46 protein-coding genes (1 of these 46 only partly in view) are annotated in these 57,671 nt (G+C 68.9%); 21 read left to right on the top strand and 25 right to left on the bottom strand.

Translation table 11 applies throughout. From position 1 onward, the window contains the following. Window positions 1–5: 5 nt before the first annotated feature. The 4 genes from IE267_RS01270 to IE267_RS01285 all read right to left on the bottom strand — a co-directional run bounded on the left by IE267_RS01270 (window position 6) and on the right by IE267_RS01285 (window position 2,925). Window positions 6–407 (bottom strand): (deoxy)nucleoside triphosphate pyrophosphohydrolase, encoded by a 402-nt coding sequence (locus IE267_RS01270; RefSeq protein WP_189761903.1) that lies wholly within the window; start codon window positions 405–407, stop codon window positions 6–8. A 78-nt stretch (window positions 408–485) separates the two neighbouring features. Beyond that, window positions 486–668 carry an SPOR domain-containing protein gene (locus IE267_RS01275; RefSeq protein ID WP_161251913.1) on the bottom strand — a complete coding sequence of 61 codons (183 nt, stop codon included), beginning with the start codon at window positions 666–668 and terminating at the stop codon, window positions 486–488. Between the two features lie 220 nt (window positions 669–888). Then, window positions 889–1,641, bottom strand: a complete 753-nt coding sequence (locus IE267_RS01280) for a GntR family transcriptional regulator (protein WP_161251915.1) — start codon at window positions 1,639–1,641, stop codon at window positions 889–891. A 156-nt stretch (window positions 1,642–1,797) separates the two neighbouring features. Further along, a complete protein-coding gene (locus tag IE267_RS01285; RefSeq protein ID WP_189761904.1) occupies window positions 1,798–2,925 on the bottom strand; it encodes a DUF4190 domain-containing protein in 1,128 nt (375 codons plus the stop codon). A gap of 197 nt (window positions 2,926–3,122) precedes the next feature. On the opposite strand from IE267_RS01285, the gene IE267_RS01290 reads away from it, so the two are divergent. The 4 genes from IE267_RS01290 (at window position 3,123) to IE267_RS01305 (ending at window position 7,242) form a co-directional block, all read left to right on the top strand. Next, window positions 3,123–4,358, top strand: a complete 1,236-nt coding sequence (locus tag IE267_RS01290; RefSeq protein ID WP_189761905.1) for a serpin family protein — start codon at window positions 3,123–3,125, stop codon at window positions 4,356–4,358. 170 nt (window positions 4,359–4,528) lie between these two features. After that, entirely contained in the window at window positions 4,529–4,702 is a 174-nt protein-coding gene (locus IE267_RS01295) for a hypothetical protein (protein WP_167157253.1), read from the top strand. Window positions 4,703–5,068: 366 nt separating this feature from the next. After that, window positions 5,069–6,598, top strand: coding sequence for an anthranilate synthase component I family protein (locus IE267_RS01300; protein ID WP_189761906.1), 1,530 nt, complete (start codon window positions 5,069–5,071; stop codon window positions 6,596–6,598). 41 nt (window positions 6,599–6,639) lie between these two features. Beyond that, window positions 6,640–7,242 carry an anthranilate synthase component II gene (locus IE267_RS01305; protein WP_189762140.1) on the top strand — a complete coding sequence of 201 codons (603 nt, stop codon included), beginning with the start codon at window positions 6,640–6,642 and terminating at the stop codon, window positions 7,240–7,242. 176 nt (window positions 7,243–7,418) lie between these two features. Here the strand turns inward: IE267_RS01305 and IE267_RS01310 are convergent, their stop codons facing one another. The 9 genes from IE267_RS01310 to ychF form a co-directional block, all read right to left on the bottom strand. After that, a complete protein-coding gene (locus tag IE267_RS01310; RefSeq protein WP_189761907.1) occupies window positions 7,419–8,879 on the bottom strand; it encodes a cation:proton antiporter in 1,461 nt (486 codons plus the stop codon). A gap of 657 nt (window positions 8,880–9,536) precedes the next feature. Further along, entirely contained in the window at window positions 9,537–10,637 is a 1,101-nt protein-coding gene (locus tag IE267_RS01315) for a tyrosine-type recombinase/integrase (protein ID WP_229860553.1), read from the bottom strand. A gap of 457 nt (window positions 10,638–11,094) precedes the next feature. Further along, the gene (locus IE267_RS01320; protein ID WP_189761908.1) at window positions 11,095–11,943 is read right to left on the bottom strand and encodes an HNH endonuclease; all 849 of its coding nucleotides are present in this window, start codon (window positions 11,941–11,943) and stop codon (window positions 11,095–11,097) included. 20 nt (window positions 11,944–11,963) lie between these two features. Then, window positions 11,964–13,490 (bottom strand): ATP-dependent nuclease, encoded by a 1,527-nt coding sequence (locus IE267_RS01325; RefSeq protein WP_189761909.1) that lies wholly within the window; start codon window positions 13,488–13,490, stop codon window positions 11,964–11,966. Between the two features lie 196 nt (window positions 13,491–13,686). Further along, entirely contained in the window at window positions 13,687–14,409 is a 723-nt protein-coding gene (locus IE267_RS01330) for a M48 family metallopeptidase (protein ID WP_189761910.1), read from the bottom strand. After that, entirely contained in the window at window positions 14,396–17,488 is a 3,093-nt protein-coding gene (locus IE267_RS01335) for a type I restriction endonuclease subunit R (RefSeq protein WP_189761911.1), read from the bottom strand. Before IE267_RS01335 ends, IE267_RS01330 begins: the two co-directional genes overlap by 14 nt. Beyond that, the gene (locus tag IE267_RS01340) at window positions 17,485–18,654 is read right to left on the bottom strand and encodes a restriction endonuclease subunit S (RefSeq protein ID WP_189761912.1); all 1,170 of its coding nucleotides are present in this window, start codon (window positions 18,652–18,654) and stop codon (window positions 17,485–17,487) included. The genes IE267_RS01335 and IE267_RS01340 overlap by 4 nt, the downstream gene beginning before the upstream one ends. Further along, window positions 18,651–21,086: a type I restriction-modification system subunit M gene (locus tag IE267_RS01345; protein WP_189761913.1), complete on the bottom strand. Its 2,436-nt coding sequence runs from the start codon at window positions 21,084–21,086 to the stop codon at window positions 18,651–18,653. Before IE267_RS01345 ends, IE267_RS01340 begins: the two co-directional genes overlap by 4 nt. Before the next feature lie 781 nt (window positions 21,087–21,867). After that, entirely contained in the window at window positions 21,868–22,956 is a 1,089-nt protein-coding gene (gene ychF, locus IE267_RS01350; RefSeq protein ID WP_189761914.1) for a redox-regulated ATPase YchF, read from the bottom strand. Between the two features lie 174 nt (window positions 22,957–23,130). Here ychF and IE267_RS01355 point away from each other — a divergent pair, with 174 nt between their 5' ends. Further along, window positions 23,131–23,808 carry a DUF6542 domain-containing protein gene (locus IE267_RS01355; protein WP_229860556.1) on the top strand — a complete coding sequence of 226 codons (678 nt, stop codon included), beginning with the start codon at window positions 23,131–23,133 and terminating at the stop codon, window positions 23,806–23,808. Window positions 23,809–23,970: 162 nt separating this feature from the next. Here IE267_RS01355 and ppgK read toward each other — a convergent pair whose 3' ends face one another. Together ppgK and IE267_RS01365 are read right to left on the bottom strand one after the other, a co-directional pair. Continuing rightward, window positions 23,971–24,726: a polyphosphate--glucose phosphotransferase gene (gene ppgK / locus IE267_RS01360; RefSeq protein WP_161244585.1), complete on the bottom strand. Its 756-nt coding sequence runs from the start codon at window positions 24,724–24,726 to the stop codon at window positions 23,971–23,973. A gap of 47 nt (window positions 24,727–24,773) precedes the next feature. Continuing rightward, on the bottom strand, window positions 24,774–25,763 hold the full coding sequence (locus IE267_RS01365; protein WP_167157265.1) for a 4-hydroxy-3-methylbut-2-enyl diphosphate reductase: 990 nt from the start codon (window positions 25,761–25,763) through the stop codon (window positions 24,774–24,776). A 208-nt stretch (window positions 25,764–25,971) separates the two neighbouring features. Between IE267_RS01365 and IE267_RS01370 the strand changes: the two genes are divergently transcribed. The 4 genes from IE267_RS01370 to IE267_RS01385 all read left to right on the top strand — a co-directional run bounded on the left by IE267_RS01370 (window position 25,972) and on the right by IE267_RS01385 (window position 30,087). Beyond that, window positions 25,972–27,435 carry an APC family permease gene (locus IE267_RS01370; protein ID WP_189761915.1) on the top strand — a complete coding sequence of 488 codons (1,464 nt, stop codon included), beginning with the start codon at window positions 25,972–25,974 and terminating at the stop codon, window positions 27,433–27,435. Window positions 27,436–27,581: 146 nt separating this feature from the next. After that, window positions 27,582–28,796, top strand: a complete 1,215-nt coding sequence (gene xseA / locus IE267_RS01375; protein WP_189761916.1) for an exodeoxyribonuclease VII large subunit — start codon at window positions 27,582–27,584, stop codon at window positions 28,794–28,796. Window positions 28,797–28,806: 10 nt separating this feature from the next. After that, window positions 28,807–29,037 carry an exodeoxyribonuclease VII small subunit gene (locus IE267_RS01380; protein WP_161245401.1) on the top strand — a complete coding sequence of 77 codons (231 nt, stop codon included), beginning with the start codon at window positions 28,807–28,809 and terminating at the stop codon, window positions 29,035–29,037. A gap of 459 nt (window positions 29,038–29,496) precedes the next feature. Continuing rightward, window positions 29,497–30,087: a malonic semialdehyde reductase gene (locus IE267_RS01385; RefSeq protein WP_167157271.1), complete on the top strand. Its 591-nt coding sequence runs from the start codon at window positions 29,497–29,499 to the stop codon at window positions 30,085–30,087. A gap of 191 nt (window positions 30,088–30,278) precedes the next feature. Here the strand turns inward: IE267_RS01385 and IE267_RS01390 are convergent, their stop codons facing one another. Continuing rightward, a complete protein-coding gene (locus IE267_RS01390; RefSeq protein ID WP_161255839.1) occupies window positions 30,279–30,782 on the bottom strand; it encodes a DUF4245 domain-containing protein in 504 nt (167 codons plus the stop codon). A 165-nt stretch (window positions 30,783–30,947) separates the two neighbouring features. Between IE267_RS01390 and glpX the strand changes: the two genes are divergently transcribed. Continuing rightward, entirely contained in the window at window positions 30,948–31,979 is a 1,032-nt protein-coding gene (gene glpX, locus IE267_RS01395; protein WP_167157275.1) for a class II fructose-bisphosphatase, read from the top strand. A 96-nt stretch (window positions 31,980–32,075) separates the two neighbouring features. On the opposite strand, the gene IE267_RS01400 is transcribed toward glpX, so the two are convergent. Then, entirely contained in the window at window positions 32,076–32,429 is a 354-nt protein-coding gene (locus tag IE267_RS01400; protein WP_053726269.1) for a WhiB family transcriptional regulator, read from the bottom strand. A gap of 151 nt (window positions 32,430–32,580) precedes the next feature. Then, window positions 32,581–33,279, bottom strand: coding sequence for a DUF1707 SHOCT-like domain-containing protein (locus IE267_RS01405; RefSeq protein ID WP_167157277.1), 699 nt, complete (start codon window positions 33,277–33,279; stop codon window positions 32,581–32,583). Window positions 33,280–33,457: 178 nt separating this feature from the next. Here IE267_RS01405 and IE267_RS01410 point away from each other — a divergent pair, with 178 nt between their 5' ends. Beyond that, the gene (locus IE267_RS01410; protein WP_167157279.1) at window positions 33,458–35,116 is read left to right on the top strand and encodes a fumarate hydratase; all 1,659 of its coding nucleotides are present in this window, start codon (window positions 33,458–33,460) and stop codon (window positions 35,114–35,116) included. A 178-nt stretch (window positions 35,117–35,294) separates the two neighbouring features. Continuing rightward, complete coding sequence (locus IE267_RS01415) at window positions 35,295–35,606, top strand: NfeD C-terminal domain-containing protein (protein ID WP_161255848.1); 312 nt, start codon at window positions 35,295–35,297, stop codon at window positions 35,604–35,606. Between the two features lie 21 nt (window positions 35,607–35,627). On the opposite strand, the gene IE267_RS01420 is transcribed toward IE267_RS01415, so the two are convergent. Further along, on the bottom strand, window positions 35,628–37,151 hold the full coding sequence (locus IE267_RS01420) for a ricin-type beta-trefoil lectin domain protein (protein ID WP_189761917.1): 1,524 nt from the start codon (window positions 37,149–37,151) through the stop codon (window positions 35,628–35,630). Window positions 37,152–37,320: 169 nt separating this feature from the next. Here IE267_RS01420 and IE267_RS01425 point away from each other — a divergent pair, with 169 nt between their 5' ends. From IE267_RS01425 to IE267_RS01435, 3 genes are all read left to right on the top strand, one after another. Beyond that, the gene (locus IE267_RS01425) at window positions 37,321–38,712 is read left to right on the top strand and encodes a class II fumarate hydratase (protein ID WP_189761918.1); all 1,392 of its coding nucleotides are present in this window, start codon (window positions 37,321–37,323) and stop codon (window positions 38,710–38,712) included. 56 nt (window positions 38,713–38,768) lie between these two features. Then, window positions 38,769–39,458, top strand: a complete 690-nt coding sequence (gene fomD / locus IE267_RS01430) for a cytidylyl-2-hydroxypropylphosphonate hydrolase (RefSeq protein ID WP_189761919.1) — start codon at window positions 38,769–38,771, stop codon at window positions 39,456–39,458. A gap of 293 nt (window positions 39,459–39,751) precedes the next feature. Further along, complete coding sequence (locus tag IE267_RS01435) at window positions 39,752–41,788, top strand: ATP-binding SpoIIE family protein phosphatase (RefSeq protein ID WP_167157289.1); 2,037 nt, start codon at window positions 39,752–39,754, stop codon at window positions 41,786–41,788. 76 nt (window positions 41,789–41,864) lie between these two features. Here the strand turns inward: IE267_RS01435 and IE267_RS01440 are convergent, their stop codons facing one another. Continuing rightward, entirely contained in the window at window positions 41,865–44,159 is a 2,295-nt protein-coding gene (locus IE267_RS01440; protein WP_189761920.1) for a transglycosylase domain-containing protein, read from the bottom strand. Between the two features lie 270 nt (window positions 44,160–44,429). Between IE267_RS01440 and IE267_RS01445 the strand changes: the two genes are divergently transcribed. The 4 genes from IE267_RS01445 to IE267_RS01460 are packed head-to-tail and all read left to right on the top strand — an operon-like array spanning window position 44,430 to window position 50,407. Then, window positions 44,430–46,811: an FtsX-like permease family protein gene (locus IE267_RS01445; protein ID WP_189761921.1), complete on the top strand. Its 2,382-nt coding sequence runs from the start codon at window positions 44,430–44,432 to the stop codon at window positions 46,809–46,811. A gap of 52 nt (window positions 46,812–46,863) precedes the next feature. Beyond that, window positions 46,864–47,388 carry a PadR family transcriptional regulator gene (locus IE267_RS01450; RefSeq protein ID WP_167157295.1) on the top strand — a complete coding sequence of 175 codons (525 nt, stop codon included), beginning with the start codon at window positions 46,864–46,866 and terminating at the stop codon, window positions 47,386–47,388. Further along, window positions 47,385–48,077: an ABC transporter ATP-binding protein gene (locus tag IE267_RS01455; RefSeq protein WP_161251183.1), complete on the top strand. Its 693-nt coding sequence runs from the start codon at window positions 47,385–47,387 to the stop codon at window positions 48,075–48,077. The genes IE267_RS01450 and IE267_RS01455 overlap by 4 nt, the downstream gene beginning before the upstream one ends. Then, window positions 48,074–50,407, top strand: coding sequence for an ABC transporter permease (locus IE267_RS01460; protein ID WP_189761922.1), 2,334 nt, complete (start codon window positions 48,074–48,076; stop codon window positions 50,405–50,407). The genes IE267_RS01455 and IE267_RS01460 overlap by 4 nt, the downstream gene beginning before the upstream one ends. Window positions 50,408–50,458: 51 nt before the next feature. Here IE267_RS01460 and IE267_RS01465 read toward each other — a convergent pair whose 3' ends face one another. After that, complete coding sequence (locus tag IE267_RS01465; protein ID WP_167157299.1) at window positions 50,459–51,397, bottom strand: LysR substrate-binding domain-containing protein; 939 nt, start codon at window positions 51,395–51,397, stop codon at window positions 50,459–50,461. A 165-nt stretch (window positions 51,398–51,562) separates the two neighbouring features. On the opposite strand from IE267_RS01465, the gene IE267_RS01470 reads away from it, so the two are divergent. After that, complete coding sequence (locus tag IE267_RS01470) at window positions 51,563–52,117, top strand: peroxiredoxin (RefSeq protein ID WP_100574859.1); 555 nt, start codon at window positions 51,563–51,565, stop codon at window positions 52,115–52,117. A gap of 3 nt (window positions 52,118–52,120) precedes the next feature. Next, on the top strand, window positions 52,121–52,654 hold the full coding sequence (locus IE267_RS01475; RefSeq protein WP_161251190.1) for an alkyl hydroperoxide reductase: 534 nt from the start codon (window positions 52,121–52,123) through the stop codon (window positions 52,652–52,654). A gap of 76 nt (window positions 52,655–52,730) precedes the next feature. On the opposite strand, the gene IE267_RS01480 is transcribed toward IE267_RS01475, so the two are convergent. From IE267_RS01480 to IE267_RS01495, 4 genes are all read right to left on the bottom strand, one after another. Then, window positions 52,731–54,155, bottom strand: coding sequence for an AI-2E family transporter (locus IE267_RS01480; RefSeq protein ID WP_189761923.1), 1,425 nt, complete (start codon window positions 54,153–54,155; stop codon window positions 52,731–52,733). A 169-nt stretch (window positions 54,156–54,324) separates the two neighbouring features. Continuing rightward, the gene (locus tag IE267_RS01485) at window positions 54,325–55,035 is read right to left on the bottom strand and encodes an aggregation-promoting factor C-terminal-like domain-containing protein (protein ID WP_167157303.1); all 711 of its coding nucleotides are present in this window, start codon (window positions 55,033–55,035) and stop codon (window positions 54,325–54,327) included. A gap of 385 nt (window positions 55,036–55,420) precedes the next feature. Next, on the bottom strand, window positions 55,421–56,743 hold the full coding sequence (gene phoH2 / locus IE267_RS01490) for an RNA 5'-3' helicase PhoH2 (RefSeq protein ID WP_100574855.1): 1,323 nt from the start codon (window positions 56,741–56,743) through the stop codon (window positions 55,421–55,423). A gap of 493 nt (window positions 56,744–57,236) precedes the next feature. After that, window positions 57,237–57,671 carry the 3' portion of an isoprenyl transferase gene (locus IE267_RS01495; RefSeq protein WP_161257504.1) on the bottom strand. Its footprint extends 327 nt past the window's final position, so 435 of the gene's 762 nt are visible here — the last part of the coding sequence; its start codon lies beyond the right edge, outside the window; the stop codon is at window positions 57,237–57,239.

A 57,671-nucleotide genomic window follows, 5' to 3' on the forward strand; every position in this document is an offset into this window, starting at 1 on the left:
CGGCACTAACGGCGCAATGCCCGCAGGATTCGCATGGCTTCGGCGACCGCCGGGCGGTCCTGCGGCAGCCAGTCGACGGCGTCGGCCTCCTCGGGGGCCAGCCAGCGCAGTTCGTCGTGGTCCTGGAGCGGGCGGGGTTCGCCGTAGAGCAGCTTCGCGGTCCAGGCGTGCAGCACGAGGCCGGGCCGCAGCGGCCACTCCCCCGCGATCCTTTCCAGCGGTTCGGTCTCGATGCCGAGTTCCTCGCGGAGTTCGCGCACGAGGGCCTCCTGAGCGCTCTCGCCCTGCTCCACCTTGCCGCCGGGCAGTTCCCAGCGGCCGGCCAGCTCGGGCGGGGCGCTGCGGCGGGCGGCCAGCAGGCGCCCCCGGTCGTACACGGCTCCGGCCACCACGACGGTCTCGTTCATGCGCCGGAGCGTAACGCGCGGCCGTCGCACGGCCCCATCGCGCTTGACGGGGGAGGCTGTTCAGGGGCTGCGCGGCCGCTACTGCTGGGCGGGGGCGCCGATCCGCTCGACCCAGTAGAGCTGCTTGTGCCCGCGGTCGTCGAGGCTGTCCGCGATGCGCTGCGCCTCGGCCTGCGTGGCGTACTTGCCGACGCGGTACTGGTTGCCGTTGTCGTCCTGGCGTATCACCAGCCAGGCGAGCACAGCACCACTGTCGTTCATCGCATCCCTCCCGGCATCGGCGTGCAGGTCAGTAAGCATCCACAGGAAACCGCAATCCGCATATGCCCGAGCCTACGCCTGACCTTTACTCAGCGGATACGTGTTTGCACAAAGAGATACGAATTCGGTCATCGGCCGCAGATACGAGAGGGGGCGCACCCGATGGGTGCGCCCCCTTGGTCCCGCCGGGGTCCTCCGGCGGCTCCGGCCGTCGGCCGTGTTACTTCACGGGCAGGTGGTACGCGATGCGATAGCGGTCGGCCGGCACCACCACATCGGCCGTCTCCACGGCGAGGCCCGAGGCGTAATAGGTCCGCTCGATGACGAGGACGGCATGGCCCGGCACGCCGCCGAGCGCCAGGAGCTCCTCCGCAAGCCCCGGGCGCGCGCCGACCTCCTCGACCACGTTGTCCACCACGATGTCGATCGCGGCCATCCGCTCGACCACCCCGCACCCGCCGAGCGGCCCCTCCTCCGGCAGCATCACCGGGCTGCGGCCGGTGACCGCAAGCGGCTCCCAGGAGGTGGACAGCATCATCTGTTCCCCCGCGTCCCGGAACACGTACCGCGTCCGCATCACGCGGTCGCCGGTGTCGATGCCGAGGCGCTTGGCGATCTCGGGGGTCGCCTCCTCCTGTTCGCTGCGCGACTCCCAGGTCCCGCGCGCGGCCTCCTCCGCCTGCTCCTGCCGGAACGGGCTCGCGCCCTTCGTGGGCCGGTAGCCGGAACGCGCGACCCGGCGCGGCACCGGGCGCTCGCGCACATAGGTGCCGGAGCCGGACCGGCCCTCCACCAGGCCCTCCGCCATCAGCACCTTGCGCGCCTCCAGGGCGACGGTGTCCGAAACCCCGTACTCCTCACGAATCCTGGCCTGCGAGGGAAGGCGGGTGTGTGGCGGCAGCGAACCACTCACGATCTTCTGCCTCAGATCGCTGGCTACGCGCAAATAGGCCGGCTGCTCACCGAATGTCACGGGCCACTCCCATCAGGTTGACAGACTGCAACAGCGTGGCAACCGTGGGTTGGCGACCGCAAGCAAAGGCCAAACATTCACTCGAAGTGATGAAGCCCCTTTACCCAGGGCGAACCCGCGGTACAGCGGGTACGTTCTGCCCGGCCCGGAACCCTCTCAGACGCTTTTGGAACCATCGCTTCCGGAACCGCCGACGCTGCCGGACCCACCCGAGCCGCCTGACCCGCCGCCGGAGCGGTCGTCGGTGGACGGCGGAGTGGTGGCGAGGCCGAGCGCATCGCGCGCGGAGATCTCCACCGACTGCTTCATCGCCTTGTCCGCCGCCCCGGAGTGCAGATAGAAGGAGTCCGCGTCCAGCGAGGAGGCCGCCTTCCGCCACTCCTTCTGCGCGGTCTTCATGCCGTCGGTGTACGCCCGCACGGACGGGGACAGCCGGGCGGGCCAGCTGTGCGCGGTCAGCCCCTCGACCTCCGCGTCCATGGTCCCGGACACCTGGCTCGCCCACTTCTGGAACGCGGGCAGGTCGTCCTCGACCCGGTCCGCGTCGGGCGCCTTCGCCATCACGCGGTCGACGCCGTTGACCGCGTCCAGGAACGCGACCTGGTCGGCGTCGAGTGTCGAGGCATCGTTGCGGACCGACCCTTCGAGCTTGACGCTCTCCGAGGCGAACGCACACGTGACCGTGTGGTCGCCGAGGCCCCAGCTCTTCGGGCTCGGCGTGTAGTAGTAGGGCCCGGCCTCGGCAGGCACCTTCCACCGGTCCATGGCGTACGCCTGCTCGATGCCCCAGCAACGCTCGTCGGCCTGGGTGGAGATGGCGCTCTCGCCCGGGTAGGCCGTGCCGGTCAGCCGGAACGAGCCGGACACCTCGGCGTCGTGCTTGCCGGCGCACGGCACGATCTTCACGGAGACGACCTCGCGCTCCAGCTTGCCGCCCGGCACGTCGAAGCAGTCGCCCTTGCGCAGGTCGAGGGTGTTGCGCGAACGGCTGACGCCTTCGTTCCAGCCGTCCTTGAAGTCCCGCCAGCCGCTGCTGAGTCCACCCGTCACGATCGAGACCACGAGCAGGATGGTGCTGATGGTCGAGAGCACCACACCGGCGACGGCCATGCCCTTGCCGCGCAGCCCCTTCTTCTTGATCCGGCCGAGGGCGAACACACCCAGGACCAGACCGAGCGGGGGTATGCAGCACACGATGCCGGTGACGAGGGAGCCGATGGCGAGCCCGCTCACGGGCGGCTGCTGGGGCACCTGCGGATACGGGTACCAGGGCCCGCCGGTCATCGGCTGCCCCGGATATGCCCCGGGCGCCTGATGGGGCGCCGGCCAGCCGTACCCCTGCCCCGGTTGCGGCTGCTGAGGCTGCCCGGGCGCGGGCGGCGGCGGTATTTCCACGGGTACGGTGCTCCTCATCGAACTGCGGCGAACTGTTGCGCGAATGCGCATCGTACGCGGGCGGACACAGGGGATCGGGGGGCGGGATGACGTCGAAGGGTGCCGCTATCGCGGCGGCGAACGCCCTGACAACACGATGGGCGCGGGAGCACACGGGCACGGACAACACCGTGTTCTCGGCCGTCGCGGTCTGGCCGCTCCTGGCCCTCCTCGCGGCCGGTGCGCACGGCCCCGCGCGCGCCGAACTGGCGGACGCCGTGGGCCTGCGCCCCGAGGAGGCGGCCGCCGGGGCCCGCGCGCTCCTGTCCCACGTCCACGCGCTGCCCGGCGTGCACACGGCGGCCGGGCTGTGGACGAGGCGCACGCTGGAGCTGCGGCCCGACTGGTCGGCCCAACTGCCGCCGGGCACCCATGGCGTGCTCACCGACGACCCCGCGCAGGACCGCGAGGCCCTGGACGCCTGGGCATCGCAGCACACGGACGGGCTGATCACGTCCATGCCGGTCACACCAAACGGGGAGACCCGGCTGGTCCTCGCGGCGGCCCAGGCGGTACGGACGCGATGGCTGCGGCCGTTCCAGGAAGGCGCTGCCCAGCCGGAGTCCGGCCCCTGGGCCGGTCGCGAACTGGTCGCCCTGCATCGCCGCACCGCCCTGCTCGACCGGGTCGCCGTGGCCCACACCGGCCACGGCCCGCTGACCGTCCTGAAGGTGCTCGGCGATACCGGCGTCGACGTTCATCTACTGCTGGGCGAAAGAGACTTGACGGCCAGTCAAGTATTGACGAGTGGCCTGGACGTCCTGGCGGGGCGCTGCCCTGCCGTGCCCGGCGACCGGCTGCCGGACGGTGCGGCGGGGCCCGGCCTGACGGTCGGCAACGTCCGCAGCACATCGCGCGATCCCGAACTGGACGTGACCGCAACGCCGTTCGACCTCCGGGCCGAGCACGACCTGCTGACCTCGGCTCGGCTGTTCGGTCTGGAGACGGCGACGGACTCCCGCACCCGCCACTTCGACGGCATCAGCCCGGACCCGCTCGCCCTCGGCTCGGCGCGCCAGGCAGCCACGGCCACCTTCACCGAACTGGGCTTCCGCGCGGGGTCGGTGACCGCCCTTGAGGTGGCGGCAGTCGGCCTCCCGCCCCGCCCGCGCTACTCGGTGCGCAGAGTCGAGGCGACCTTCGACCGCCCCTTCGGCTTCCTCGCCGTGCACCGCACCTCGCGCCTGGTCCTCACCGCGGGCTGGGTCGCCGAGCCCGTCCCGCTTCCGCCGTGGGACGAGTCCGAGTGGCAGGGCGGTCACGGACCTCGATCCTCTTCCTGACCAGGCCGAAGAATCCCTGGTCAGACCCCTTTCCCGGACGCATCCATACCGTCCGTAATCGCTTGAAATGCGATGTGTGTCCCCCCGTGCCACGCTGGTCGAGGCCCGGAGGAGCCGAGGGAACAGCCCCGGCTCCCCGCCCCCTCACACCCCAGTAGGAGTGAACCCAGATGGGCATCAAGGACCAGTTCCAGGACAAGGCGCGCGACCTGCAGGACAAGGCCAAGGACGCCATGGGCGACAAGCGCGACGAGGCGTCGGAGCGCGCGCAGCAGGCCCAGGACAAGGGCCGGGACGCCGCGCAGGAGCAGCAGGACAAGTTCGACATGGACTACGACGCCTGACGCGACGCGCTCCCAGACGGAAGCGGCGCACCTGCGGCACCGGGTGCGCCGCTTCCGTGCGTGCGACACCGGGTGCGTCGGGATTCGTGCGTACGGCACCGGATGCGCCAGGGTTCGTGCGCGCGGCACCGGGTGCGACCTTTCCGTGGGTACGGCACCGGATGCGCCCGGATTCGTACGCGCGGCACCGGGTGCCCCGTGGCCGGAAGAGTTTCGGCTCACGTCGGTGTCGAATCCGCAGTGGTCCGCGGGGGCCGCGGCCAATTGGTCTGGCATCGACGGCGGGCCCGCTGATTTGCTGATCCCGGCCGAGTGATCCGTATCGGCGGAAAGGGCCAACCATCCCTGCCCACATGGGAGTTCACCATGCCGGAATCCGGCACCATCGGTGTGCGCGTCACCGATACGGCGCTGCCGCACCACGACCCCCTCGACCTGTACGTACGGCTGCGGGAAATCCTGGACGCCGATGACGTATTCCTCTTCGAGAGCGTGGACGGCGCGGACCAGGACCGCCGCTGGGCCGTCGTCGGCTTCGGGCGGCTCGCCGAGATCCGGGTGCACGACGGCTATCTGGAGATCGACGGGGCCGCGCGGATCGCCGAGGCACTGGCCGGGCGGGCCGTGGCAGCCGGGATGGCGGACCACACGGTGGCGGCCGGGACACACCGGCTCGCCTTCGGCTCGGCGGACCGGATGTGGGAGCTGCTTTCCGCGGCGGGGACGCTGTTCGAGGTGACGTCGGATGTCCCGGCGACGGCGTACGCGTTCGGGTTCCTGACGACGTTCGCGTACGAGTCGGCCTGGCACATGGAGTCGCTGCCCCGGCGCACCAAGGAGGCGGGCGGCCCCGACATCACGCTCACGCTCTTCCGCGACACCGTCTGGTACGACCTGGCCGACGGTTCGGTGCGTCAACTTGCCGCGCGGAGCGCCGCGTTCGCCGACCGGCCGAGGCGCGCCGATCCCGCAGCGGGCGCGGGATTCGCGCCGGACGCGGGATCCGTGTGGGGCGCGCGGAACGACGGTGACCGCGCCGCCGTGCCGCAGGCGCCCGCGCCGCTCTCCGTGCGCGACAGTGTGAGCCGCGAAACCTTCCTCGGCTGGGCCGAGCGCTGCCTGGAACACATCCGGGTCGGCGACATCTACCAGATCCAGATCGGCCACCGCATCGACGTACGAACGGAGTTGACGCCCGTCGACGTCTACCGGAGGCTGCGTGCCCGCAACCCCTCGCCGTACATGTACCTGATGCCGCGCGCCGGACGCACCCTCATCGGGGCCAGCCCCGAGCTGTTCTACCGGATCGAGGGCGACGAGATCACGATGCGCCCCATCGCGGGCACCGCCCGCCGCTGTGCGGACCCGGAGGAGAACGCACGCCGCGTCAAGGAGATGCGCGAGAGCACCAAGGAGCAGGCCGAGCACATCATGCTGGTCGACCTGTGCCGCAACGACATAGGGCGGGTGACGCGGCCCAGCACCCAGCCGGTGGACCGGCTGATGGCAGTGGAGACGTACTCGCACGTGTTCCATCTCGTGTCGACGGTCACCGGTCGCCTGGAGCCGGGCGTCGACACCTGGCGGGCGCTGCGCGCCACCTTCCCGGCCGGCACCATGACGGGCGCCCCGAAGGTGCGCGCCATGGAGATCATCGACGCCCTTGAGCAGGAGCGGCGCGGCAGTTACGCGGGCGCGGTGGGCCTCGTCGACGTACGCGGCTGGACCGAACTGGCGCTGACCATCCGGACCGTGGAGTACGACGGCGAGACGTACTCCACGCAGAGCTCGGCGGGCATGGTGGCCCAGTCGGAGCCCGAGTCGGAGTGGCGCGAGACGCTGGCCAAGATGGGCGCCGCCTACTGGGCGCTCACCGGTGAGGAGCTGTCGTCATGAGGGAAGCCGGAGCGCGCGGCGCGGCGGAGGACGGGGTCGGCATGAAGGTGCTGCTGATCGACGCGTACGACAGCTTCGTGCACATCATCGACCAGTATCTGCGCACCCTCGGGGCGCGCACGGAGGTCGTGCGGTCCCTGACGCTCTCGCCCGACGGGCTGGCCGCCCGCGAGCCCGACGCGGTGGTGCTCGGGCCCGGGCCCGGCCATCCGGCGCAGTCCGGCCACGTGGAGCTCGTGCACCGGTTCGCGGGGCGGGTACCGCTGCTCGGGGTGTGCCTGGGCCACCAGGCGATCGCGCTCGCGCACGGCGGCCGGATCGAGGTCGCGGAGCAGGTGATGCACGGGCGGACCAGCACGGTCCGGCACGACGGGGCCGGCCTCTTCGAGGGGCTCGGCCACACCCTGGAGGTGACCCGCTACCACTCGCTGATCGTGGCGGAGCCGCTGCCCGAAGACCTGGTCCCGACGGCCGTCGCCGTTGACCACGGCTATCTGATGGGCCTGCGCCACCGCACGCTGCCCGTCGAGGGCGTGCAGTTCCACCCCGAGTCCATCACGACCACGGGCGGTCTCGCCATGCTGGACAACTTCCTTGTTTCGGCCGCACGTTGGCGTTCCGGGACCGGCCTCGTACGGACCTGATCCCGTCCGGCGGGCGTGGGCCCGATCCGCGTACGGCCCGGCGAGGACGCCGTCCCCGAAGTCCCTGGCGCGGGCCCGCATCGGGCATCTTCAGCCGGTCGGGCCGGTCGGGCCGGTCAATATGGGCCGCGCGATCGATATGGGCCGCGCGATCGGTATGGGCCGCGCGATCGTCGTCAGCCGGTCATGGGGGTCTCCCCGGCCCTTGCTTGCCGGGGGAGGTCCGGGGAAATCTGGGGACGAGCGCCGCTCAGGTGCGAACGGGGGTGCCGGGGGCCGGGGCCGTTGCGGGGGTTCGCGGGGCCGCGCCCTTCGGCGGCGTGGCGCTCGCCCCGGTCGAGGAGCGTGAGCAGCGGCCCCGTCATGGCCGTCGTGGTCAGCGCCATGACGATCAGCGCGAGGGCGAGGGGCCCGGTCAGGATTCCCGCGCTCAACCCGGCCTGCAGGACAACGAGTTCGGTGAGACCACGGGTGTTCATGAGGACGGCGACCCGGCGGGCGGTCGCCCGGCCGTGGCCGCCGCGGCGCGCCCCCAGATAGCCCCCGAGGCCCTTGCCGAGGCAGCCGAGTACGAGGGCCGCGGCGATCAGCTGCCAGGAGGTGTCGGCGAGCGAGCCGGTGAGCACGGTGATCCCGGTGACCACGAAGAAGGCGGGCGCAAGGACCGCACCGGCCCGCGAGACGGAGGCCACCGCGCCCTCCCAGGGCGCGCTCCGGGAGGGCGCGCCCTCACCTCCCGGGACCGAGAAGCCGACCAGGGCGGCACCGAGGATCGCCGTCATGCCGAGGCGGTCCATGGCGATCGCGACGACGACGGCCACCGCGCCGAGGAGCACCGCCGCGGTGCGCGGCAGCCGTACGCAGACGGCCTTGGCGGCCCGGGTGCGCAGCCCGTAGCGGACGGCGAGTGCGCACAGCACGCCGCACCCGAGCGCCCGCACCGAGTGCAGCAGGCCTTGGAGACTCCCCCTGCCGAGGCCGATGGCGAGGGTCAGGAGCAGCCAGCCGACCCCGTCGATGACGACGGCCGCGCCCAGCGCGGTCTGCCCGGCCCGCGAGCGCGTCATGCCGCGGTCGGCCAGAATCCGCGCCATGACAGGCACGGCGGTGATGGACATCGACACCGCGACCATGAGGAGGAACGCCGGCAGCGGGGCGCTGCCGCGCGCCGCGCGGTCATCGGTGAGCAGCACCAGACCGGACAGGAGCAGCCCGGTGACGAGCGGCACCCCCAGGGCCCCGACCACCACCCAGCGGGTGCCGCCGCGCCGCGGCCCGCCCCCGGCTTCCGCCCCCAGCCTGTGGGCGAGGCCCGGCCCGTGGGCGGCACCCAACTCGCGGACAGGGCCCAGCCTGTGGGCGAGACCGACCAGGAAGAGCACGAGGCCGGCCTGCGCGATGAGCTTCACGCCGTCGAACACGGGGCCCGGCAGGAGGGCGTTCAGGGTGCCACGGCCGAACAGGGCGATCACGGCAGGCCCGGAGAGCAGCCCGACCACTATCTCCCCGATGACCGCGGGCTGGCGCAGCGCCCGGGCGAGGGCCCGCCCCGCCAGGGCGAGCAGCAGGATGACGGCGAGCGCCACCAGGACGTGGCCGACGCGCGGGGTGTCCCCGAGGAAGCTGAGCGTTTCCATGACGTGGTCCCCCGTCGTGGGCCCGGTGCTGCGGAGCGAGGCGTTCGCCTGCCTCGGGCAGTGTCTCCGCCGGCCACCGCGTCGAGCCTGCGCAGCCCACGGCCCCGAATCTCCGCCGGCCGCCTCCTTCTGGGCACCGACTGCCGTGAACTCCCTTGCCACGGGCCCGAACAGGACGGGCGTGGGTGCCGGCTCCCCCTCGATTCCGCCCATATGGAACGGAACGCACATGTCCAAGTCGACGGACGGACTGTGGCAGTACGCGGCCGCACGGGGGCTCGGGGGCCCGGGTCCTCAACTCAGCCAGCGTCCCCCGCTCGCACAAATCCCAGCACGGGCGGCCCATCCCGTCCCAGCACGATCTCAGCACGGCAGGGATGAGCAGGGGCGGTGACAGGTGACGAGGGGTCAGCCATCCCAGCACCGTCCCAGCACGGGAAAAACGAAGGGCCCGACCCCGAAGAGTCGGACCCCTTCTGACCTGGACGTTTGCCAGATCAGTGACGTGGTAATACGCCGGCCGCTACACGTTGAAGCGGAATCCGTAGTACAGAGCTCCCACCTGCAAAAACGCGGGTTTCGAAGGGGGCATCCCAGCACCATCCCAGCACGGGTGCTCGATCCCAACACCACGCCGGCCAGGCCGCCCTCGTACGCCTACGCAGCTGGAGCGTCAGCTCTCCAGTTCGCCTCCTCCGACGGCAGGGACGCCGCATCCGGGGGCGCGGGCCGCATGGCGCGCTGCAGTACCTCCCGGCAACGGTCCCACGCGCTGGGCAGCAGATGCCCATAGATGTCGACCGTCGTCTTGACCGAACGGTGCCCGAGCCAGCGCGAGACCTCATGGATCGGCACACCGTTAGCCAGAGCAGTGGAGGCGAAGAAGTGCCGCAGGCTCCGGGGCGTGTACTTGGCATTGCCGTCCAGATCGACAAGGCCGGCCGAGAGGCACGCCTTTTTGAACTGGTAGCCGTAGGACGCGATGGACGGCATCACGCCAGCGCCAGGCTGACGTGGAGCAAAGAAGGTCTCGAGCCGAATCTGTTTCCCCTTCTGCCCAGTGAAGACGAGGGGCACCGGCTTCCACTTCAGGAGGTGCGCGTCGATCTCCTGCTCAACGAACAGGGCGGTTGGGACGTCTCGGCACTCCTTCTCCAGCCGATGCTTGAGCGGCGCGAAGGGTCTCGGGCAGTCCTCACGGTGCGCCTTGGCACTGACCTGCCATCGAATCCTGACGTAGCCAGGCCGCCTGCACTCGGTGGAGAAGGCCAGGGCTTCGCTAGGACGCTGGCCTGTGCCGGACTGAAGGTAGACGGTGAGGCGGAAATGTGGCGCGATGTGCGCAGCAATCAGATGCACGTCGGCCGACGTCGGGACTTCGTCCTCGTCCACCGCCACAGCCTCCCTACGGGAAATACGGATGCCCCGGGCAGGGTTATCCGTGACGCGCTTGTCGGCGACGGCCGCCTCCATGATGGCGGCCACCATCACCATGCGGTCATTGACAGTCGCTGCAGCCAGCCCCGCACCGCCTCGGTAGATGTCCTTGACGAACCTCTCAAAGTCCCGCCGCGTCAGCCCAGCCAGGGACCTACAGCCGAGGCGCGGCACGAGATGGTTGCGGATGAACCCATCGTAGTTGCGACGGGTCCCTTCACCGATGACTCGTCGCTCAAGCCAATCCTCAGCCCAGATCGACAACGCCATGGCACCGCGCGCCGGATCCACAAAGACATGAGCCTTCTTGTCCTTCTCCACACCAGCGGCGAAGGCGTCCGCACCGTCGAGGCCGATCCTCCGCAGAAACGACTTCTCCCGCTGCCGCCCACTCCTGCCGCCTGGCTCCCGATACCGCACGGTCCACGCGTGACCGCATCTTGGGCGCATGCAGGGGTAGTTCCGATCGCGGATATCCCGCTTGCACCGCTGGAAGACGCTCGCCACCCAAGCCCCCGATCTGCAGCCGGACCCAGCACATGAGATCGTCGCCAGCGCCGCACCACGGGACAAGAGGCTTGTCACTAATCCGCTCGTTTCAGCGAACGTGACCCTTCGATCCAGGGCGGACCAACGGCCTTGCTGGTCTCGACGGTCTCCTCGACGCCGGGGGCACCGCGGCCTGCGGAGTGGCGGGGTGTACGAGTCAGAAGGCTCCAGCCGCCCGACACCAACCTGGATCGACGAAAGTCTGGGTCGCTACACCCAACCTGGTTGGTTACAGGGAGCCCACCGAGCCGCGACTGTCTTGCCCTGTGGGGCCTTTGCAATAGAGGTCGTCGGCTGCCAGTGTCCGGTACGTGATGCCTTCACAGCTGTTAAGGTCTACGGCGCACCGGCTTTCCGCCTCATCCTCCAAGTAGGCCCGGACCATGCGTGCGCCACCGCGCTTACGCTGCCTCTCGACGCTATATGTCACATCGGAGATCGCGCGATTGGCCTCGATGGCGTAGCGCTTCCCCAGCTCGAAGAGCCTGAAGTGGTTCTTGACTCGCGCGATGAGCGTGGCATCCCAGAATGCCGGCGGGCTGACAAAGAAGCGGAGCCGCACCGTGCCCGAATCGTGGACCGATCGCGCATCCAACCAGCCTTCTTGGGAGATCCGATCGAGATATGGATGCAGGAGCGTGTTCTCGGCGCTGTCCGGCCGCCTGTTCCCCTTGATCAAATTGCATCGCTCGCAGACGGGGACAAGGTTGAGCGGATCGACACACAGCACGGGGAAATGACTCTTCGGCATAAAGTGGTCAAGTTGACGAACGGTGCCCTGCCTGCACAAGGGGCACCGTTCGTTGGGCGGAGCGGCCATCAACTCGTCACGTATGACCCGCCCCCCGACGGTCTGCATGCCGTTCTCGTAGGCCCAATCTACGAAGGCGCCGTCGGCGATCTCGGGAACCTTGAAGCACTTCGGGTCAAGTTCATGCAGATTCCTCGCAGCAACAGCCTCACGAAGCGTCTGGCCAGCCCTCTGAACAGTATCTGCCGCATTAAGCAGCCGCTCGCGCCGCTCTTCTGCCTTGGTACCAGCGACACATGCCTGGTAGCTGTCACTGGCCTTTCGCATGGGAACCTTCAGGGGCCACATCAAAGGGGACCGTCCGTCTTCTCCGCAAGAAGAACCCGGACCAACCCCTTTGCCTCTCCGCCGAGCTTGCCGTCGAAGTAGGCAACAATCTCTTCATATGTGTCCAGCGCCGCCACAGCTTTGCCGATTTCGGCATAGAAGCCGGACTCCATCACCTCCAGCCCAAACACCTCATGGGTCAGCACGCCCACGTTCTCTCCGTACGTCTCAATCAGCGGGCGCTCGGAGCGGCTGCTCTCGCCCTGGCGTATGAGCTTGTAGACGCTGGACTGGGGCACCGTCTGGAGTACGACGGGCGAGTGTGTAGCAACTACAGCCACCCCGTTGCGCGCGGACAACAGGTTAGACAGCGCCTGCATGAAGGAAGCCAGCAGCGGCGGATGCAGATGGGCTTCGGGCTCATCCACTAGGACTAGGGACTGCTCAGCCACGAGATGCACGAGCTGTGTCATGGTCAGCGTCACGATCGCGTGACCTGAGCTCATCCGCCCGAAGGCAGAAGTCAGGTCCCGTACGTGGGATTCCGTAACTCTCATGCCGGCTCGTATGTCGCGGGCGTAGGCCGCGATGGCGGAGTTCGCAAACTGAGGGTCACGGCTCAACAACATCATGGCCTCGCGCCAGCGCATGAGGTCCCGCGAGTTGATGACGGCATGGATTCCAGCGTTGAAGTCCGCTTGCAGTCTTTGCTTCTGGGTTCCGGTGGGCAGATCATCGAGCGAGGTGCCTTGGAGGCCAACATAGGTGTACTTCACTGCCTGGGGATCACTCTCCTCGACCACTTCGACGAAGGGATCGAAGGCACTGAAGGTGACCGAGACCACGTTCACGAACGGCTCGCCAGTTGCGGACGTGGAGGTTGGGAGCACATCCACGAGGCCGAATTCCGCGTGCCTCTCGGGCCAAACGACTGCAGCGGCAAGATTCCGCAGCAGGGTCGTCTTGCCAACTCCATTGCGACCGATGAGAACGTGAATGTTGCTGGACGGCGTGGAGTCAGGATTGACCTCGAAGTCGAGAAGGCTCTCAGTCCTGTTTCCCGGTGCGACGTAGCGGAACCGGTACTCGGTCAGCCGGACTCCGCCGCGTGCAATCCGATTGAACTGGGTCCTGACCGTCTGTTCTTGGATCGTCCGCAGCAGTGATGATCGTGCCACTGGGTACTGCACCGCGCGGTCCAGAAGGTCAGGGTTGTAGGCCACGTCAGAGAGCCCGCGAAGGATTACTTCGCGCCTTTCGTGTCCAAGCTTCTTGATGTTGTCGTAGTAGCGATCACTCTGCCCGAGCGAGAAGAGTTCACCCGGTGGCGAACCATCGTAGACCCCAGCACGGATGGGGCTGGGACCGTCTTCCTGCCCAGCGACGGCGACCTTGACGAAACCCAGGTTCGTCTGCGTCTGCGAGTCTCTGTACCAAAGCGTGTAGCCGGTGCGGAAGCCGAAGTCATCCCAGTCATCGGCTACTAGGACCACAGCCTCGGGGCCTGGGAGCACCGGCGTGTCTTGGGGCAGGATAATGAACTTCACCCGGTCGAGCCTCCGGTTCTGTGGCGGACACCCGCACTACGTTCGAACTAAGTTTGGACCCTATCGCCTCGCTCTGACAGGACGATCACGACGCCTTCGACGCAAGGCCGTGGGCCCGTCTGGCGGCTCACGCTGCCGACCGTGCAGTGACCTGTTTGCCCAGGTACGTCATGCGACGGGGCTCCTCCTACCGCCCTTAAGCCCACTCTTCCTCTGCAAGCGGGGCGTCATTCAGCTGGTCACGAAGGCTTCGCCAGTTCGGCATGAACCTCTCCATGAGCTTGGTGAAGCGCTCATCGTGGTTGCGTTCCAAGTAGTGCGTCATCTCGTGGACAACGATGTACTCGAGGCAGCCTGGAGGCTTCTTCGCAAGCTCAACGTTGAACCAGATGCGCCCGGTCTCACGATTACACGAGCCCCACTTGGTCTTCATCCGCTTGATATTCCACCGTGGCACCGACACTTCGAGGACGGCTTCCCACTTGGCAATCACATCCGGGAGCATATGTCGAAGCTGCTCACGATACCAGCGGTCCAGCAAGTGCCGCCGCCGTTCAGCTGTTGTGCCGACCGGGACGTACAGCAGCAGCCGTTCACCGTCCAATTCGAAGTGAGCCCGCCCGGGACGCTCCACGACCTTCATCCTGCGACGAACGCCCCACACATAGTGGGACTCGCCTGTGACCATCTCTCGTGTGGACTGCCGGTCGGCAGATTGAAACTGCTCTCGTTGCTCCTTGATCCACGACAGGCGTTGGATTACAGCGAGTCGCACCTGCTGATCGTCTAGCTGGTGCGGCGCTGCTACACGGACGCGCCCCAGGGGTGGATAGACACCAATGTGCAGATTCTTGATGTCCTTATAGATGATTTCAACATCGATGCCACGGACAGTGAGAGAGGCACTAGCGGTACTCATGGCGCGCCTTCAGCAATTCCAGCAGCTCATCAAGCCGGTCGAAGTCGGCGGTCAGTGCCTGAGCGAGCGCGCGCCTGACCTTCTTTTCCTTCATGGTGTTGCCCACCCACGAATCGGGCTTGGTATGGAGGATGGTGGTGTCCACAAGCACGGCCAGGTCCGGTGACGGAGCGAAGAAATCAATCAGAGCACGGCGGCCACCATTGTCAGCCCAATCCGGGTACTGGGTATCAGACTCGCCCTTGCCAAGTTTAGATGCATGCTCCAGGAGCTTCGCGAGATATTCCTTGTAGTCCAGAGCGCTCTGTCGTCGTTCCTCGAGTATGGCGTCGAGCAGCTCAGACATCTTGTCGTAGTACTTGGGGTTCATCGGGCGCTCGTCGATGATCACAGCCCGCATATTATTGGTGATCGTTTCCGCCACCGCTTCCGGATCCTTCTTGATACCCGCGGGAAGCTTGTCGAGCGCACCAGCCCCCATTTCGACGATCAACTGGACCAGCCCGGCTTCCTGGAAGTCAGAGACCACCTCCGAGGGGCTAGCGTTGATGTACGTGTCCAGCAAGTGCCGCATGCCGGCCTCGTACTGCTTGAAGTCAACATTCTCGCCAGCACCGAGCTTCACCTCTTCACGCACGTTGGCGTAGTGGGCGATCTCTTCCTTGATCGCTGCGGCTTCGGCGTCGCTGTACCCAGCGGCGTGCATTTCGTTGGCCAGGTTGCCGTACGCGCGAGTCACGGCCGCCACGGACTTGTAAAGCTCAACCCGCTTGGGTTCGTTGGCCTTGAGCTGCTCGGCGTTGCCCTGCTCCCGGGCACAGAAGTATTGCTGGTACTGGAGGGTGTTCATTGGTGGTTCGACCGGCTCGCAGAGCGCCCGAACCTTCTCCAGAGCCTCATCGAGGTCGTCACGGGCTCTGTCGATCCGGTCTGACAGCAGCCCTTCGATGTCCTTCGACTCGTAGCCTTCGAGAGCGCCGACGGTGTAGTCCGTAATCGCGGACTCAAGGGAGTTGAACAGGTCGCGGTAGTCGACGATGTAGCCGTAGTCCTTGTCCTCGCCATCGAGGCGGTTGACCCGGCAGATCGCCTGAAAAAGACCGTGGTCCTGCATCTTCTTGTCGATGTACAGGTACGTCGCACTCGGAGCGTCGAAGCCAGTCAAGAGCTTGTCGACAACGATGAGCAGCCGCATCTGGGCTGGGTCATTGATGAAACGCTCCTTAACGTCCCTTTCGAACTGCTCGACCTTGCCCATCGCCTGATCCGCAGGCTCGTCGAAGTGATCTGCGAGCATCTGCCGGTAGATCTCGTACTGACGCAGTCGCTCGGTCGCACCGTGGCCTGAGTCTTCCTTAGCGATGTCACCTGCCTGCGGTGCGTACGAGGTGATAATGGCGCACTTGCCCTTGAACCCGGCCTGAATGAACAGCTCGTAGAACTTACACGCCTGGTAGATGCTCTGGCTGACAAGCATCGCATTGCCTCGACCATCCATCAGCCGCGGCTTGGTCTCCATGTCGAACAGGACGTCGTTGACTATCTGCCGGGCCCGCGGTTCCGAGCTGGCGACCTTCTGCACGGTGCCCCAGCGCTTCTTGAGCTCTGCGCGGGAGAGGTCGGTCATGCCACGGGTCTTAGCTTCAAACCACTGGTCGACCTTCGCCGGCGAGGTCAAATCCTGGTCAATGTTGCGCGCCTCGTACCGCAGGTCGAGCACGACGCCATCGGCAACGCCCTCGTTGAACTTGTAGGTATGAATGAAGGTGCCGAACCGTTGGACAGTGGTGTCCTTGTCCTCTTTGAGAAGAGGTGTGCCGGTGAAGCCGATGAACATGGCCCCCGGCATGAGCGCCTTCATGGCGTCGTGCATCTTGCCCGACTGCGTACGGTGGGCTTCGTCCACGAAGACGAAGAGGTTGCCTTTGGCCTGGAAGTCCTTGGGGACGGTCGCGGTGAGCTCACGAATGAACTCACTCTCAGCTTCATCACGGGCGGCCCCGTCTTCCGAGCCACGGAACTTGTGAACCAGCGAGCACATCAGCCACTCATCGCTCGCGTTCAAGGCGGCGAGGAGATCAGCGCTGCTCCTGGTTCGGTAGATGGGCTCTTTGGCTCCCTGGAAGACCTTCTGAATCTGATCATCCAGCTCGGTCCGGTCAGTGATCACCAAGACCCTTGGGTTTGTGCCAACTTGAGACTCCCGGATCCACTTAGCCAGCCACACCATCGTCAACGACTTGCCGGAGCCCTGGGTATGCCAGATGATGCCGCCCTCGCGCTTGGCAATCCGTTCCTGAGCAGCCTGGACGCCGAAGTACTGGTTGTGCCGACACGTCTTCTTCTGTCCTGCGTCGAAAACCATGAAGTCGTGAACCAGCTCGAGCAGGCGCTCCTTCGAGCAGAGCTGGGTCAAGGAACGATCGAGGTGATCGGCGATGTCGGACGGTTCACGCCATGCAAGCCAGTACTTCTCCGGCGTGTCGATAGCGCTGTAACGCAGCCCCTCCACGTCATTGCCGGCCATGACGAGCTGCACCGTCGTGAAGAACGAACGGATGAACTCGGGACGCTGGTTCCCGATGCTCTGCCGAATTCCCTCAGAGACGGCGACCTTCGAGCGCTTGAGCTCAATTGTCCCGAAGGCAATGCCGTTGACGTAGAGCACGATGTCCGGGCGCTTCGTGTGCTGCCCCAGCACCGTCACTTCCTCCGCCAGGGCGAAGTGATTGGCTTCGGGGCACGCCCAGTCGACGAGCCATACCGTCTCCGTCCGCTCGCCGACACCGGGCTTGACCTTCACCCCGTACCGGAGCAGACCGTAGACATCTCGGTTCGCCTCGTATAGATCGCGGCCACCACCGAGCGATACGTCGCTCTTCAGCTTATCGATCGCCTTGTTGATGAGGTTGTCGCTGTAGCTCCGGGCACGGAGGTTTCGCGTGAGCAGCTCGACATCGACGTTGGAGTTTGCCGCACGGTGTTCCCAGTTGCCGAGGTACTCGTAGCCCAACGAATCTCGGAACAGCTTGACGACGCGGTCTTGAGTCTTGCGCTCCGGCTGACCGACGTTACTCATCCTGCACTCACCTTGGTAGGGAGGCGAGTGCGGCCAGTCAGGAGTTGTTGCATCAGGCCAGTCTTAACAGCGCGGACCTTGGCGAGTCGAGCCTCCAGTTTATTGACTTCCGCGTCCACGTCGTCGAGAACCGAAGCGATTGCGCGTTGCTCGACATCGTCAGGAACCTCGACCTCAATCTTGCTATACTCTGCGATCCATCGTCGCTTGTGATCGACAACACTGTAATCGATCAACTGCATCCGTTCATACGCAAAGCGAAGATTCACGCCCGAGCGAGCACTCAAGATCTTCATTGCCGACGACTTCGCTTTGAAAGGAAAAGTGACAAGCTTTGATGCTGTCGTGAAGTCGTCGAAGATAATTACTGGCACCGCGTTGTAAATGCCGCACCTTTCTGTTGTGCGGCCAAGAATAAATGTCTTACCGGCCGTCAGAACCGGCGTGCCTACGTCGCTATACTCCGTGCTCGACACCAGATAGCGACCAGGCTGCTCGTACGCCAGCAGGTCGCCGATCCGCTTCAGCTCCCAGGGCTCCGCGAAACCAGGTAGGCGCGTGCGACCGGTGAGAAGCTGCTGCATCACGCCTTGCTTGATCTCCCGCTTCTTGGCACGCATCCGCTCCAGCGTGACAATTAGATCATCGATGCCGCGAAGCGCCTCGGCGATCAGGTGCTGCTCTTCAGTCGCCGGCAGTGGAATCTCAAGCTGCCGAAAGTATTCAAGTCCGATGGTTTTGATTGTACTTCCGTTGGAGATTCGCTCCAACTCAGGCTTCACATACTGGAGATAGTAGTAAAGATACCAGTTATCGAGACGGGGGCCGCAGCTCCAAGCCATAAAGTGCTGACTGACGGCCATATCAGCCCCGAGGACGGCACTCTTCCCGATTCCAGCATCCCGCAGGAGGATAACTGATCCCATAGGATGGACCACTGCTGACGAGTTGGCCAATCCCATACGTGTGATGGTCTCAGTTGTTTTTGACACTAGACCCTGGTCCAGCCTAAAAGTGTCCTTGAGTGAAACCCAAGGGATACTACCGTTCCAATAGTCTTCACGCTTTTTATTCGGCGTGTGTCCGCTGCCCCGGGCAGCAACGTCATCGAGAGCTACCAGGTTCCAAGGCAGACTCTGAGCTCGAGCGTTCCCACCAGCGGTCATGACTCGACCCCCATGTTGGCGAGGCAGCCAGCGACCTTTGCGTCAAGCATCTTGAGAGCGATGTCGAGGCTGCCAACTGTCTCAGCGTAGCGTTCGCCGAGCTGCTGGATCCGTGAGACGAGTGCTCGCGTGAGCGACTCAGCCTCAGACGCCACGCGGCTTGTGAGCGTCGCTCGCCACTTGTCGTCAAGCACAAGCTGCTTGATCTCAGGCTTGGTGAGGTCGCCGTATTTCTTGAGGGTCGCGAGATCGAGGGCGGCCTGGGCTTCCTTGGCGGCCTTCTTGGCGACAGCCTCTTCGTTGTACAGCTTGATCAGGTGCTGCAGCGCCTTAATCTCCCCCGCGTCAGCTCCCTCATGCCGGGCCACCTTGAGCCGCGTCGCAGCAAGCGGCTTGGAGATCTTGCCATCGTCCGTCGCCTCAGCAAGTAGGCCATCTTCTACGGCGTGCTCCTCGATGTACTCCTCGACAGCACGGCTTGCTGCTTCGGCTGCCGCGTGCAGTACGTCGACCTTGGCGTGCTCGTCCGCGAAGTAACGAGCGACGATGAGCGCCGGCGGGATGAGGTCCATCTTGTACTTGGTGGCGCTGCGCCCCGAGCCAATGACGAGGTCCGGGGTCTCAGAGAGCTTGCGCTCCTTGTCCTCGATGGTCTTACGGGGCTTCGCCGCCTCACACCACCCGTCGCTCATGACTAGGAAGACGTCGTCGTGCATGACGCCGTGCCAATAAGTCATGAGCTGCTCGTAGACGTCGTATTCGTCGAGCAGAGGGGTGTTCTTGAACCGGGCCAGCAGATCGTCACTGATACCAGCGATCAGGTCCTTGGGGACAGTGTCCGGGTTGAGCGCTTGCAGGACCGGCCGGTGCGCGGCGAACCAGTCTTCAACCTGACCGCGGATGTCCATAGCGAACTTCTGGAACTCGTCGGAATCCAGGATGGCCTGTTGTACCTCAGCCACGCCGACAGCAAGGTCGCTGTAGCCGGGGCGGTTCGGCTTGAAGAGCGTGGCACGAAGGCTCGGGAACGCCTCCCAGTATCCGTTGAGTGCGTCCAGGTCGTGGTCCGGGATCCCGCCGTGAAGGTGGGCATGAAGATCCTGGATGTCTTCCGGCTCGGAGGAGTCGATGTACCGCGGGATGTTGAGGTTGTAGTCGTTCTTCGGGACGGCGATCTCGTGGAGCGGCACCATACGCGAGTAGCGCTCGATCGCGATCTGCCTGTTGAAGACGTCGACGATCTTGTGGATGTCCTGGCTCCGGAGACGGTTCTTGTTGCCGTCCTTCATGAAACCCTTGGAAGCGTCGATCATGAAGATGCCAGTTCGCGCCTGGGCATTCTCCTTGTCGAGAACGATGATGCAGGCCGGAATGCCTGTGCCGTAGAAGAGATTCGCGGGCAGGCCGATGATGCCCTTGATGTAGCCACGGCGCAGCAGTTCCTTGCGAATGTTGGCCTCAGCGTGACCGCGGAACAGTACACCGTGCGGCAAGATGACTGCGGCCTTGCCCTTGCTCTTGAGGGACTTGAGGATGTGCAGGAGGAAGGCGTAGTCGCCGTTCTTCTCCGGCGGCCGACCGAACTCGAAGCGACCATAGTCGTTCTCCAGGCCGTTGTTCCACGACTTGATCGAGAACGGCGGATTGGCGACGGCGAAGTCGAAGGTCTGTAGCCGTGCGCCCTGGGTGAACTGTGGGCTGGAAATCGTGTCACCCTTGCGGATGTCACGGTCCTCGTAGCCGTGCAGGATCATGTTCATCTGGGCCAGCGCCCAGGTGGCGTTGTCCTTCTCCTGACCGTAGATGGTGAGGCCACGTGGGGCCTCACCAGCGACCTTGAGGAGCAACGAGCCGGACCCGCACGTCGGGTCGTAGACCGTGTGGTCCTGCCGGGTGCCCACTCCCATACCGACGATCTTGGCGAGCACTCGCGAGACCTCGGCCGGGGTGTAAAACTGCCCCTTCGACTTGCCCGAATCCGTTGCAAAGTGCCGCATCAGGTACTCGTAGGCGTCGCCAAGCAGGTCGTCACCCTCAGCGCGGCTACCTCGGAAGTCGAGATCAGCGAAGATCGTCACAAGCTTGGAGAGGCGATCCTGCATCTCCTTGTCCTTGCCGAGCTTCTCCTCGTCGTTGAAGTCGGCCAGATCGATGACCTTCTCAAGTCCGTTGGCCTCGGCGAGCTGACCGATGATCTTGTTGATTTTGTCGCCGATCTCCTTATCACCCTTGAGGGCGGCCATGTCATCGAAGGATCCGCCGGCGGGGACGTCGATCAAGGAGTTCGGATCAGACTTGGCCTTGTCCGTCACATACTTCACGAACAGCAGCGTCAGGATGTAGTCCTTGTACTGGCTGGCATCCATGCCGCCGCGCAGCTCGTCGCAGCTCCGCCACAGGGAGCGGTACAGGTCCGACTTCTTGAGGGCCACTAGTACGCCCCCTTGCCAGCGCCGAGCCCAGACCCTGACCGCGATCCCACGGTGAGGTGTACGCGTGACCTGTCCATCCTTCGGCGCCCATCCTTCGTATGCCAGTGCGTAACAGCAGTGCCACTGATGGCAAAGCCCAAGCTAAGTGCCCCAACGATAGCGCTGAGGGCCGACACAGGATGCCGTTAGGGTGCGACGCTCAAGGGCCTAGTCCGATGTCCTACGCAATGAGTTGGACGAGGCGCTTTCACGGGCACCAAGAGCGGGGAGGTCAGGCTGCTATTGCGGCTTCGTAGTCAGCGGGACTGAGCTATCCAAGACTGCTGGACAGTCGGTACAAGTTGTGACAGCCCTCGATGAAGCCGAAGATCGCAGTGCAGGCGACGGCCCGGCTGGGCCAGGGGGGGCGGTTCTCCCGCCGCGGCGTAGCCAACTCCTAGCGCGTTCGGCGCTAGCCAGGCCCTCGCTTTCGTCTGCGCCGACCTCGGCTTCGCTGACCCACAGTCGTGCTGCGGTCTCGGTCAGATCGAAGCCCTTGGGGCGATCTAACCGACCCGAGCGGTAACCGCGCCCGCACAACTCTTCGATCTCGGCCTGGGAATCCATCGTGAACGACCAGCGAGGGTGAGGCTGGCTCTTCTCTGCTTTCCACGACGGCATCCTCCCAGGGACGAACCCTGACAGCGGAGGATCGCCAACGGGGCCGGGACGGTCCGTCCAGGCCCCCTTGGCCGCTTGTACTTTGGCACTGAACTCCACCACATCGGCGACGTGGTGGAGTTCAGTTGTTGAACCGGAACTCCACGACATCCCCGTCCTGCATGACGTACTCCTTACCCTCCATCCGCGCCTTGCCGCGCGAGCGGGCCTCGGCTACCGAGCCCGCTTCGATGAGGTCGGCGAAGGAGATGACCTCGGCCTTGATGAAGCCCTTCTGGAAGTCGGTGTGGATGACACCGGCCGCCTCGGGGGCCGTGGCGCCCTGGGGGATGGTCCAGGCCCGGGTTTCCTTGGGGCCGGCCGTCAGGTAGGTCTGGAGGCCCAGGGTGGCGAAGCCGACGCGGCCGAGGGTGGCGAGGCCGGGCTCGTCCTGGCCCATGGACTGGAGGAGTTCGAGCGCCTCGTCGTCGTCCAGCTCGATCAGCTCGGACTCGATCTTCGCGTTCAGGAAGATCGCCTCCGCGGGGGCGACCAGGGCGCGCTGCTCGTTCTTGAAGTCCTCGTCGACCAGCTCGTCCTCGTCGACGTTGAAGACGTACAGGAAGGGCTTGGTGGTCAGCAGGTGCAGTTCGTGCAGCAGGTCGCCCTGCTCCGTGCCCTTGGTGATGCCGTGCGAGAAGAGGGTGTCGCCCGCCTCAAGGATCTTCTGGGCCTTCTCGACCGCCGCCAAGACAGCGATCTTGTCCTTCTGGAGGCGGGACTCCTTCGTCAGGCGCGGGACGGCCTTCTCGACGGACTGGAGGTCGGCGAGGATCAGCTCGGTGTTGATCGTCTCGATGTCGTCCTTCGGGGACACCTTGCCGTCGACGTGGACGACGTTCTCGTCCTTGAAGGCGCGGATGACCTGGCAGATCGCGTCCGACTCGCGGATGTTCGCGAGGAACTTGTTGCCGAGGCCCTCGCCCTCGCTCGCGCCGCGGACGATGCCGGCGATGTCCACGAAGTCGACCGTGGCCGGCAGGATCCGCTGGGAGTTGAAGACCTCGGCGAGCTTGGCCAGGCGGGCGTCGGGGACGCCGACGACGCCGACGTTCGGCTCGATGGTGGCGAACGGGTAGTTGGCCGCCAGTACGTCGTTCTTGGTCAGGGCGTTGAACAGGGTCGACTTGCCGACATTCGGCAGACCGACGATTCCGATCGTGAGCGACACGTGGCGACTTCCCGGTACGAGGGCGGTGGACGGTCCGGAGAGTGGACCGCCCACCAGTTTACGGGCGCGCCAAACCGGCCGTGACGGCCCCGGACCGTCGAACGCACGGGCAAGCTCACTCAAAGGGCGTGTCCAATGGATGGTTGCGCCCCTGTCGCGACCTACGTTGGTGCTGTGGAGCAATCTAGGACGCGCACCCCGCAGAACGGACAGCGAGCACGGACCTCGGCGCCGGGGCCCTCCCGGGCGCCACTCGGCGTGCCCGCGGGCCCGGCGGCGGCCGGTGAGAGCGCCGCCGTCTACCGGGCGGCCGGCCGCACCCGGCGGGTGCCGCCCATCGTCCTCGCGCTGCGCAGACTGCCGTCTCCCCGGCTCACCGGACTCGGCGGCGGGCTCTTCGCCGCGGCCCTGATGTTCGCGCTCGGCACTCTGGACTGGCTGCTCTTCGACGGTTCGCCCGCGGTGTACGGGGTCCTGTTCCTGCCGGTCTGCGCGGTGACCGCGCTCTGGGTGCGGCCCGCCGACCTGGTGACGGCCCCGATCTGCGTGCCCATCGCCTTCGCGGTGGGGATCGTCCCGGTCGCGGGCGGCACCGGCGGCTTCGGCGGGCAGGCCATGGCCGTGGTCACCGCGCTCGCCCTGCACGCGGGCTGGCTGTACGCGGGAACGCTGGTGGCCGGCGTGATCGCCACCGTACGGAAGGTACGGCTCATGGGGCGCCGGCGCGGTCCGGGCAAGGCCGGGAACGCCGGCAAGGCCGCGGGTCCGGGCGCCAAGGCGGGCGGTGCCGCCAAGGCCGGGGGCACGGGCGTCAAGGCCGGCGGCTCGGGCAAGGCCGGCACCCGGCGCTGAGCCCCGGCGAGAGCGCGTGACGTTCTCGGGAGGGACCCCGCAGGGCGAGGCGGCCGGGGCCGGGCCGATCCCGGCCGCGCGCCGAGCGCCCGACCCGCACCGCCCGCAGAGCACGTACAGCCCACACCACAGAGCACGTACAGCCCGGACCGCCCGCCGGGCCTAGCGGCCGGCCGCCACCATCGCCGCTCCCACGATCCCCGCGTTGTTCTGCAACTGGGCCGGGACGATCTCCGCCTCGATGCCCTCGATCAGCGGCACGAACTTGTCGGCCTTGCGGCTGACCCCGCCGCCGATGATGAACAGCTCGGGCGAGAACAGCATCTCCACATGGGCGAGGTACTTCTGGACCCGGCGCGCCCAGTGCGACCAGCTCAGGTCCTCGTCCTCCTTGACCTTCGTCGAGGCGTGCTTCTCCGCCTCGTGGCCGTGCAGCTCCAGATGGCCGAGCTCGGTGTTGGGGACGAGGTGGCCGTCGATGAAGACCGCGCTGCCGATGCCCGTACCGAAGGTCAGCAGGATCACCGTGCCCTTGCGGTCCTTGCCCGCGCCGAAGCGCATCTCGGCGACGCCCGCCGCGTCCGCGTCGTTCAGGACGGTCACCGGCATGTCGTTCCCCAGGCGGTCGCCGAGCAGACGGGCCGCGTCCACGCCCACCCAGTCCTTGGCGACGTTGGCCGCGGTGCGGACGGTGTTCGCGGTGATCACCCCGGGGAAGGTGATGCCGACCGGCCCCGACCAGCCGAAATGGCCGACGACCTCCGCGACGCGGTCCGCCACCGCATCGGGGGTGGCGGGCTGCGGGGTCAGCACCTTGTGGCGCTCCTGCGCCAGGTCGCCCCGATCGAGGTCGACGGGGGCACCCTTGATGCCGGTTCCGCCGACGTCCACTCCGAACACGTTCCTCATGGCGTTCATGAGATCCACGTTACGGGCGGACGCGCGGCCGGACGTCATGGACGGCGCTACTCGCCGGAGAGTTCCGCGGCCTCGGCGCGCAGGTCACGGCGGAGTTCCTTGGGCAGCGAGAAGGTGATCGACTCGTCCGCCGTCTTGACGGTCTCGACGTCGCCGTAGCCTCGCTCGGCCAGCCATTCCAGGACACCGTCCACCAGAACGTCCGGCACGGAGGCGCCCGAGGTCAGGCCGACCGTAGTGACGCCCTCCAGCCAGGCCTCGTCGATCTCGTCGGCGAAGTCCACCAGGTGGGCGGCGGGGGCGCCCGCGTCGAGGGCGACCTCGACCATGCGGATCGAGTTCGAGGAGTTCTTGGAGCCGACGACGATGACCAGCTGGGCGTCCTCGGCGAGCTTCTTCACGGCCACCTGGCGGTTCTGCGTGGCGTAGCAGATGTCGTCGCTGGGCGGCGAGAGCAGGTTGGGGAACTTGTTCTTGAGGGCGCCGACCGTCTCCATCGTCTCGTCGACGGAGAGCGTGGTCTGGGAGAGCCAGACGACCTTCGACTCGTCGCGGACCTCGACATTGGCCACGTCGTCCGGGCCGTCGACCAGGGTGATGTGCTCGGGGGCCTCGCCGGAGGTGCCGATGACCTCCTCGTGACCCTCGTGGCCGATCAGGAGGATGTCGTAGTCCTCCTTCGCGTACCGCACGGCCTCCTTGTGGACCTTGGTGACCAGCGGGCACGTGGCGTCGATGGTGGCCAGCTTGCGCTCGGCGGCCTCGGCGTGGACGGTCGGGGCGACGCCGTGCGCGGAGAACATCACGATGGAGCCCTCGGGCACCTCCGCCGTCTGCTCGACGAAGATCGCGCCCTTCTTCTCCAGGGTCTGCACGACGTACTTGTTGTGGACGATCTCGTGCCGGACGTAGATGGGCGCCCCGTACTGCTCCAGGGCCTTCTCCACGGCGATCACGGCACGGTCCACGCCCGCGCAGTAGCCACGGGGAGCGGCGAGCAGGACCCGGCGGGCAGCAGTAACAGTCATGCCGTCCATGGTAGGGGCTGACACCGACAGCCCGGCCGGACCCGTGCGGCCCGTGGAACACGATCCTCCGGCCGCCCCGTGCGGCCCATGGAACTCGATCCTCCGGTCCCCCGCCCGACCGGCGAGCGGAATCCGCGCACCCCGCGCCCGCGCACCCCCGGCGCCCGACCGGCGCCCCCGGCGGGCCAAAGATCGCGGTGCCGGTGAGACTGGGCGCATGAGCGGCGTACGCGAGGAGCACGAGGATTCCGGCAAGCCCCGCCACCCCGGGGGGACAGGGCCCGGCGAGGTGGCCGAGGGGACCGGGCGGGAGGAGACCGGGCAGCTGCGGCGGAGTCTCGGGTTCCGGGACCTGGTCGTCTACGGGCTGCTCTTCATCGCGCCGATGGCCCCGGTCGGCATCTTCGGCACCCTGGACGCCAAGTCGCACGGCGCCGTCGCGCTGGTCTACCTGGTGGCCACGGTGGCCATGGGGTTCACCGCGTTCAGTTACGCGCAGATGGTGCGGGTCGTCCCGCTGGCCGGGTCGGTGTTCGCGTACGCGCGCAAGGCGCTCGGCGAGGGGCCGGGGTTCATCGCCGGATGGATGGCGATGCTCGACTACCTGCTCATCCCGGCCGTGGCCTACCTCTTCTCCGGCATCGCCATGAACTCCCTGGTCCCCTCGGTGTCGCGCTGGGTGTGGACGGCGATCGCGGTGGTGATCACCACACTCCTGAACCTGTGGGGCGTGCGGGCCGCGGCCCGGGTGGGCTTCGCGGTGCTCGCGATGGAGATCGTGGTGCTGCTGGTCTTCGTGGTGTCCGCGGTGGTCGTGCTCGTGCGGGACGGGGCCCAGCGGGGCTGGCTCTCGCCGCTGACCGGGGACGCCGGCTTCACGCTCGGCGCGGTGCTCGGCGCGGTGTCGGTCGCGGTCCTGTCCTATCTGGGCTTCGACGCGATCGCCACGTTCGCCGAGGAGGTGACGGGCGGCTCGGCGAAGGTGGCGCGCGCGGTCCTGTTCTGCCTGGTCCTGGCGGGTTCCCTGTTCGTCGTGCAGTCCTATCTGGCGGCCCTGCTCGAACCGATGTCGTCGGCCCAGCTGGCGGCCGACCCGGTCAAGCAGGGGTCGGCGTTCTACGACACCGTCGAGAGCTCGGTCGGCGGCTGGCTGCACACCCTGGTGGCGATCAGCAAGGCGATCGGTGCGGCCTTCGCGGCGCTAGCCGGGCAGGCCGCGGCCGGCCGGCTCGTGTTCGCGATGGCGCGTGAGCGGCGGCTGCCGCACGTCCTGTCGCGGACCGCGTCGGGGGTGCCGCGCGCGGCGCTGCTGCTGGCCGCGGTGGTCACGCTGGTCGCCGCGGTGTGGGCCGCCCGGCGCGACGACGGCATGGACCACCTCGTCTCGGTGGTCGACATGGGCGCGCTGACCGCGTTCTTCCTGCTGCACGCATCGGTGGTGGTCTGGTACGCGGTGCGCCGCATGGAGGGCGCCCCCAACTGGCTGAGCCACGTGGTGGTTCCGGTGCTCGGCGCGGCCGTCATCGTCGCGGTGGTCTGGGAGGCGACGACCACGGCCCAGCTGGTCGGCCTCGGCTGGCTCGCGGTGGGTCTGGTGGTCCTGGCGATGCAGTGGGGCCGCCGCCATGGTTCGGGCCCGCGGCCACCGGCCCCGGGCGGGACCGTGGGTAGCGCGGGCTAGCCCGCGTACGCAGGACCGTAGGGGCACGGGCCAGCCCACGTACGCAGGACCGTAGGGGCACGGGCCAGCCCACGTACGCGGGACCGTAGGGGCACGGGCCAGCCCACGTACGCGGGACTGTCGGTGGCGCGGGCTAGCCTGCCTCCATGGCTCTGAATACGAGTGCGGACGCGCCGCTCCCCGTCGGCGAGGTGTCCCGCCTCATCGGGGGGTGGATCAACCGCCTCGGGGCGGTCTGGGTGGAGGGGCAGATCACCCAGCTCTCGCGGCGGCCCGGCGCGGGGGTGGTGTTCCTGACCCTGCGCGATCCGTCGCACGACATCTCGGTGGGCGTCACCTGCTACCGCCAGGTGTTCGACGCGGTGGCCGACGTCGTGTCCGAGGGTGCGCGCGTCGTCGTGCACGCGAAGCCCGAGTGGTACGCGCCGCGCGGTCAGCTCTCGCTGCGGGCGGTGGAGATAAAGCCGGTCGGCATCGGTGAACTCCTCGCCAGGCTGGAGCAGTTGAAGCGGACACTGGCCGCGGAGGGGCTGTTCGCCCTGGACCGCAAGCGTCAACTGCCGTTCCTGCCGCAGCTCGTGGGGCTCGTGGTCGGGCGGGCCTCGGCGGCCGAGCGGGACGTCCTGGAGAACGCCCGGCGGCGCTGGCCCGCCGTGCGCTTCGAGGTGCGCAACGTCGCGGTGCAGGGGGTGTACGCGGTGCCGCAGGTCGTGCGGGCGGTCGAGGAGCTCGACGAGCAGCCGGACGTCGACGTGATCATCGTGGCCCGGGGCGGCGGCAGCGTGGAGGACCTGCTCCCGTTCTCGGACGAGGAGCTGGTGCGCGCGGTCGCCCGGTGCCGTACGCCCGTGGTGTCGGCGATCGGCCACGAGCCGGACGCACCGCTGCTCGATCTGGTGGCGGACCTGCGCGCGTCCACGCCCACCGACGCGGCGAAGAAGGTCGTGCCGGACGTGGGCGAGGAGCTGGACCGGGTCCGGCTGCTGCGGGACCGGGCGCGGCGCCATGTCGTGGGTCTGGTCGACCGCGAGGAGCGGGGTCTGGCGGGGATGCTCGCCCGGCCCTGGATGGAGCGGCCGCACCGCATGCTGGACGACCGGGCCGACGAGGTGGACGCGCTGGTCCACCGCTCGCGCCGGGTCCTCGGCCACCTCCTGGACCGGGCCGACTCCGAGCTCTCGCACACCCACGCCCGGGTGGTGGCGCTCTCTCCGGCGGCCACGCTGGAGCGCGGGTACGCGGTGCTCCAGCGGGCCGGGGGCGAGGTGGTCCGCTCCCCCGACGAGGTCGCACCCGGGGAGGATCTGCGCGCCCGGGTCGCCGAGGGCGAGCTGCACGTCACTGTCGTACCGCGGACATAGGGTGGATCGCATGGCCAAGACGGACGAGGCCGCGTCGGGTGATGCGGCACTGGGGTACGAGCAGGCGCGGGACGAGCTGATCGATGTCGTACGGCGGCTCGAAGCGGGGGGTACGACGCTGGAGGAGTCCCTCGCGCTCTGGGAGCGGGGGGAGGAGCTGGCCAAGGTGTGCCGGCGCTGGCTGGAGGGGGCCCGGGCCCGCCTCGACGCGGCGCTGGCCGACCCGGCCGAGGAAGGCTGACCCCTCCGGGTGCGGGGCCCACGGGGTTGCCCGGGGCTCCGCCCCCGGCCCCGGGGATTTGCCCACTCTCCCGCCCGTTGCCCGGGGTTGTTTGATGCCCGGTCCCCCTGGGGCTCCGCCCCCGACCCCGTTCGCGCCTCAAGGACGCTCGTCCTCAAACTCCGCCAAGGCGTTGAGGGCCAGGGGGGACCCCCATGACGGGCTGTCGTAGGTGCCCCCGCACCGGTTCGGCCAAAGGCTGCCGGAAGCAGGCGGAAGCTGCCGACGCCGACCGGAACCAGCACCGCCAAGGGGCGCGGGGAACTGCGCGATCAGCCACGCAGGGCCCGCACCCGCCCCAGCCCCCACCCCAGCCCTGTGAGGCTGATCACGCCAACCCGGATTTAGTTGAAAGTTAACCTATCCCTGCCGTACCGTCGGAGACATCGCTTGATCAGCAGCCCGGAAGGTAGCTTTCAGATGTCCCTCGCCCTTGACCCCGCCGCCCAGGACCTCCTCTTCCGCGAGGCCCGCACTGCCAACACGTTCACCGACGAGCCGGTGACCGACGAGCAGGTCCAGGCGATCTACGACCTGGTCAAGTACGGCCCGACCGCCTTCAACCAGTCGCCGCTGCGCGTCACCCTGGTCCGCTCCCCCGAGGCCCGCGAGCGCCTCGTGCAGCACATGGCCGAGGGCAACCGCCCGAAGACCGCCGCCGCCCCGCTGGTCGCGATCCTCTCCGCCGACAACGAGTTCCACGAGGAGCTCCCGGCCCTCTTCCCGCACTTCCCGGCCGCCAAGGACGCCTTCTTCTCGGAGCGCCCGGTCCGCGAGAGCGCCGCGCTGCTCAACTCCGCGCTGCAGGCCGCGTACTTCATCGTCGGCGTCCGCGCCGCCGGTCTGGCCGCCGGTCCGATGACCGGGTTCGACTTCTCCGGTGTGCAGAAGGAGTTCCTGGACGACGACCACACCCCGCTGATGATCGTCAACATCGGCAAGCCGGGCGAGGACGCGTGGTTCCCGCGCAGCCCGCGCCTGGCCTACGAGGACGTCGTCACGACCGTCTGAGCCACGGCTCGTACCGTCCGAGCGCACGCTCGACACGACGAGGGCCGCCGCACCGGGAAGGTGCGGCGGCCCTCGTCGTATCCGCACCGAACGGGACGGGACGGACCCCGGCCTCGCATCCGTACCGACCGGGACCGGACGGACCCGGCCTCGCATCCGTACCGAACCGGACGGACCCGACGGACCCGGTGTCAGTCCGCCGTCCGCTTCGACTCCAGTGCCCCCGCCATCGCCACCAGCTGCTCGTACGGCGCCGTGCCCGTGACCACGGTGGTGTGGCCCTGGTCCTGGCGGACGAGGGCGTCGTACTTGGGGCCGTCCCAGAACGTCCACGTCGCACCCGCGATCTGCTGCGACTTCTCGGTCTTCGTCGCGCTCCGGCTTACCTCGGCCACGAACTTGTCCAGCGGCGCGGTCGACTGCTCGACGGCCACGTACTGGTTCTGGGGGTCGAGGAAGCCCAGGTGCCAGGCATCGTTCTTGGCGCCGTCGTACGACACCGACGTCGCCTTCCACTTGGCCTGGTCGGGCAGGCCGACCGGGGCCGCCACCGGGTACGGCGCGGCCCGGCGCACGGTCGAGAGCTCGACCTTGTAGTTGACCGCCTTGAGCGGCGGGGCGGCCGAGTCGTCGTGCGGGACGAACACATAGATCACAGCCGCCGCGATGCCGATCACCGCCAACGACTGCAGCATGTTCCGGACTGTCTGCTTACTGCTGCGCGTTCCTGCCACGACCCCATGTTCTCAGGTCATGTCGCCGCTCATACGTGGACCCCTCTGCTCAATTTGTCGACGTACGGATAGAGTCCTAGCACCCTCTTACCCTGCGGCCGTCGCCGTACAGAAAGGTGCGCTCCGATGACCGAGCATCATCTGCCGTCCGAACTCGAGGTCTCCCCCGAGGCTCCCGACCGCAACCTGGCCCTTGAGCTCGTCCGGGTCACCGAGGCCGCCGCCATGGCCGCCGGCCGCTGGGTCGGCCGCGGGGACAAGATCGGCGCGGACGGCGCCGCGGTCAACGCCATGCGAACCCTCGTCTCCACCGTCTCGATGAACGGCGTCGTCGTCATCGGCGAGGGCGAGAAGGACGAAGCCCCCATGCTCTACAACGGGGAGCGCATCGGCGACGGCACCGGGCCCGAGGTCGACATCGCCGTCGACCCGATCGACGGCACCACCCTGAACGCCAAGGGCATGCCGAACGCGATCGCCGTGCTCGCCGCCGCCGACCGCGGCACCATGTTCGACCCGTCCGCGGTGTTCTACATGGACAAGCTGGTGACGGGCCCCGAGGCCGCCGACTTCGTCGACATCAACGCCCCGGTGTCGGTGAACATCCGCCGCGTCGCCAAGGCCAAGAACTCCTCCCCCGAGGACGTCACCGTGGTCATCCTCGACCGCCCGCGTCACGAGGGCATCGTCAAGGAGATCCGGGAGACCGGCGCGCGCATCAAGTTCATCTCGGACGGCGACGTCGCCGGTTCGATCATGGCCGTGCGCGAGGGCACCGGCGTCGACCTGCTCATGGGCATCGGCGGCACCCCGGAAGGCATCATCTCCGCCTGCGCGATCAAGTGCCTGGGCGGTGTGATCCAGGGCAAGCTGTGGCCCAAGGACGAGGCCGAACGTCAGCGGGCGATCGACGCCGGGCACGACCTGGACCGCACGCTCTCCACCAACGACCTGGTCAGCGGCGACAACGTGTTCTTCGTCGCCACCGGCATCACCGACGGCGAGCTGCTCCGCGGGGTGCGCTACCGCGCGGAGACCGCGACCACCCAGTCACTCGTGATGCGCTCCAAGTCGGGCACCATCCGCCAGATCGACTCCACGCACCGCCTGTCCAAGCTGCGCGCGTACAGCGCGATCGACTTCGACCGCGCCAAGTAGGCCCGTAACCAAGGCAGTTCACCACCGCTGCCCGTACGTATGTGAAGGGGCGTCCCCGTTGTGCGGCGGGGGCACCCCTTCACGCACGCAGAGCTGCTACGCGGCGGACGCGGCCTTCTTCAGCTCGACCTCGCGGCGCCGGCGGCGGGCGATCACCACCCGGCGTTCGGCGGCGGTCAGGCCGCCCCAGACCCCGTACGGCTCGGGCATCAGCAGGGCGTGCTCGCGGCACTCCACCATCACCGGACAGCGGGCGCAGACGCGCTTGGCGGCCTCCTCGCGGGAGAGCCGGGCGGCCGTCGGTTCCTTGGACGGGGCGAAGAAGAGACCCGCCTCGTCCCGGCGGCAGACCGCCTCCGCGTGCCACGGGCCCGCCTGGTCCTCCCGAGCTGGACCACGCTGCGGCGGAACGGCGGCGACCTGCAGGGAATGATGCGGCGGATGCAGCACGGTCTACTCCTGACGACGGCTTCGCGAGCGAGCGACGATGCGACAGTCCCTACCCGCTGTACGCACGCCTATGCACTGAGTTCCGTAGTGCGGAAGCACGCTCGGATGCCCGATGGCCTGAACCCGGCGTCGTGACGGGCGGATTCGGACGTCAGGATTCGAGCCGCTTGCGCAGCCTCTGGTGGAGGTCGGCGATGAGCTTGCCCCGCTTCGGCTTGGCCTCGATGTTGCCGAAGACGGAGTATCCATTGACGACGACCACCGGGGCCTCCGGATCATCGGCTTCTAGGGTGTGCACCTCGAAGTTGCCGAAGATTCCGGTGCCGCTGCCGCGCAGGCTCAGGTTCTCCGGTACCCGGACCTCCACATTGCCGAAAATCGCGGTCGCGTTGATGACGGTCAGGCGCTGCTCGAAGAGCGCCTCGGTGAGGTCGATCTCCACGCTGCCGAACAGCGAGAAGGCGTTGGTGCGCCTGCCCACCCGCCAGCGGCCCTTGCGGGTCGAGGCGGAGAAGACCGCGATCATGTTCTCGGCGTCGACCGGCGCCCCGGTCTCCTCCCACTCGTGCGGCCGGGGTTCGGCCACCGGGCGGGGGCGGGTACCGCTCGCGGGCAAGTCCCTTACCAGGGGCTCCAGTTCACCGACGGTCTTGGCGCGGTAGACCGCGTCGATGCGCTCGGAGTGCTCGGTGGCATCGAGCCGGCCCTCGGCCAGCGCGTCGCGCAGGATGTCGGCGATCCGGTCCCGGTCGGCGTCGGAGGCCCGCAGCGCCGGGGGCTCGGCATGCTGGGTGAGATCGGCCTTCGCGGGCGTCGCGGGGTCCGCCTTGGCGTGCTTTTCGAGGTCCACGGAGTCAGCGTACCCAAACGCGATAGATCGCGACTAGTCGCGGGAGGGGTCGAGCTCGGGCCACGGCCACGCAACTGAGCCTTACCTCACAGGATCGGCGCCGGGGCGGCGGCATACGCTGGTGGATGCCGTGCCAATGGAGGTACAGCAGCTGTCTGCCGAGTGAGGAATGGCCGCAATGCCAGAGTTTCAGTACTCCGACCTTCTCCCCCTGGGAGAGGACACCACGCCCTACCGCCTGGTGACCGCCGAGGGTGTCACCACCTTCGAAGCCGACGGGCGTACGTTCCTCAAGGTCGAGCCGGAGGCGCTGCGCAAGCTGGCCGCCGAGGCGATCCACGACATCCAGCACTACCTCCGCCCGGCGCACCTGGCGCAGCTGCGCAAGATCGTCGACGACCCGGAGGCCTCGGGCAACGACAAGTTCGTCGCGCTCGACCTCCTGAAGAACGCGAACATCGCGGCGGCCGGCGTGCTGCCGATGTGCCAGGACACCGGCACCGCGATCGTGATGGGCAAGCGCGGCCAGAACGTGCTGACCCGGGGCGGCGACGAGGAGGCCCTCTCGCGCGGCATCTACGACGCGTACACGCAGCTGAACCTGCGCTACTCACAGATGGCCCCCCTCACCATGTGGGACGAGAAGAACACCGGCTCGAACCTGCCCGCGCAGATCGAGCTGTACGCGACCGACGGCGGCGCCTACAAGTTCCTCTTCATGGCCAAGGGCGGCGGCTCGGCCAACAAGTCGTTCCTCTACCAGGAGACGAAGGCCGTCCTCAACGAGGCCTCCATGATGAAGTTCCTGGAGGAGAAGATCCGCTCGCTCGGCACCGCCGCGTGCCCGCCGTACCACCTGGCCATCGTGGTGGGCGGCACCAGCGCCGAGTTCGCGCTCAAGACCGCGAAGTACGCCTCCGCGCACTACCTGGACGAACTCCCCTCCGAAGGCTCGGAATTGGGACACGGCTTCCGGGACGAGGAGCTGGAGAAGAAGGTCTTCGAGCTGACCCAGAAGATCGGCATCGGCGCGCAGTTCGGCGGCAAGTACTTCTGCCACGACGTGCGCGTGGTGCGCCTGCCCCGGCACGGCGCCTCGCTGCCCGTCGCGATCGCCGTGTCCTGCTCGGCCGACCGCCAGGCCGTCGCGAAGATCACCGCCGAGGGCGTCTTCCTGGAGCAGCTGGAGACCGACCCGGCGCGCTTCCTGCCGGAGACCACCGATGAGCACCTCTCCGCCGGCGAGGACGACGTCGTCCGCATCGACCTCAACCAGCCGATGGACGCGATCCTGGCCGAGCTCACCAAGTACCCGGTCAAGACCCGCCTCTCGCTGACCGGCCCGCTGGTCGTGGCCCGTGACATCGCGCACGCCAAGATCAAGGAGCGGCTCGACGCGGGCGAGGAGATGCCGCAGTACCTGAAGGACCACCCGGTGTACTACGCGGGCCCGGCGAAGACCCCCGAGGGCTACGCCTCCGGGTCGTTCGGCCCGACCACGGCCGGCCGGATGGACTCCTACGTCGAGCAGTTCCAGGCGGCGGGCGGCTCCAAGGTGATGCTGGCCAAGGGCAACCGCAGCAAGCAGGTCACCGACGCGTGCGGCACGCACGGCGGGTTCTACCTCGGCTCGATCGGCGGCCCGGCCGCGCGCCTGGCCCAGGACTGCATCAAGAAGGTCGAGGTCGTCGAGTACGAGGAGCTCGGCATGGAGGCGGTGTGGAAGATCGAGGTCGAGGACTTCCCGGCATTCGTGGTCGTCGACGACAAGGGCAACGACTTCTTCCAGGTGCCCGCCGAGCCGCCGACGTTCCTGAACATTCCGGTGCGCGGCTGAACCCTCCCGTACGGGGCCGGGCATCCCCGCCGGTCGGCCCGATCCGCCGCGAGGGGCCGCCGGACCCGAATAGGGTCCAAAGGCCCTAAGGCCCCGCTGAATTAGCCACCTATCCTGGCATGTGTCCGCAATCGCCCCGGCCGCCGCATCGGCCGGGGCGGTTCAACCACCGGGAGGGGTGGCGCAGTTGGGGTGGTTCACCGGGCCTGGCGGCTTACTGACGGGGCTCGGCCGGGCGGCGCTCGGGCGGCGCCCGAAGGTCTCGCCGACGGCCGCCGCGATGGTCGGCGCGGCCGGGCGGGTGGTCACGCCGATCCCCCGGGGCGGCTACGGCGAGGTGGTCTTCTGTGTGTCCGGCCGCCCGCTCAAGTACGCGGCGCGAGCGCGCACCCCGCTCGACTCCGGGGCCCGGGTACGGGTCTCCTCCGCGCTCTCCCCGTCCGCCATCGAGGTGGCACACCTCGGCCCCGCCGCGGACGGCTGTCCGTGACGGGGCCGGGCGTCGGTCGGGTCAGGCGAAGCGCTGGGCGGCGGTTCCGTCGCAGGGCCGCAGGGTGAGCGGGTCCTTGGCGGCGCCGAGCGTGGCGCACAGGCTGGCCGCGGCCGCCGGGCGCAGGCTGCCGGACTGGCGCACCCACTCCTGGTTGGCGGCGCCCGAACAGTTCCAGATGATCAGCTTGGCGCCCGCGGTGTAGTTCGCGCCCGGCACGTCCAGGCAGCGGTCCTGGGTGAGCTGGGTGTGCACCGACTTGCGGTCACTGTCGTACCACCAGCCCTGGTTGCGGCCGCCGTGGCAGTCCCAGCCGATGACGGCCGTGCCGTTGGCGCTGGTGGAGGCGGTGACGTCGACGCAGCTGCCGGTCGCCTCGTTCTTCAGCGGGCGGTAGGCGTCGTCCCAGGCGAGCGGGTAGAGCGTGGGCGTGCCGGTCGAGGCCGGGTCGGCACAACTCCCTTCCTGGACACCGGAGTTGTAGAGCTGGGTGAGGCAGGAGGCGAAGGCGCCGTGGCCCCGGTAGTTGGGGTGGAAGGACTGGCGGACCGAGTTGGAGTCCGGCAGTCCGGGCTTGGACAGGTCGATGTAGAGACCGCGGGCCCAGGTGTCCTCCATGCACACCTCGTGGCCGTTGAAGAGCCGCGAGTTGTCGAGGTAGGTGGCTCCGGTGTCCTCGGCCGCCCTGCGCATCCCGACCTCGAAGGCGGGCACCGCGGTGTTGCGGCCCCACACGGTGTCGGAGTCGTAGCCGAGGCCGCCGCAGGCGAGCTTGCCGGGGAAGCCCGGGTTGTCGTGGAAGTCGGGGCCGATCGGACTGGGGTAGCCCATCACGACCAGCTTGTACGAGCCGTCGGTGTAACCGGCGTCGCGCATCACGGACTTGAGGTCGCTCACGGTCTGCTCGACCTTGGGCACCAGCGCGTCGACGCGGGCCTGCCAGCCGGGTTCGTACGTGGACTGGCACGGCCCCTTGAGCAGCAGGTAGCGCTCGACGCAGTCGGTCATGACCGGGGCGAACTGGAGGTCGTCGTTGGCCCCGGCGACCAGGAGCACCACCTTGATGCGGGTGTTGCGCGCCTTGATGGCGAGGTTGTCGCTCTGCACCAGCTCGTCGGCGTACTGCTTGGTCCCGCCGATCCTGATGTTGCCGGTGTACGCACCCGAGCAGGCGACGTTGTACGTCTCGTCGGCCGGGATGCCGGTGCGGTGGATCGCCGAGTCGGGCGAGCGGTGGCACCAGTTGTCGGGGCCGTTGGTGCCGGCCTCGTAGGTGCCGACGCCCTCGCCGGAGATCTCGCTGTCGCCCAGCGAGATCAGGCCGGTCTTGCGATCCGCCATGGGCCGCTCGGCCGGGTCGCCGTAGAGCTGGGTCGCCTCCGCGGCCCGGATCTTCTCCAGGTCGGGCGAGAGCGGGGTGGCCGTGGCGGACGGCGAAGTGGCGGCCTGGGCGCCGGTCGCGCCGACCGCCATGCCCCCGAACGCCGCGGCGGCGGCCACCGCCGCCGCGAACGTACAGCGAAGTCTGTGCCTGGTGCGTCTCATTGCGCCTCCCTGGTGTTTCACCGGGGTACGGAGTCGTCCCCCGGGAAAATGCGGCCCACCGGTATTTACTGGCCGGTAAGGCGTGTTGGGAATAGGTAGAACAAGACAAGTGCTCAACTTTTCCGGGGCCCGAGGGCTCCCGGACCGGAACAGCGGGAGGTTCACCGACATGAACGACAGCGAGTACCGCACCGAGCACGACTCGATGGGCGAGGTACGGGTGCCCGTGCACGCCAAGTGGCGGGCGCAGACGCAGCGGGCGGTGGAGAACTTCCCCGTCTCGGGGCAGCGTCTGGAGCGCGCCCACATCGAGGCGCTGGCCCGGGTCAAGGCGGCCGCCGCGAAGGTCAACGCCGAGCTCGGAGTACTCGACAAGGACATCGCGGGCGCGGTCGAGGAGGCGGCCGGCGAGGTCGCCGAGGGCCGCTGGGACGACCACTTTCCGGTCGACGTCTTCCAGACCGGATCGGGCACCTCGTCCAACATGAACATGAACGAGGTCGTGGCGACGCTCGCCACCGAGAAGCTGGGCCGCGACGTCCACCCCAACGACCATGTGAACGCCTCGCAGTCCTCCAACGACGTCTTCCCCTCCTCCATCCACATCGCGGCGACGGCCGCCGTCACGGGCGACCTGATCCCCGCCCTCGACCACCTGGCGACCTCCCTTGAGCGCAAGTCGGCCGAGTTCGCGGACGTGGTCAAGTCGGGGCGTACGCACCTGATGGACGCGACCCCGGTCACCCTCGGCCAGGAGTTCGGCGGGTACGCGGCGCAGGTCCGCTACGGCATCGAGCGGCTGCGCTCCTCACTGCCCCGCCTGGCCGAACTCCCCTTGGGCGGCACGGCGGTCGGCACCGGCATCAACACCCCGCACGGCTTCTCGGCGGCCGTGATCGCCGAGGTGGCCCGGGTCACCGGACTGCCGCTCACCGAGGCCCGGGACCACTTCGAGGCGCAGGGCGCGCGCGACGGCCTGGTGGAGACGAGCGGGCAGCTGCGCACCATCGCGGTGTCGCTCACCAAGATCTCCAACGACCTGCGCTGGATGGCCTCGGGGCCGCGCACAGGATTGGCCGAGATCAGTCTTCCCGACCTCCAGCCGGGCTCGTCGATCATGCCCGGGAAGGTCAATCCGGTCATTCCGGAGGCCGTCCTCATGGTCGCGGCCCAGGTGATCGGCAACGACGCGACGGTGGCGACGGCCGGCGCGGCGGGCAACTTCGAGCTCAACGTGATGCTGCCGGTGATCGCCAAGAACCTCCTGGAGTCGGTCCGGCTGCTCACCAACGTCTCCCGGCTGCTGGCCGACCGGACCGTCGACGGCATCACCGCGAACGTGGAGCGGGCCCGCGAGTACGCCGAGTCCTCGCCGTCGGTGGTCACCCCGCTCAACAAGTACATCGGGTACGAGGAGGCCGCCAAGGTCGCCAAGAAGTCCCTCGCGGAGCGGAAGACCATCCGCGAGGTGGTCCTCGAATCGGGCTACGTCGAGCGCGGGGACCTGACGGTCGAGCAGCTGGACGCGGCCCTCGACGTCCTCGGAATGACCCGCCCCTGAACACCGGGTGATCCGAATCGCAGCGTGGCCGGGCCCGGACTCCGTAATATCTGCACATGACAGGTACAGGAGGCGGCACCCCACACTGGGCGCCGGGGGACCAGATCCTCTGGCGCTATCGCGATCATGCCCCAGGCCTGGGGAGCGGCGGCAGAGCGCCGGTCCACATCTGTCGCCCGGTGACGGTCGTCGAGGACACCGACGAGCTGCTCGCCGTCTGGATGGCGCCGCACACCGAGTGCGTACGCCCGGTGCTCACCGACGGCCGTCCCCTGTACCAGGAACCGCTGGCCACCCGGTACACCGCCCCGCGCACCACGGAGCGCTCGCGGTGGTTCGGCAGCGGTGTGCTCAAGCTGGCGCGCCCCGGTGAGCCCTGGTCGGTGTGGCTTTTCTGGGAACGGGGCTGGCGTTTCAAGAACTGGTACGTGAACCTGGAGGAGCCGCGCGCACGCTGGGCGGGCGGCATCGACTCCACGGACCACTTCCTCGACATCTCCGTCTCCCCGGACCGCAGTTGGCGGTGGCTCGACGAGGACGAGTTCGCCCAGGCCCAGCGGGTGGGTCTAATGGACGACGAGCAGGCGGGGCGGGTGCGGGCGGCCGGGCACGCCGCGGTCGAGGTGATCACCGCGTGGGGGCGGCCGTTCTCGGACGGCTGGGAGGCATGGCGGCCGGACCCGCGCTGGCCCGTACCCGCACTCCCGGCGGACTGGGATCGCACCCCGGCGCACATGACGTCGTGAGACCCTTGATACGCCCCCCGGGTTCAAACGTAGGATCGTCCTCCGCAGGGCCGCGCAGGGACCACAGGGGTCGATCGGCGCACCCGGTGCGAGAATTGACCGTATGTCACCACAGGGGGGTGGAGCATGCTCGGTGTCACTGCCGCCCGGACGGGGCCTCCCCCGCACCTCAAGAAGTTGGGGGAGGGTATACGGCGTGAAGCGAAGGCATCACGCATCCTTACCCTGTCGCTGCCACTGCCGCCGCTCGTGGCAGGGTGGACGCCTCATCCCGGACGGACGGAACCCGACGCGTGACGGAGCCCCAGCCCACCTCGCACGAGAGCCGGCACAAGGAACGCGCCCGGCCCTCCGAGCAGACCCTTCCGCACGCTCTTGAGGAGCAGGGGAGGCCCCATGCCGACACCCCGGCCGCACCGGAACCGGGCGGCCCGTCCCGGCGCCCCCCGCTGGGCGCCCGAGCCGACCGGAGCGGCGGCGTGAGCGCGGCCGTGCCGGGCCAGCCGGAGCGGGCGGGCCGCGACACCGCGGCCGCGGCCGCCGTGCCCTCGGTGGGCGTGGGCGGCGAGATCGGCCCGACGGCCACGGAACCGGGCGAGGGCGCCGCCGCGGTGGCCCGGCGCGAGGGCGACCGGCTGCGCTTCGTGGGCGCCGCGACCCGCCGGATCGCCCGCGGCATAGACCTCGACGAGATCGTGCTCGGCCTGTGCCGGGCCACCGTGCCGACGTTCTCCGACGCCATCCTGGTCCATCTGCGCGACCCGCTGCCGGTCGGCGACGAGCGCCCGGCCACCCCGTTCGTACTGCGCCTGCGCCGCACCGACCGGCTGCGTTTAGTCGACGAGGCGCTGAGCGAGAGCGCGGAGGCCGAGGGCCTCACCGTGCTCGGCGGCCCCGGCCCCGACCTCACCCCCGCGTCCGAGCTGTGCGAAGTGCGCACCGGCGGCGAGCTGAACGAGGTGCTGCGCGGGGTGCGCCCGGTCTTCGCGGAGTCCCCCGCCGCCCGCGCGGCGCTGGCCGAGCTGCTCGGCCCCGACCGTACGGTGCCCGGCGGGCGACGGGCGATACTCGCCCCGCTGCGCGGCCGGCGGCGGGTGATCGGCGCCGCCGTCTTCGTACGCGGCCCCGAACGGCCCGCCTTCGAGGCCAACGACCTGCTGGTGGCGGCCCAGTTGGCGACCCACACCGCGCTCGGCATCGACAAGGCCGTCCTGTACGGACGCGAGGCGTACATCGCCGACGAGCTCCAGCGCACCATGCTGCCCGACAGCCTCCCGCAGCCCACCGGGGTGCGGCTCGCCTCGCGCTATCTGCCGGCGGCCGAGACCGCCCGGGTCGGCGGGGACTGGTACGACGCGATCCCGCTGCCCGGCAGCCGGGTCGCCCTGGTCGTCGGCGACGTCATGGGCCACTCCATGACCTCCGCCGCGATCATGGGCCAACTCCGCACCACCGCACAGACGTTGGCGGGTCTCGACCTGCCGCCCGCCGAGGTGCTGCACCACCTCGACGAGCAGGCCCAGCGGCTCGGCACCGACCGCATGGCGACCTGCCTGTACGCGGTGTACGACCCGGTCGCGCACCGCATCACCATCGCCAACGCCGGCCATCCACCACCGGTGCTGCTGCACCTCGGCGGCCGCGCCGAGGTCCTGCGGGTGCCGCCGGGCGCCCCGATCGGGGTCGGCGGGGTCGACTTCGAGGCGGTCGAGCTGGACGCCCCGGCGGGCGCCACCCTGCTCCTGTACACCGACGGCCTGGTCGAGTCCCGGCTGCGCGACGTGTGGACCGGCATCGAGCAGTTGCGTGAACGGCTCGCCGCCACCGCCCAGTTGACCGGCCCGGACCACTCGCCGCCGCTTGAGGCGCTCTGCGACGACGTGCTCGACATGCTCGGCCCCGGCGACCGCGACGACGACATCGCGCTGCTCGCCGCCCGCTTCGACGGGATCGCGCCGAGCGATGTGGCGTACTGGTTCCTCGACCCGGAGGAGACCGCCCCCGGCCGGGCCCGGCGCCTCGCCCGCAGGGCCCTGGAGCGCTGGGGCCTCGAAGAGCTGACCGACTCGGTGGAGCTCCTGGTCAGCGAGGTCGTCACCAATGCCGTGCGCTATGCCGAGCGGCCCGTCACGCTGCGCCTCCTCAAGACCGACGTACTGCGCTGCGAGGTGGGCGACGACTCGCCGCAGCTCCCGCGCCAGCGCCGGGCCCGCGAGACCGACGAGGGCGGGCGCGGCCTCTTCCTCGTCAACCGTCTCGCCCGGCGCTGGGGCGCGACCCGGCTCTCCGGCGGCAAGGTGGTCTGGTTCGAGCTGCCGACGCGGGGCTGACCCCGGACAGCCTCCGACACGGCCGACGGCCCCCACCCCCGAGCGGGGGTGGGGGCCGTCGGCCGTTCCGGTCGCGTCAGTTGCCCGCGTTGGGCACGAGCGGGTCGTCCGGCGGGCTCGCGCCGCCGGAGTTGCTCGATGTCGGCGTGGGCGGCTTCGGCTTGTGCGAGGTCGTATTGCTCGGCGAGCCGGTGGGGTCCGTCGACTTGGACGGGGTGCCCGACGGCGACTTGGACGGCGTGTTCGAGGGGGTCTTGGACGGCGTGTTCGACGGCGTCTTGGAGGGCGTGTTCGACGGCGACTTGGACGGCGTGTACACCGGCTCCTTGGCCGCGCCCTGGTCGGTCTCCAGGTCGAACTTGCCGGCGCCGTCCTTGGCCGCGTCGAAGGTGTAACCGGCCCAGATGCGGGCGGGGATGGAGCCACCGTTGACGCGTCCCACCTCACCGGCGCCGTTGGTCATCGTGACCTGGCCGCCCGTGGGGATGTGCACGTCCTTGCCGTCGACCTGCACCGTGCGCGGGCTGGCTGCCTCGCCCCACATACCGACCGAGGTGACCAGGTCCGGCGTGTAGCCGGTGAACCAGGCCGACTTGTTGTCGTCGGAGGTACCGGTCTTGCCCGCGACCTGCTTGCCGTTGCGGTTGTCCGCGGCGGCCACCGAGTCATGGGCCGTACCGTCGTCGACCACGCCGGTGAGCACCGAGGTGACCGAGTCCGCCGCGTCCCGGCTGATGACCTGGCTGCCGATGGGGTCGGGCTTGTTGTACTTGTGGTCCTTGTTCTCGGCGGACTTCACGATCGACGGCGTGACTTCCTTGCCGTGGTTGTCGAGCGTGGCGTACACCGCGGCCATCTGGAGCGGGCTGGAACCGTAGGAGCCGAGCGTCATGGAGGGCACGGGGTTGAGGCCTTCGATGGACTTCATGCCCATGGCCACGGCCGTGTCCCGCACCTTGTCGAGGTGGGCGTCCACGCCCATCTGCGCGAAGACGGAGTTGACGGACTTGTTCATCGCGTCCTGGACGCTGATGGGGCCGTAGTCCCGGTGGTCCTCGTTCGGCGGGGCGAAGGCGATGCTGCTCCCCTTGACCGGCCGGCTGCTGTCGCCGTCGTAGACGGTGTCGGCGGTGATCGGCTTGCCGTCCTGCGTCTGGGCGCCCTGGTTGAAGGCGGACGCGAGGATGACCGGCTTGAAGGTCGAGGCGGGCTGGTAGGTCGTGTTGCTCGCGTTGCTCAGCTGGTGCTTGAGGTAGTCCTGGCCGCCGTAGAGGGCGACCACCGAGCCGGTCTTCGGGTCCACCGAGGCCGCGCCGGCCTGGAGGTCCGCGTCGACCTTGCGCTTCTTCGGGTCGAGCTTGCTGGTCAGCTGCTCCTTGACCGCGCCCTCCAGAAGCTTCTGCTTGGCCGGGTCGATGTTGAGCGTGATCGTCCAGCCGCCGCGGGCCAGCAGGGCCTCGTCCACCCCGTTGCGGATCAGTTCCTTCTTCGCGGCGTCGACCAGGTAGCCGGTCTGCCCCTGCATCCCGGGGTCGGCCTTGGCGTCGTGGGGCGGCTCGAACTTGATCTTCTGCCGCTCTTCCGGCGTCAGCTTCTTCATCTCGACCATGTTGTCGAGGGCCTTGTTCCAGCGGCCCTCGACCAGGGCCTTGCCCGTCTTGCCGGCGACCTGCCAGTCGTACTGACTGGGTGCCTGGAGCAGCGCCGCGAGGTAGGTGCCCTCCGACAGGTTCAGCTTGGAGACGTCCTTGCCGTAGTAGGCCTGGGCGGCAGCCTGGATGCCGTAGGCGTTGCGGCCGTAGTAGCTGGTGTTCATGTACCCGGCGAGGATGGTGTCCTTGCTGTAGCGCTGGTCCACCTTGAGGGAGATCACGATCTCCTTCAGCTTGCGGGTGACCGTCTGCTCCTGCGTCAGGTAGTTGTTCTTGACGTACTGCTGGGTGATCGTCGAGCCGCCCTGGGCGCCCTTGCCCATCAGGGTCTTGATGATGCCGCGGGCGGTGCCCTTGAAGTCGACGCCCTTGTCGTCGTAGAAGGTCTTGTTCTCCAGGGCGACGAAGCTCTGCTGGATCGGCAGCGGCACGTTTTTGAGCTCCACCGTCTCGCGGTTGACCTTCCCGGAGCGGGCGAGCACCTGGCCGTTGGAGAGCTTGTAGACGTTGCTCTCCAGCTGGGCCTCGTCATTGCCCGTCGGGATCGGCACCATCAGGTAGATGACGTAGAACGCGCCCATCGCGAGGAGGCAGAGCCCGAAGAACGTGCCGAGCATCTTCTTCCAGGTGAAGAACCGGCGTATGCCCTTCTTCTTCACCTTCTGCTTGCCCCGGCGCGCCCCGCCCTGCCGGGCGCGCCGCTCTTCCGCTCGGCCCATAACCTCAGTCGCTCGCCTTCATATGACTCACCAGACTCGCCAGATCAGCTCAGAAAACTAACACCGCACGTATGGACAAAGCGGATTCGATCACGTCTTTTCCGTACGTGAGAATCAGCACCTGCCCCATGGGAACCGACGATCGAATCGCCCCAAGGGTTGCGAGGGTCTTCGATGCCGCCCCGATTTGCCCCGTAATCGGGAGATCGCAGGGCGCTATGCACCCCGGGTATACATGGCAGGTATACCTAGTGCGTATAGTCATCTCCCATGAAGCGACGCCTCCACGATCTCGGCCTCGGCATCCGGTTCGCCCTCGGCGGCGGACGGGAGGGCTGGGCCCGCACCCTGCTCACCGCGGTCGGGGTCGGCCTCGGCGTGGCCCTGCTCCTGGGCGCGGCCTCGGTGCCGCATCTCGTGGACCGGCGGGCCGACCGCATCCACGACCGGCAGCCGTTCTCGGCGGGCTCGGAGAAGAACACCGGGGAGGTCCGGGCCTCCCTGCTGTACGCGGGCGCCGACACCGAGTACCGGGACGACACCATCGGCGGCAAGCTGCTGCGTCCCGCCAACGCCGACCCCGTACTGCCGCCGGGCCTGACCTCCATACCGGCCCCCGGCACCATGGCCGTCTCGCCCGCGCTGCGCGAACTGCTCGACTCCCCCGAGGGCCAACTCCTGCGCCAGCGGCTGCCGTACGAGATCACCGCGACCATCGGCGACGCCGGTCTCGTCGAACCCTCGGAGCTCTACTACTACGCGGGCAGCTCCTCGCTCTCCCCCGACAGCGGCGCCTCCAGCGCGGCCGGCTTCGGCAACATCGGCGAGGTGCAGCCGCTCGATCCGATGCTGGTCGTGCTCGTGATCCTGATCTGCGTCGTGCTCCTGATGCCCGTCGCCATCTTCATCGCCACCGCCGTACGGTTCGGCGGCGAGCGGCGCGACCGCCGGCTCGCGGCGCTGCGCCTGGTCGGCGCCGATGCCCGCGGCACCCGCTGGATGGCCGGCGGCGAGGCCCTGGCCGGAGCCGTGCTCGGGCTCGCCGTCGGCACCCTGCTCTTCCTCGGCGGCGCCCAACTCATCGGCCCCGTCGGCCTGTGGAGCTTCGGCTTCTTCCCCGGCGACCTGCGGCCGCTGCCCTGGCTCGCCCTGCTCGTCGCCGTGGCCGTACCTGCCTTGGCGGTGGTGGTAACCCTGGGCGCGCTGCGCTCGGTGGTCATCGAACCCCTCGGCGTCGTGCGGGGCGGCCGCGCCCGGCGCCGCAGGCTGTGGTGGCGGATAGCGCTGCCGGCCCTCGGCGTGGCGCTGCTCCTGCTGTCCCAGAGCCCCGACGCGACCTCGGGTCCGCTCTCCGCGATGTCCTCGGGTCTCGGCCTGCCGCTGTACGAATACCTCGCCCCCATCTGCATCGCCGCGGGCGCCTCCTTCGTCCTCGTCGGGCTCATCGCCCTGCTGCCGTGGCTGGTGGAGGCGGTGGTGGGCCGGCTGCACGGCGGCTCGCCCGCCTGGCAACTGGCCGTGCGCAGGCTCCAGTTGAGCAGCGGACCGGCGGCACGTGCGGTCGGCGGGATCACCGTGGCGGTCGCGGGGTCGGTGGCGCTACAGATGTACTCGGTCGGCATTCACGACGACTTCACCAAGGTGACGGGCGCCGACGCGAGCCGCGCCCAGTACACCGTCCAGGCCGACTACCCGGACGCGAAGCTCGCCGAGCGCATGATCGGCGCCTTCCGCGAGACACCCGGCGTGGGAAAGGTGGTCGGCACCGTCACCAGCTATGTGACGATGCCGGGACCCGTCGCGTCCGAGGACGTCCGGCCCATCACGGAGCTGACCCTGGGCGACTGCGCGACCCTGCGCGAACTGGCCCGCGTCGACTCCTGCAAGGACGGCGACACCTTCGTGGTGCACCCCTCCGACGACCGGGACAAGGCCGCCTGGGTGGACCGCACGGCGCGGCCGGGCGAGCCGATCGACACCGCCGCGGGCGAGCCCGGCGTCCCGCCGACGCTGTGGACGCTGCCCGCCTCGGCCCATACCGTCACCGCCCGCCCGGACCCCACGGGCGCCGAGCACGACGGCATCTTCGCCACCCCGGGGGCGATCGACGCCTCGCTCCTGGGCTCGACGGCCCGCACCTCCGCCATGCTCACCGTGGACCAGCGGGTGCCGGACGCGGCCGAGCACATCCGCAACACCGCGGCCCGGGTCTCCCCGCTGCTCGGCGTCCGGACCGTACGCACCCTGGAGCGCGACCAGCAGTACGCCGGTATCCGGACCGGGCTCCAGGCCGCGGGGCTCGCCACGCTCGGCCTGATCGCCGCGTCCATGCTGGTCTCCCAGCTGGAGCAACTGCGCGAGCGCAGGCGCCTGTTGGCGGCCCTGCTGGCCTTCGGCACCAAGCGCGCGACGCTCGCGGGCTCGGTCCTGTGGCAGACCGCGGTCCCGGTGGTGCTCGGCATCGGCCTGGCGGTCGCGGGCGGGCTCGCGCTCGGCGCCCTGATGCTGCGGATCATCGGCAAGACCGTCACCGACTGGTGGCTCTTCCTGCCGCTGGCCGGGGCGGGTGCCGCGGTGATCCTCGCGGTCACCCTGCTGAGCCTGCCGGCCCTGTGGCGCCTGATGCGCCCCGACGGGCTGCGCACCGAATGACCCGTCAGAACTTCCTTGCTCATTACGGCAGTTGAGAAGAGAGGAACTCTCCATGTCCATCGGCCACACCCTCCTCGGGCTCCTCGAATCGGGCCCACGCCACGGGTACGACCTGAAGCGCGCCTTCGACGAGAAGTTCGGGCACGACCGCCCCCTGCACTACGGGCAGGTCTACTCGACGATGTCCCGGCTCCTGAAGAACGGCCTCGTCGAGGTCGACGGCGTGGAGGCGGGCGGCGGGCCCGAGCGCAAGCGGTACGCCATCACCGAGGCCGGCGTCACCGACGTCGAGACATGGATCAGGCAGCCGGAGAAGCCCGAGCCCTACCTCCAGTCGACCCTCTACACCAAGGTCGTCCTCGCCCTGCTCACCGGCCGCGACGCGGGTGACGTCCTGGACACCCAGCGCGCCGAGCACCTGCGCCTGATGCGGGTGCTCACCGACCGCAAGCGGCACGGCGACCTCAGCGACCAGCTGATCTGCGACCACGCCCTGTTCCACCTGGAGGCCGATCTGCGGTGGCTCGAACTGACCGCCGCCCGCCTCGTCCAGCTCGCCTCGGAGGTACGCAAATGACGCCCGCCGGCTCCCTGCTCGTCGCCCAGGACCTGCACAAGTCCTACGGCCCCACCCCCGCCCTCGACGGCGCCGGGTTCTCCATCCACCCCGGCGAGGTCGTCGCGGTGATGGGCCCGTCCGGCTCCGGCAAGTCGACGCTCCTGCACTGCCTCGCCGGGATCGTCACCCCGGACTCCGGCACGATCCGCTACGACGGCCGCGAGCTGTCCGCGATGTCGGACGCCGAGCGCAGCGCGCTGCGCCGCACCGAGTTCGGCTTCGTCTTCCAGTTCGGCCAGCTGGTACCCGAGTTGACGTGCGTGGAGAACGTGGCGCTGCCGCTGCGCCTGACCGGCGTCAAGCGCAAGGAGGCCGAGCGCAGGTCCCTGGAGTGGATGGAGCGCCTGGAGGTCGCCGACCTCGGGCACAAGCGGCCCGGCGAGGTCTCCGGCGGTCAGGGCCAGCGGGTGGCCGTGGCCCGCTCGCTCGTGACCCAGCCCCGGGTGATCTTCGCCGACGAGCCGACCGGCGCCCTGGACTCCCTCAACGGCGAGCGCGTCATGCAGCTCCTCACCGAGGCGGCCCGCTCCACCAACGCGGCCGTCGTCCTGGTCACCCACGAGGCGCGGGTCGCCGCCTACTCGGACCGCGAGATCGTCGTACGTGACGGAAAGTCCCGCGACATGATGCTGGAGCACTCCGTATGAGCCTGCTCCGCGACCTCGCGCTCGGCGCCCGGTTCGCCCTGGCGGGAGGCCGCGAGGGCTGGACGCGCACCCTGCTCACCGCGGTCGGCGTGGGGCTCGGCGTCGCCCTGCTGCTCGGCACCACCGCGCTGCCCGGCGCCCTCAACGCCCGCAACGCCCGCGACAACGCCCGTAACGACTACGGGGCTTCGGTCGACGGCGGCCCCGCGGTGGACACCCTCCTGATCGGCCGCGCCGACACCCAGTTCCAGGGCTCGGACGTGCGGGGCCGGCTGCTCCAGCCCGAGGGCGCGAAGGCCCCGCTGCCGCCGGGCGTCTCGGCGCTCCCGGCGCCCGGCACCATGGTGGCCTCGCCCGCCCTGCGCGATCTGCTCGCCTCGCCCGAGGGCAAGCTGCTGCGCGACCGCCTCCCGTACCGGATCACCTCGACCATCGCCGGCCGGGGTCTGATGGGCCCGCACGAACTCGCCTACTACGCGGGCAGTGACGCCCTCAAGCACCGCAAGGACGTGACGAACGACCGCGCCGAGGTGCTGCGGGTCAACAAGTTCGTCAACCCGTCGCCCGGGGAGAAGATCGACCCGGTCCTCGCGCTGCTCATCGTGATCATCTTCGTGGTGCTGCTCATGCCGGTCGGTGTGTTCATCGCGGCCGCCGTACGCTTCGGCGGCGACCGGCGCGACCGGAGGCTCGCGGCGCTGCGCCTGGCGGGCGCGGACCGGCGGATGACCCGGTGGATGGCGGCCGGTGAGGCACTGGCCGGAGCCGTGGTCGGTGTCGTGGTCGGCGCCCTGTTCTTCGTGATCGGCCGCCAGTACGTGGGTGACATCACGATCGCGGGACTCAACGTGTTCCCCGCCGACCTCGACCCGAACCCGTTGCTCGCGGTGGGCGTGGCCCTCGCGGTGCCCGCCTCGGCGGTCGCGGTGACCCTGTTCGCGATGCGCTCGGTGGTCGTCGAACCCCTCGGCGTGGTGCGCACCTCGGTGCCGCGCAGGCGGCGGATGTGGTGGCGGGTGCTGCCGCCGCTGGCCGGGCTCGGCCTGCTCGTGCCGCTGATGGGCCGCGGCCGTGACCGGGGGACCTTCAACCAGGTCCAGGTGATCGGCGGCACGGTCCTGCTGCTCATCGGCGTGACGGCGCTGCTCCCCTGGCTGGTGGAAGCGGTCGTGCGCAGGCTCGGCGGCGGTCCGGTGGGCTGGCAACTGGCCGTCCGCAGGCTCCAGTTGACGTCCGGTTCGGCCGCCCGCATGGTTAACGGCATCGCGGTCGCGGTGGCCGGGGCGATCGCGCTGCAGATGCTCTTCGGTGCCGTCGAGGGCGACTACGTGAAGGCGAGCGGCGAGGACACCAGCCGGGCCCAGCTGATGGTGCCGCTCGGCGACTCCTCACCGGACCGGCAGGCCCAGGAGGTCAGCGCGCTCAAGGACGTCGCCGGCGTGACCACCGTGGCGGCCCTCGGCTCGCTGGACGCCGGCGAGAAGGCCAAGGAACCTCAGCACTACCTGCCCGTCACGGTCGGCACCTGCACGGACCTGGGCCAGGCCGCGACCCTGCCGTCCTGCAAGGACGGTGACGTCTTCATCGCGACCGGCGGCGCATGGAATCCCGAGCTCGCCACGCCCCCGGGCAGCACGCTCTACCTCGACCCGGTCAATGGCGGCTCCGTCACGCAGGGTGCGGCGGTCCGCTGGACCGTCCCGGCCAACACCCGCGAGGCCGTCTCCCGCCCCGACCCCATGGGCCAGCGGCGTCCCGGCCTCATGGTCACCCCGGGCGCGCTCCCGCGGGGTGCGAAGCTGCCGATCCACTCGACGGTGTTCGTCTCGACCGCTCCGGGCGACACCACCGCCAAGGAGCGGGTGCTGAACCTGGCCGCCAGGGCCGACCCGCTCACCTCGGCGCGCTCCCTGAACGACGTCCAGACCTCCAACCGGTTCGCCGGGGTCCGCAAGGGCCTCTACATCGGGGCCGCGGCGGTCCTGATGCTGATCGGCGCGAGCCTGTTGGTGTCGATGCTGGAGCAGCTGCGCGAGCGCAAGAAGCTCCTGTCGGCGCTGGTCGCCTTCGGCACCCGGCGCACCACCTTGAGCTGGTCCGTCCTGTGCCAGACCGCCGTGCCGGTCGCGCTCGGGCTCGCGCTCGCGTCGCTGGTGGGCCTCGGGCTCGGCTCGGTGCTGCTGCGGATGGTGGGCCGCTCGGTGACCGTCGACTGGGTCCCGGCGGTGTCGATGGTCGGCATCGGCGCGGGTGTCGTGCTGCTCGTCACGGCCTTGTCGCTGCCGCCGCTGTGGCGGCTGATGCGGCCGGAGGGCCTGCGTACGGAGTGATGTCTGGGCGCCCGAACTCCCTTGCACCTGCCGGGAGTTCGGGCGTGGGACTCAGCTCGACACCCGTACCGGAAGGTCGCGCAGCGCCGCGCGCAGGGCGTCCGCGAACTCCTCGAACTCGCCCTGGCGAGCGGCACCCGTCCGCATCGCCAGGGCGATCGTGCGCGAGGGGGCCGGCTCCGCGAAGTACCCGGTGACCAGGCGGTCGTTGCGTCCCGTCTCGATCTCGACGGCGGTACGCGGCAGCAGCGTCACGCCGAGCCCGCCCGCCACCAGCTGGACCAGGGTGGACAGGCCCGCCGCGGTCGTCGTCACCGGCGCGCCGTCCGCGCGTCCGGCCTCCCGGCAGATGTCGAGGGCCTGGTCGCGCAGGCAGTGCCCCTCGTCGAGGAGCAGCAGCGGCAGCTCGCGCAGCGCCTCGCGCGGGATGCCGGCGCGCCCGCCGAGCCAGTGGTCCTGCGGGGTGACGAGCACGAAGTCCTCGTCGAACAGGGGGAGTTCGCTGAGGCCGGGCACACCGAGCGGCACGGCGAGCAGCAGCAGGTCGAGGCGCCCGGCGGCGAGGCCCTCGATCAGCGAGGAGGTCTGCTCCTCGTGGACCTGGAGGTCGAGCTCGGGGTAGCGCTCGTGGACCAGGCGCAGCACGGCGGGCAGCAGATAGGGCGCCACGGTCGGGATCACGCCGAGCCGGAGCACCCCGGTGAACGGCGCCCGTACCGCCTCGGCCTCCTCCATCAGGCCGCTCACCGCGTCGAGCACCGTCTTGGCCCGCACCGCGAGCCGCTCCCCCGCCGGCGAGAGCAGCACCTTGCGGGTCGTGCGCTCCAGGAGCTGGACGCCGAGCGCGTCCTCCAGGGCCGAGACCGCACCGGACAGGGCGGGCTGGCTCATGCCGATGGCCGCCGCCGCGTCCCGGAAGTGCAGATGCTCCGCGACGGCCGCGAACGCACGCAACTGCGCCAGGCTGGGCTGCTTGCCCCGGTTGCTCATGCCCCTATTACTGATGGCCACTGATAGGCACCTCCGATCACGCTGACCCAGTCTAGCTATTTCACTGATCAATACTCCCTGTGCCAGGATCGGCAATCCGTCCAACCCCGTAGGAAGCTTCCCGAATCCGCTCGATTCGGGCTTCCTCGTTCGCAAGGAGAGCGCGTGCTCACTGTTGGTGACCAGTTCCCCACGTACGACCTGACTGCCTGCGTCTCGCTGGAAAGCGGCCAGGAGTTCCAGCAGATCGACCACAAGACCTACGAGGGCAAGTGGCGCGTGGTCTTCGCGTGGCCCAAGGACTTCACCTTCGTCTGCCCGACCGAGATCGCCGCGTTCGGCAAGCTGAACGACGAGTTCGCCGACCGTGACGCCCAGATCCTCGGCTTCTCCGGCGACTCCGAGTTCGTGCACCACGCCTGGCGCAAGGACCACCCGGACCTGACCGACCTGCCGTTCCCGATGCTGGCCGACTCGAAGCACGAGCTCATGCGTGACCTCGGCATCGAGGGCGAGGACGGCTTCGCGCAGCGCGCCGTCTTCATCGTCGACCCGAACAACGAGATCCAGTTCACGATGGTGACCGCCGGTTCCGTGGGCCGTAACCCCAAGGAGGTCCTGCGGGTCCTCGACGCCCTGCAGACCGACGAGCTGTGCCCGTGCAACTGGACCAAGGGCGAGAACACCCTGGACCCGGTCGCGCTGCTGGCCGGTGAGTAACCCATGTCCCTCGACGCGCTGAAGTCCGCCGTACCGGACTACGCCAAGGACCTGAAGCTGAACCTCGGTTCGGTCATCGGCAACTCCGAGCTCCCGGCCCAGCAGCTGTGGGGCACGGTGCTCGCCACCGCCATCGCCTCGCGCAGCCCGATCGTGCTGCGCGAGCTGGAGCCGGAGGCCAAGGCCAACCTGTCGCCCGAGGCGTACACGGCGGCCAAGGCCGCCGCTGCCGTCATGGCGATGAACAACGTCTTCTACCGCACCCGCCACCTGCTCTCCGACCCGGAGTACGGCACGCTGCGGGCCGGTCTGCGGATGAACGTCATCGGCAACCCGGGCGTGGAGAAGGTCGACTTCGAGCTGTGGTCGCTCGCCGTCTCCGCGGTGAACGGCTGCGGCCAGTGCCTCGACTCGCACGAGCAGGTGCTGCGCAAGGCCGGTGTCGACCGCGAGACGATCCAGGAGGCCTTCAAGATCGCCGCGGTGGTCCAGGCCGTGGGCGTCACCCTCGACTCCGAGGCCGCGCTGGCCCAGTAGGACCGCGTACGGAACACCCGAAGGGCCCCGCCGGTATCGCACCGGCGGGGCCCTTTCGGCATGCGTACGGGCCGGACTACTCGCGGTCGGCGGTCACGGCGGGCACCACGGCGGCCGGCGGGGCGCCCTCGATCGCCTGGGCGCTGCGCAGCGCGTTCTCGCGGGAGTACTTCCGCAGATAGCCGACCACCGTGTTGGTGACCGCGACCAGCGGGACCGCGACCACCGCACCGCCGATGCCGCCGACCAGACCGCCCGCAGCCACCGAGAGGACCACCGCGAGCGGGTGCACCCGGACCGCGCGGCCCAGGATGAAGGGCTGGAGCACATGGCCCTCGATCTGCTGGACCGCGAGGACCACGAGGAGCACCATCAGCGCGTTGAACACGCCGTCGGTGACCAGGGCGACCACGACGGCGAGCGCGCCCGAGACGACCGCGCCGACCAGCGGGATGAAGGCGAACAGGAAGATGAACACGGCGAGCGGCACCGCCATGGGCACGCCCAGGAAGTAGATGCCGATACCGATGCAGATCGCGTCGATCAGGGCCACTATCACCGTGCCGCGCACATACGCGGTGAGGGTGCGCCAGGCCTTGGGCCCCGCGCCCGCGACGCCCGGCCGGGCGGCCTCCGGCACCAGGTTGAGGACCCACTGCCAGATCTTCGGGCCGTCGTACAGCAGGAACAGCGTCGAGAACATCGCGAGCAGTATCCCGGTCAGCACCTCGACGAGGACGGTCACGCCCTGGAGCCCGGCGTTGGTGATCTCGTTGGTGTTGGCCCCGATGGTGTCGCTGAGGTTCTTGGCGATCTGGTTGATCTGGTCCTCGGTGACGTGGAACGGGCTGTTCAGGGCCCAGCGCTTGAGCTCCTCGATACCGGCCCGCACCTTGCTGGACAGATCGTCGAGGTTGTCCATGACCTGCCAGACCACGAACCAGCCGACGAGCCCCATGATGACGAACCCGGAGATCGCGGTGAGCGCGGTGGCCAGGCCCCTGGGCAGCCCCATCCGCTTGAGCCGGGCGACGGTCGGCTGGAGCAGCGCGGTGATCAGCAGAGCCGCCACGAACGCGAGGACCACCAGGCTGACCGCGCTGATGATCTGCGTCAGCACGTAGATGGAGCCGGCGAGGACCAGCAGGCGCCAGCCGACGGCCGCGGCGACCCGCATGCTCCACGGCACCGCGTCGACCGGGTCGGGCCGGGCGGAGACCGCGGGCGCGTACGAGGGCGGCGGCGGTACGTGTTCCGGGGCGTGCTCGTCGGCGGGCTCCAGCTCGCCCGACGGCTCGCCCGAGGGCTCGGGCGAGGGCTCGGGCGCGGCGGGCGGCTTCCTGGGCGGCGGTCCCTGTACGGACACCGGGGGCGCGGGATCGACGATGACCGGGTCGAGCCCGGCCTCGGCATCCGCCTCGGCCCTGCGCTCGTCCAGACGTTCTCCCATACGGGTCAGTCCGGCGCCTAGCCGTCCGAGCAAACCGGGCACTCTCGACATGATCCCGCCATTTCCCTTTTCCCCGACGTTGAGTCGCCCCACCGCGTACCCCCGAAACGTGATTCTGACCGTACACGGGCGAAGCCCCGCACCGAAGGACGGTGCGGGGCTCCGGAAGGTTGAGCGGCTCCCGGCTGTTTCTCCGCCGGGCCGGCCTGCCTGCCGGTCTCTAGTACCAGCTGTGGGCCTGCCAGAACGACCAGGCGCCGCACGGGCTGCCGTAGCGGTCGTTCATGTAGTTCAGGCCCCACTTGATCTGCGTGGCCGGGTTGGTCTGCCAGTCGGAGCCGGCCGAGGCCATCTTGTTGCCGGGCAGCGCCTGGACGAGGCCGTAGGCACCGGAACCGCCGTTGGTGGCCGTGTAGTTCCAGCTCGACTCGTTGTTCACGATGTGGCTGAAGCACTGGAACTGACCCGAAGGAACGATCTGCTGGGCGATCGCCTGGACCTCGGCGACCGAGTAGGAGCTCTTGACCGCGAAGTCCGTGCGGCTCGACGAGCGGCTGGCGGCCTGGGTCTCCAGGTCGCGGGCCTTGGCGTCCGCGGCTTCCTTGTCGGCCTTGTCCTTGTCCGCGGCGTCCTTCTTGGCCTTGGCGTCCTGGGCGGCCTGAACGCGCGCGGCCTCCTCGGCGGACTTCTTCGCGGCGGCACTCGCCTGGGCGGACTGCGCGTCCGCCTGCTGCGTCAGGGACGCGGTCTGCACCTGGGCCTGCTGACCGGCGGGGATGTCCGCGAGAAGCGTCGTGTCGGCTGCGGTCGCCTCGAAGTTGTCGTTCGAAGCGGCTGCGGGGCTTCCTGCGGCAACGCCGACGACGGCGCCAACGGTGGTGACCGCAGTGGCAGACGCCACCGCGAACCCCCGGACCGAGATCCGGCTCACACGGTTTCCTTCCAGCAGCATCCGCACGGGTGACCTCGCGGACGCAATCGTGCCCCTGGCTCTCTCCTCCCAACTACTGGGTCACGGGAGGAACTGACCCGATGGGCAACTCCCTTGCGGGAAGTGCCGCGTGAAGCGCGGGCGGCATACGGCTCGGCTATTGAGTTGCGTGGGTACCGGGGTACCCGGGATACAGGGGTGCCGTATGCGGGGCCTGACGGATGCAAGACTCTGCCGGAAGCCGACGGTACAAGGCAATTCCCCGTTGCGTGTGAAACCTCACACCTCGTTAACCCCAGTAGTTTTTTCCAACCGCAGACACAAGAAGGCGCCGCCCGGCTAGGCTGCTGCGCTCGCCGGACGGCGCCAACTGGCGCTTACTGCCTCAGATCGAGACGTCCTCCAGCATTTCGGTCACCAGGGCGGCGATCTGCGAACGCTCGGACCGGGTGAGGGTGACATGCGCGAACAGCGGGTGCCCCTTGAGCTTTTCGACGACCGCCACGACACCGTCGTAGCGACCGACCCTCAAGTTGTCGCGCTGGGCCACGTCATGGGTGAGCACCACCCTCGAATTGGCCCCGATCCGGGACAGCACGGTCAGCAGGACGTTCCGTTCCAGTGACTGCGCCTCGTCCACGATCACGAACGCGTCGTGCAGCGAGCGGCCCCGGATGTGGGTGAGCGGCAGGACCTCCAGCATCCCGCGCGAGGTGACCTCCTCGATGACCTCACGGCTGGTCACCGCGGACAGCGTGTCGAAGACGGCCTGGGCCCAGGGGCCCATCTTCTCCGCCTCGGACCCCGGCAGATAGCCGAGCTCTTGGCCGCCCACCGCGTACAGCGGCCGGAAGACCATCACCTTCTTGTGCTGCCTGCGCTCCAGGACCGCTTCGAGTCCCGCGCAGAGCGCGAGCGCCGACTTGCCCGTGCCGGCCCGGCCGCCCATCGAGATGATCCCGATCTCGGGGTCGAGCAACAGGTCGAGCGCGATCCGCTGTTCGGCGCTGCGGCCGTGGATGCCGAACGCCTCGCGATCACCCCGCACCAGCTTGACGTTGCCGTCCGGCGAGACCCGCCCGAGCGCCTTGCCGCGCTCGGAGAGCAGCACGAGCCCGGTGTGGACGGGCAGTTCGGCGGCCTCCGGAACGTAGAGCGTCTCCTCCTCGAAGAGCAGGTCGACCTGCTCGCCGCTCAGCGGCAGCTCGGCCATTCCGGTGAAACCGGAGTCGGTGATGGCCAACTCGGCGCGGTACTCCTCGGCGAGCAGGCCCACCGACGACGCCTTGATCCGCAGCGGCAGGTCCTTGGAGACGACGGTGACGTCGAACCCCTCCGCCTGGAGGTTGCGGGCCACGGCGAGAATGCGGGAGTCGTTGTCCCCCAACCTGTAGCCGGCGGGCAGTACGCCGGGATCGGAATGGTTCAGCTCGACACGGAGGGTGCCGCCTAGCTCGCCCATCGGGATGGGGGCGTCGAGACGTCCGTACCGGACCCGGAAGTCGTCCAGCAGGCGCAGGGCCTGCCGGGCGAAGTAGCCGAGCTCGGGATGGTGCCTCTTGGCCTCCAGCTCTGTGACCACGACGATGGGGAGCACCACTTCGTGCTCCTCGAACCGGGTCATCGCGTTGGGGTCGGCCAGCAGGACGCTGGTGTCGAGGACGTAGGTGCGCCGGTCGGGCATGCGGCGCTTTGTGCTGGTCACCACGGAAGGACGTACCCCCTCGTAAGAGGCGCATGAGAACGGGGTGCGACGGCGTCGCGGAAACGGGGACCGGGCTTCGACCGCGCTGCGCGGGCCGAGCTCCGGCCCTCCACGTCGCCCGCGCGCGGTGCGCGGTCGTCCTGGTGCAAAGGGCCTCCCGGGCGAGCGGCGCGTCTGCCGCTCACTGAGATACGGCGTCCGTGGACCGGACGTCGACCTGGGTGGGTTATGCCCTCGAACGCGCGAAGCCATGCCCCGTCATATGCCTGGAGTTCCCACTGGGGCTCCGCCCCAGACCCCGTATCGCGCCCGAACGGCGCTCGTCCTCAATCGCCGGACGGGCTGAAGATGCTCGCGCCGGCCCGCACCGAGTACTCAGGGGCGCGGGGAACTGCGCGACCAGCCACGTACGGCCGCACCAAAAAGCCGGACGGGGCAGAATCGAGCCCGTCCGGCGATTGAGGACAAAAAAAGGGGGGCAGAACGGCACCCACCCTCAGCTGCCGTACCTCCGGTGCCGCGCGGCGTAGTCGCGCAGGGCCCGGAGGAAGTCGACCTTGCGGAAGGCCGGCCAGAAGACTTCGCAGAAGTAGTACTCGGAGTGGGCCGACTGCCACAGCATGAAGCCGGAAAGCCGCTGCTCCCCGCTCGTACGGATCACGAGATCGGGATCGGGCTGCCCCCGCGTGTAGAGGTGCTCGGAGATGTGCTCGACGTCGACGATCTCCGCGAGCTCCTCGAAGGACGTCCCCTTCGCCGCGTGCTCGTGCAACAGGGACCGGACCGCGTCCGCGATCTCCTGGCGCCCGCCGTAGCCGACGGCGACATTGACCAGTATTCCGTCGATGTCGTGCGTGGCCTGCTCGGCCTCCTTGAGGACGGCCTGGGTGTGGCCCGGCAGCAGGTCCAGCGTGCCGACGTGGTGCACCCG

Origin of the sequence: Streptomyces xanthochromogenes (genome assembly GCF_014650455.1) — a bacterium.
In the GTDB taxonomy this organism is placed as follows: domain Bacteria; phylum Actinomycetota; class Actinomycetes; order Streptomycetales; family Streptomycetaceae; genus Streptomyces; species Streptomyces xanthochromogenes.

Coding starts and splice junctions, on each gene's coding strand:
- IE267_RS01270 (WP_189761903.1), bottom strand. CDS start 407: ATGAACGAGACCGTCGTGGTGGCCGGAGCCGTGTACGACCGGGGGCGC.
- IE267_RS01275 (WP_161251913.1), bottom strand. CDS start 668: ATGAACGACAGTGGTGCTGTGCTCGCCTGGCTGGTGATACGCCAGGAC.
- IE267_RS01285 (WP_189761904.1), bottom strand. CDS start 2,925: ATGACCGGCGGGCCCTGGTACCCGTATCCGCAGGTGCCCCAGCAGCCG.
- IE267_RS01290 (WP_189761905.1), top strand. CDS start 3,123: ATGACGTCGAAGGGTGCCGCTATCGCGGCGGCGAACGCCCTGACAACA.
- IE267_RS01295 (WP_167157253.1), top strand. CDS start 4,529: ATGGGCATCAAGGACCAGTTCCAGGACAAGGCGCGCGACCTGCAGGAC.
- IE267_RS01300 (WP_189761906.1), top strand. CDS start 5,069: ATGCCGGAATCCGGCACCATCGGTGTGCGCGTCACCGATACGGCGCTG.
- IE267_RS01305 (WP_189762140.1), top strand. CDS start 6,640: ATGAAGGTGCTGCTGATCGACGCGTACGACAGCTTCGTGCACATCATC.
- IE267_RS01310 (WP_189761907.1), bottom strand. CDS start 8,879: ATGGAAACGCTCAGCTTCCTCGGGGACACCCCGCGCGTCGGCCACGTC.
- IE267_RS01320 (WP_189761908.1), bottom strand. CDS start 11,943: ATGCGAAAGGCCAGTGACAGCTACCAGGCATGTGTCGCTGGTACCAAG.
- IE267_RS01330 (WP_189761910.1), bottom strand. CDS start 14,409: ATGAGTACCGCTAGTGCCTCTCTCACTGTCCGTGGCATCGATGTTGAA.
- IE267_RS01335 (WP_189761911.1), bottom strand. CDS start 17,488: ATGAGTAACGTCGGTCAGCCGGAGCGCAAGACTCAAGACCGCGTCGTC.
- IE267_RS01340 (WP_189761912.1), bottom strand. CDS start 18,654: ATGACCGCTGGTGGGAACGCTCGAGCTCAGAGTCTGCCTTGGAACCTG.
- ppgK (WP_161244585.1), bottom strand. CDS start 24,726: ATGAACGCCATGAGGAACGTGTTCGGAGTGGACGTCGGCGGAACCGGC.
- IE267_RS01365 (WP_167157265.1), bottom strand. CDS start 25,763: ATGGACGGCATGACTGTTACTGCTGCCCGCCGGGTCCTGCTCGCCGCT.
- IE267_RS01370 (WP_189761915.1), top strand. CDS start 25,972: ATGAGCGGCGTACGCGAGGAGCACGAGGATTCCGGCAAGCCCCGCCAC.
- xseA (WP_189761916.1), top strand. CDS start 27,582: ATGGCTCTGAATACGAGTGCGGACGCGCCGCTCCCCGTCGGCGAGGTG.
- IE267_RS01380 (WP_161245401.1), top strand. CDS start 28,807: ATGGCCAAGACGGACGAGGCCGCGTCGGGTGATGCGGCACTGGGGTAC.
- IE267_RS01385 (WP_167157271.1), top strand. CDS start 29,497: ATGTCCCTCGCCCTTGACCCCGCCGCCCAGGACCTCCTCTTCCGCGAG.
- IE267_RS01390 (WP_161255839.1), bottom strand. CDS start 30,782: ATGCTGCAGTCGTTGGCGGTGATCGGCATCGCGGCGGCTGTGATCTAT.
- glpX (WP_167157275.1), top strand. CDS start 30,948: ATGACCGAGCATCATCTGCCGTCCGAACTCGAGGTCTCCCCCGAGGCT.
- IE267_RS01410 (WP_167157279.1), top strand. CDS start 33,458: ATGCCAGAGTTTCAGTACTCCGACCTTCTCCCCCTGGGAGAGGACACC.
- IE267_RS01420 (WP_189761917.1), bottom strand. CDS start 37,151: ATGAGACGCACCAGGCACAGACTTCGCTGTACGTTCGCGGCGGCGGTG.
- IE267_RS01425 (WP_189761918.1), top strand. CDS start 37,321: ATGAACGACAGCGAGTACCGCACCGAGCACGACTCGATGGGCGAGGTA.
- fomD (WP_189761919.1), top strand. CDS start 38,769: ATGACAGGTACAGGAGGCGGCACCCCACACTGGGCGCCGGGGGACCAG.
- IE267_RS01440 (WP_189761920.1), bottom strand. CDS start 44,159: ATGGGCCGAGCGGAAGAGCGGCGCGCCCGGCAGGGCGGGGCGCGCCGG.
- IE267_RS01445 (WP_189761921.1), top strand. CDS start 44,430: ATGAAGCGACGCCTCCACGATCTCGGCCTCGGCATCCGGTTCGCCCTC.
- IE267_RS01450 (WP_167157295.1), top strand. CDS start 46,864: ATGTCCATCGGCCACACCCTCCTCGGGCTCCTCGAATCGGGCCCACGC.
- IE267_RS01455 (WP_161251183.1), top strand. CDS start 47,385: ATGACGCCCGCCGGCTCCCTGCTCGTCGCCCAGGACCTGCACAAGTCC.
- IE267_RS01460 (WP_189761922.1), top strand. CDS start 48,074: ATGAGCCTGCTCCGCGACCTCGCGCTCGGCGCCCGGTTCGCCCTGGCG.
- IE267_RS01465 (WP_167157299.1), bottom strand. CDS start 51,397: ATGAGCAACCGGGGCAAGCAGCCCAGCCTGGCGCAGTTGCGTGCGTTC.
- IE267_RS01475 (WP_161251190.1), top strand. CDS start 52,121: ATGTCCCTCGACGCGCTGAAGTCCGCCGTACCGGACTACGCCAAGGAC.
- IE267_RS01480 (WP_189761923.1), bottom strand. CDS start 54,155: ATGTCGAGAGTGCCCGGTTTGCTCGGACGGCTAGGCGCCGGACTGACC.